The 57671-nt window shown below is 52.0% G+C and carries 54 protein-coding genes (2 of these 54 cut by a window edge); 35 read left to right on the forward strand and 19 right to left on the reverse strand.

Going from position 1 to position 57671, the window contains the following annotated elements; genetic code table 11:
* The 7 genes from FIU95_RS00240 to FIU95_RS00270 all read left to right on the forward strand — a co-directional run.
* On the forward strand, positions 1-51 hold the 3' portion of the coding sequence (locus FIU95_RS00240; protein WP_152450366.1) for an SURF1 family protein. The gene continues 696 nt to the left of window position 1, outside the view; 51 of the gene's 747 nt are visible here — the last part of the coding sequence; its start codon lies off the left edge, out of view; its stop codon occupies positions 49-51.
* Positions 52-61: 10 nt separating this feature from the next.
* Positions 62-703, forward strand: a complete 642-nt coding sequence (locus tag FIU95_RS00245; RefSeq protein ID WP_152450368.1) for a hypothetical protein — start codon at positions 62-64, stop codon at positions 701-703.
* A 23-nt stretch (positions 704-726) separates the two neighbouring features.
* Positions 727-1821, forward strand: coding sequence for a heme A synthase (locus FIU95_RS00250; protein WP_253868771.1), 1095 nt, complete (start codon positions 727-729; stop codon positions 1819-1821).
* A 41-nt stretch (positions 1822-1862) separates the two neighbouring features.
* Positions 1863-2756 carry a heme o synthase gene (cyoE, locus tag FIU95_RS00255; RefSeq protein ID WP_152450370.1) on the forward strand — a complete coding sequence of 298 codons (894 nt, stop codon included), beginning with the start codon at positions 1863-1865 and terminating at the stop codon, positions 2754-2756.
* A 4-nt stretch (positions 2757-2760) separates the two neighbouring features.
* Positions 2761-3447, forward strand: a complete 687-nt coding sequence (locus FIU95_RS00260; protein WP_152450372.1) for an SCO family protein — start codon at positions 2761-2763, stop codon at positions 3445-3447.
* Between the two features lie 62 nt (positions 3448-3509).
* Positions 3510-4289 (forward strand): CPBP family intramembrane glutamic endopeptidase, encoded by a 780-nt coding sequence (locus FIU95_RS00265; protein WP_152450374.1) that lies wholly within the window; start codon positions 3510-3512, stop codon positions 4287-4289.
* Positions 4290-4437: 148 nt separating this feature from the next.
* Positions 4438-5634: a dipeptidase gene (locus FIU95_RS00270; RefSeq protein WP_152450376.1), complete on the forward strand. Its 1197-nt coding sequence runs from the start codon at positions 4438-4440 to the stop codon at positions 5632-5634.
* A gap of 659 nt (positions 5635-6293) precedes the next feature.
* Here the strand turns inward: FIU95_RS00270 and FIU95_RS00275 are convergent.
* From FIU95_RS00275 to znuC, 3 genes are all read right to left on the reverse strand, one after another.
* Positions 6294-8927 carry a TonB-dependent receptor gene (locus FIU95_RS00275; RefSeq protein WP_152450378.1) on the reverse strand — a complete coding sequence of 878 codons (2634 nt, stop codon included), beginning with the start codon at positions 8925-8927 and terminating at the stop codon, positions 6294-6296.
* 232 nt (positions 8928-9159) lie between these two features.
* Positions 9160-9969, reverse strand: a complete 810-nt coding sequence (gene znuB, locus FIU95_RS00280; protein ID WP_152450380.1) for a zinc ABC transporter permease subunit ZnuB — start codon at positions 9967-9969, stop codon at positions 9160-9162.
* Positions 9970-10761 carry a zinc ABC transporter ATP-binding protein ZnuC gene (gene znuC / locus FIU95_RS00285; RefSeq protein ID WP_152450382.1) on the reverse strand — a complete coding sequence of 264 codons (792 nt, stop codon included), beginning with the start codon at positions 10759-10761 and terminating at the stop codon, positions 9970-9972.
* A 33-nt stretch (positions 10762-10794) separates the two neighbouring features.
* Between znuC and FIU95_RS00290 the strand changes: the two genes are divergently transcribed.
* The gene (locus FIU95_RS00290) at positions 10795-11793 is read left to right on the forward strand and encodes a metal ABC transporter substrate-binding protein (protein WP_253868773.1); all 999 of its coding nucleotides are present in this window, start codon (positions 10795-10797) and stop codon (positions 11791-11793) included.
* A gap of 105 nt (positions 11794-11898) precedes the next feature.
* On the opposite strand, the gene FIU95_RS00295 is transcribed toward FIU95_RS00290, so the two are convergent.
* Positions 11899-12195, reverse strand: coding sequence for a hypothetical protein (locus tag FIU95_RS00295; protein WP_152450384.1), 297 nt, complete (start codon positions 12193-12195; stop codon positions 11899-11901).
* Positions 12196-12534: 339 nt separating this feature from the next.
* Here FIU95_RS00295 and polA point away from each other — a divergent pair, with 339 nt between their 5' ends.
* The 4 genes from polA (at position 12535) to FIU95_RS00315 (ending at position 18500) form a co-directional block, all read left to right on the forward strand.
* Positions 12535-15273 (forward strand): DNA polymerase I, encoded by a 2739-nt coding sequence (gene polA / locus FIU95_RS00300; protein ID WP_152450386.1) that lies wholly within the window; start codon positions 12535-12537, stop codon positions 15271-15273.
* A gap of 462 nt (positions 15274-15735) precedes the next feature.
* The gene (locus FIU95_RS00305; RefSeq protein ID WP_152450388.1) at positions 15736-16380 is read left to right on the forward strand and encodes a dienelactone hydrolase family protein; all 645 of its coding nucleotides are present in this window, start codon (positions 15736-15738) and stop codon (positions 16378-16380) included.
* Positions 16377-17345: a ribose-phosphate pyrophosphokinase gene (locus FIU95_RS00310; RefSeq protein WP_152450390.1), complete on the forward strand. Its 969-nt coding sequence runs from the start codon at positions 16377-16379 to the stop codon at positions 17343-17345. The genes FIU95_RS00305 and FIU95_RS00310 overlap by 4 nt, the downstream gene beginning before the upstream one ends.
* A 696-nt stretch (positions 17346-18041) precedes the next feature.
* Positions 18042-18500 (forward strand): hypothetical protein, encoded by a 459-nt coding sequence (locus FIU95_RS00315; protein ID WP_152450393.1) that lies wholly within the window; start codon positions 18042-18044, stop codon positions 18498-18500.
* A 332-nt stretch (positions 18501-18832) separates the two neighbouring features.
* On the opposite strand, the gene yihA is transcribed toward FIU95_RS00315, so the two are convergent.
* Positions 18833-19501 carry a ribosome biogenesis GTP-binding protein YihA/YsxC gene (gene yihA / locus FIU95_RS00320; RefSeq protein ID WP_152450395.1) on the reverse strand — a complete coding sequence of 223 codons (669 nt, stop codon included), beginning with the start codon at positions 19499-19501 and terminating at the stop codon, positions 18833-18835.
* Between the two features lie 124 nt (positions 19502-19625).
* Here yihA and FIU95_RS00325 point away from each other — a divergent pair, with 124 nt between their 5' ends.
* The 10 genes from FIU95_RS00325 to FIU95_RS00370 all read left to right on the forward strand — a co-directional run bounded on the left by FIU95_RS00325 (position 19626) and on the right by FIU95_RS00370 (position 28351).
* Positions 19626-20285: a c-type cytochrome gene (locus tag FIU95_RS00325; RefSeq protein WP_152450397.1), complete on the forward strand. Its 660-nt coding sequence runs from the start codon at positions 19626-19628 to the stop codon at positions 20283-20285.
* 229 nt (positions 20286-20514) lie between these two features.
* On the forward strand, positions 20515-21201 hold the full coding sequence (locus FIU95_RS00330) for a thiol:disulfide interchange protein DsbA/DsbL (protein ID WP_152450399.1): 687 nt from the start codon (positions 20515-20517) through the stop codon (positions 21199-21201).
* A gap of 181 nt (positions 21202-21382) precedes the next feature.
* Positions 21383-22507: a hypothetical protein gene (locus FIU95_RS00335; RefSeq protein ID WP_152450401.1), complete on the forward strand. Its 1125-nt coding sequence runs from the start codon at positions 21383-21385 to the stop codon at positions 22505-22507.
* A gap of 45 nt (positions 22508-22552) precedes the next feature.
* Positions 22553-23017, forward strand: coding sequence for an ecotin family protein (locus FIU95_RS00340; RefSeq protein ID WP_152450403.1), 465 nt, complete (start codon positions 22553-22555; stop codon positions 23015-23017).
* 277 nt (positions 23018-23294) lie between these two features.
* Entirely contained in the window at positions 23295-23780 is a 486-nt protein-coding gene (locus FIU95_RS00345) for a hypothetical protein (RefSeq protein WP_152450405.1), read from the forward strand.
* A gap of 79 nt (positions 23781-23859) precedes the next feature.
* Positions 23860-24573 (forward strand): hypothetical protein, encoded by a 714-nt coding sequence (locus FIU95_RS00350; RefSeq protein WP_152450407.1) that lies wholly within the window; start codon positions 23860-23862, stop codon positions 24571-24573.
* A 206-nt stretch (positions 24574-24779) separates the two neighbouring features.
* Positions 24780-25190, forward strand: a complete 411-nt coding sequence (locus tag FIU95_RS00355) for an ACT domain-containing protein (protein WP_152450409.1) — start codon at positions 24780-24782, stop codon at positions 25188-25190.
* A gap of 10 nt (positions 25191-25200) precedes the next feature.
* Positions 25201-25944: a hypothetical protein gene (locus tag FIU95_RS00360; RefSeq protein ID WP_152450411.1), complete on the forward strand. Its 744-nt coding sequence runs from the start codon at positions 25201-25203 to the stop codon at positions 25942-25944.
* A 150-nt stretch (positions 25945-26094) separates the two neighbouring features.
* On the forward strand, positions 26095-27717 hold the full coding sequence (locus FIU95_RS00365) for a M28 family metallopeptidase (RefSeq protein WP_152450413.1): 1623 nt from the start codon (positions 26095-26097) through the stop codon (positions 27715-27717).
* 139 nt (positions 27718-27856) lie between these two features.
* Positions 27857-28351, forward strand: coding sequence for a hypothetical protein (locus tag FIU95_RS00370; protein ID WP_152450416.1), 495 nt, complete (start codon positions 27857-27859; stop codon positions 28349-28351).
* 43 nt (positions 28352-28394) lie between these two features.
* Here FIU95_RS00370 and FIU95_RS00375 read toward each other — a convergent pair whose 3' ends face one another.
* Entirely contained in the window at positions 28395-29273 is an 879-nt protein-coding gene (locus FIU95_RS00375; RefSeq protein ID WP_152450418.1) for a LysR family transcriptional regulator, read from the reverse strand.
* A gap of 124 nt (positions 29274-29397) precedes the next feature.
* Between FIU95_RS00375 and FIU95_RS00380 the strand changes: the two genes are divergently transcribed.
* Positions 29398-30174, forward strand: coding sequence for a ferredoxin--NADP reductase (locus tag FIU95_RS00380; RefSeq protein WP_152450420.1), 777 nt, complete (start codon positions 29398-29400; stop codon positions 30172-30174).
* A gap of 139 nt (positions 30175-30313) precedes the next feature.
* On the forward strand, positions 30314-30877 hold the full coding sequence (locus tag FIU95_RS00385; protein WP_152450422.1) for a lipocalin family protein: 564 nt from the start codon (positions 30314-30316) through the stop codon (positions 30875-30877).
* Here FIU95_RS00385 and FIU95_RS00390 read toward each other — a convergent pair.
* From FIU95_RS00390 to FIU95_RS00435, 10 genes are all read right to left on the reverse strand, one after another.
* A complete protein-coding gene (locus FIU95_RS00390; RefSeq protein WP_152450424.1) occupies positions 30866-32557 on the reverse strand; it encodes a hypothetical protein in 1692 nt (563 codons plus the stop codon). The two genes, FIU95_RS00385 and FIU95_RS00390, sit on opposite strands and share 12 nt — an antisense overlap.
* Positions 32554-34782 (reverse strand): hypothetical protein, encoded by a 2229-nt coding sequence (locus tag FIU95_RS00395; RefSeq protein WP_152450426.1) that lies wholly within the window; start codon positions 34780-34782, stop codon positions 32554-32556. Before FIU95_RS00395 ends, FIU95_RS00390 begins: the two co-directional genes overlap by 4 nt.
* Complete coding sequence (locus FIU95_RS00400; protein ID WP_152450428.1) at positions 34775-35980, reverse strand: BatA domain-containing protein; 1206 nt, start codon at positions 35978-35980, stop codon at positions 34775-34777. Before FIU95_RS00400 ends, FIU95_RS00395 begins: the two co-directional genes overlap by 8 nt.
* A gap of 1 nt (position 35981) precedes the next feature.
* Complete coding sequence (locus FIU95_RS00405; RefSeq protein ID WP_152450430.1) at positions 35982-36884, reverse strand: DUF58 domain-containing protein; 903 nt, start codon at positions 36882-36884, stop codon at positions 35982-35984.
* A 5-nt stretch (positions 36885-36889) separates the two neighbouring features.
* The gene (locus FIU95_RS00410) at positions 36890-37981 is read right to left on the reverse strand and encodes a MoxR family ATPase (RefSeq protein ID WP_253868775.1); all 1092 of its coding nucleotides are present in this window, start codon (positions 37979-37981) and stop codon (positions 36890-36892) included.
* Positions 37891-38616 carry a DUF4159 domain-containing protein gene (locus tag FIU95_RS00415; RefSeq protein WP_152450434.1) on the reverse strand — a complete coding sequence of 242 codons (726 nt, stop codon included), beginning with the start codon at positions 38614-38616 and terminating at the stop codon, positions 37891-37893. The genes FIU95_RS00410 and FIU95_RS00415 overlap by 91 nt, the downstream gene beginning before the upstream one ends.
* Positions 38617-38830: 214 nt before the next feature.
* Complete coding sequence (locus FIU95_RS00420) at positions 38831-40462, reverse strand: TldD/PmbA family protein (protein ID WP_152450436.1); 1632 nt, start codon at positions 40460-40462, stop codon at positions 38831-38833.
* Positions 40463-40489: 27 nt separating this feature from the next.
* On the reverse strand, positions 40490-41821 hold the full coding sequence (locus FIU95_RS00425; protein WP_152450438.1) for a TldD/PmbA family protein: 1332 nt from the start codon (positions 41819-41821) through the stop codon (positions 40490-40492).
* Positions 41822-41856: 35 nt separating this feature from the next.
* Positions 41857-43488 carry a TldD/PmbA family protein gene (locus FIU95_RS00430; protein ID WP_152450440.1) on the reverse strand — a complete coding sequence of 544 codons (1632 nt, stop codon included), beginning with the start codon at positions 43486-43488 and terminating at the stop codon, positions 41857-41859.
* 208 nt (positions 43489-43696) lie between these two features.
* Complete coding sequence (locus tag FIU95_RS00435) at positions 43697-45079, reverse strand: nicotinate phosphoribosyltransferase (protein WP_152450442.1); 1383 nt, start codon at positions 45077-45079, stop codon at positions 43697-43699.
* Between the two features lie 298 nt (positions 45080-45377).
* On the opposite strand from FIU95_RS00435, the gene FIU95_RS00440 reads away from it, so the two are divergent.
* The 7 genes from FIU95_RS00440 to FIU95_RS00470 all read left to right on the forward strand — a co-directional run bounded on the left by FIU95_RS00440 (position 45378) and on the right by FIU95_RS00470 (position 51098).
* On the forward strand, positions 45378-45833 hold the full coding sequence (locus FIU95_RS00440; RefSeq protein WP_152450443.1) for a hypothetical protein: 456 nt from the start codon (positions 45378-45380) through the stop codon (positions 45831-45833).
* Between the two features lie 166 nt (positions 45834-45999).
* Positions 46000-46662, forward strand: a complete 663-nt coding sequence (locus tag FIU95_RS00445) for a PspA/IM30 family protein (protein WP_152450445.1) — start codon at positions 46000-46002, stop codon at positions 46660-46662.
* Positions 46662-47315: a YqiJ family protein gene (locus FIU95_RS00450; RefSeq protein WP_152450447.1), complete on the forward strand. Its 654-nt coding sequence runs from the start codon at positions 46662-46664 to the stop codon at positions 47313-47315. The genes FIU95_RS00445 and FIU95_RS00450 overlap by 1 nt, the downstream gene beginning before the upstream one ends.
* The gene (locus tag FIU95_RS00455) at positions 47316-49025 is read left to right on the forward strand and encodes a flotillin family protein (RefSeq protein WP_172975286.1); all 1710 of its coding nucleotides are present in this window, start codon (positions 47316-47318) and stop codon (positions 49023-49025) included.
* Between the two features lie 131 nt (positions 49026-49156).
* Complete coding sequence (locus tag FIU95_RS00460) at positions 49157-49720, forward strand: zf-TFIIB domain-containing protein (protein ID WP_152450449.1); 564 nt, start codon at positions 49157-49159, stop codon at positions 49718-49720.
* A gap of 98 nt (positions 49721-49818) precedes the next feature.
* On the forward strand, positions 49819-50772 hold the full coding sequence (locus FIU95_RS00465) for a DnaJ C-terminal domain-containing protein (protein WP_152450451.1): 954 nt from the start codon (positions 49819-49821) through the stop codon (positions 50770-50772).
* 2 nt (positions 50773-50774) lie between these two features.
* Positions 50775-51098, forward strand: coding sequence for a chaperone modulator CbpM (locus tag FIU95_RS00470; protein ID WP_152450452.1), 324 nt, complete (start codon positions 50775-50777; stop codon positions 51096-51098).
* Here FIU95_RS00470 and FIU95_RS00475 read toward each other — a convergent pair.
* Both FIU95_RS00475 and FIU95_RS00480 read right to left on the reverse strand, forming a co-directional pair.
* Positions 51095-52090, reverse strand: coding sequence for a glycerophosphodiester phosphodiesterase family protein (locus FIU95_RS00475; protein ID WP_152450454.1), 996 nt, complete (start codon positions 52088-52090; stop codon positions 51095-51097). The two genes, FIU95_RS00470 and FIU95_RS00475, sit on opposite strands and share 4 nt — an antisense overlap.
* A 140-nt stretch (positions 52091-52230) precedes the next feature.
* Positions 52231-53211: a calcium/sodium antiporter gene (locus FIU95_RS00480; RefSeq protein ID WP_152450456.1), complete on the reverse strand. Its 981-nt coding sequence runs from the start codon at positions 53209-53211 to the stop codon at positions 52231-52233.
* A gap of 349 nt (positions 53212-53560) precedes the next feature.
* Here FIU95_RS00480 and FIU95_RS00485 point away from each other — a divergent pair, with 349 nt between their 5' ends.
* From FIU95_RS00485 to FIU95_RS00500, 4 genes are all read left to right on the forward strand, one after another.
* On the forward strand, positions 53561-53809 hold the full coding sequence (locus FIU95_RS00485) for a hypothetical protein (RefSeq protein ID WP_152450458.1): 249 nt from the start codon (positions 53561-53563) through the stop codon (positions 53807-53809).
* 258 nt (positions 53810-54067) lie between these two features.
* Positions 54068-55147, forward strand: coding sequence for a 4-hydroxyphenylpyruvate dioxygenase (gene hppD / locus FIU95_RS00490; RefSeq protein WP_152450460.1), 1080 nt, complete (start codon positions 54068-54070; stop codon positions 55145-55147).
* A 15-nt stretch (positions 55148-55162) separates the two neighbouring features.
* Positions 55163-55723 (forward strand): VOC family protein, encoded by a 561-nt coding sequence (locus tag FIU95_RS00495; protein ID WP_152450463.1) that lies wholly within the window; start codon positions 55163-55165, stop codon positions 55721-55723.
* A complete protein-coding gene (locus FIU95_RS00500) occupies positions 55720-56727 on the forward strand; it encodes a fumarylacetoacetate hydrolase family protein (RefSeq protein ID WP_152450465.1) in 1008 nt (335 codons plus the stop codon). Before FIU95_RS00495 ends, FIU95_RS00500 begins: the two co-directional genes overlap by 4 nt.
* Positions 56728-56815: 88 nt before the next feature.
* Here the strand turns inward: FIU95_RS00500 and FIU95_RS00505 are convergent, their stop codons facing one another.
* Positions 56816-57671 carry the 3' portion of a carbon-nitrogen hydrolase family protein gene (locus FIU95_RS00505; protein ID WP_152450467.1) on the reverse strand. Its footprint extends 2 nt past the window's final position, so only the last 856 of its 858 coding nucleotides appear in the window; its start codon straddles the right edge of the window (only 1 of its three bases is visible, at position 57671); its stop codon occupies positions 56816-56818.

A 57671-nucleotide genomic window follows, 5' to 3' on the forward strand; every position in this document is an offset into this window, starting at 1 on the left:
GCAACCAATTTTACAAGATTATGTAGAAATAGACAAAATAATAATACTTAGGGGTATGGTAATGGAAAATAGAGAAATTTCATCAGGCCTAGGGGATTCTAGGGAGAAAAAAAGTTTTTTTTCCTCAAAAAAGATACAGGGAATATCCATTATTGCCTCTGTATTGCTGCCAATGGTTGCAGCCTATATAGTTTTTTATACAGGATTGGGAGTGCCATCAGGAAAAGTTAATCAAGGTGAATTACTACAACCGCCGATTAACATTAAAGAATTAAAAGTATCTTCGTTTGGTAGTCAGGTTCCTTTGCTCGGGAATGATTCTCAAAAGTGGCGATATCTGATTCTAGATGGTTCAGATTGTAACGAAGCGTGTGAAAAACTCTTATACACCAGTCGGCAAGTACATATCCGTTTAGGTGAAAAAGCGAATAGGGTAGAGAGATTTTTGATCACTGATGAGTCTATGACCCATGAGAAACAAAAAAAACTACAAATAGATCATCCTCGACTTAAAGTTTTGCGCTTGAATGAAAGTAGCATGAATACTCTACAAGCATTAACGGCCCATCAAAATATCGATGAAACCAGAGCAATACTGATAGATCAGGATGGCTTTGCCATGATGGTTTATGACAATCAACATAGCGGAAATCAGCTACTGAAAGATATCAAACGCTTATTGAAGTACTCCTATGAGAAATAATGGAGAGTGACATGGAGTCATCAATGTATCGAGATAGTAATCAAGTAATGGATACATACTATAGCTGGCGTTATAAGTTAGCCTTGGGAGGTTGTGCGCTTGCCCTAGTTGTGGTTATTTTGGGTGCGTTTACTAGATTAGCTGATGCAGGATTGGGGTGTCCTGACTGGCCTGGTTGTTATGGCCACCTTACTTGGCCAGATGAAACCCATGAGATCCAGGCGGCTAACGCTGCCTTTCCTAATACACCAGTAGATAACAGTAAAACTTGGCCAGAAATGGTACATAGATATTTTGCTGGTACATTATTGCTATTAGTAGCATCACTTCTTTATTTATCATGGCGCAGACCAAAACAGCGAACCTTTAAACATACACATTACTTGATGGGCCTAATTATTTTACAGGCGGCTTTTGGTATGTGGACCGTAACCTTGAAGTTATGGCCCCAAGTAGTTACAGCACATCTTTTGGGGGGGATGGCAACTCTTTCCATGCTGTGGCTACTTGTTGAGAGAATGAGACATGGAGAGAATTCTTCTCTAAATAAGAAATATCATACTCTTCATAAATTATTGCCTCTTGCAATATTGACTGCACTAGTAATAACAGTACAGATTGCTCTGGGTGGCTGGACGAGTTCTAACTATGCTGCGCTTGCTTGTCCTGATTTCCCTACCTGTCATGGGCAATGGTTGCCTCAAGCTGATTTTCGAGCAGGATTTAATATCTTTCAGCAAATTGGCCCTAATTATTTGGGTGGAGCTTTGGAGAGTGATGCACGTACCGCTATTCACTTAAGCCATCGTATTGGTGCACTGCTTGTAACTTTAATGGTTGTTAGTCTGGCATATCTTACCTGGAGAGAGGGCTCACGTTCTTGGGCGATAGTATTGATTGCTTTAATAGCGTTACAGGTAAGCTTAGGTATTGCAAACGTTGTAATGTTTCTTCCACTACCAATTGCGGTTGCTCACAATGCTGGTGCTGCACTTCTTTTATTAGGGATTTTAACTTTTTGTTATCGTATTTACTCTTCAAAAACCACAGAGATCAGTGGAAACATATATAAAGCAAATTATGAACTAAACAAACCGAAGCTGACTGGCAATATGTAATAGTCAAACTTCTTATTGTAGAAGAATTAGGAAATAATATTATGACCATACAAACTGCCGAATTAAATTCAACTAGCTGGCGTGACTATTATGAGCTCACAAAGCCAAGAGTTGTGATGCTAATGATTCTTACATCACTGATTGGCATGTTGTTAGCTGTCCCAGGAATGGTGCCTTTTAATATTTTAATCTGGGGAAACTTAGGTATCGCCCTTTGTGCCGGTAGTGCGGCAGCGGTTAATCACCTGGTGGATCGTTACATAGATACAAAAATGTCGCGTACGAGTAACCGCCCAGTTGCAAAAGGGAGAGTGGAACCCCGTAAAGCAATTATATTTTCTTTATCATTAGGCATTCTTGGCATGGCAGTATTAATGATATTTGTGAATATATTAACTGCTTGGTTAACTCTGATATCGTTGGTTGGTTATGCTGTTATTTATACCATGTTCTTAAAACATGCTACACCTCAAAATATTGTTATCGGTGGTCTTGCGGGTGCTGCGCCTCCTCTGCTGGGGTGGACAGCGGTTACCAATGAAATTCACCCACACGCTTTATTGTTGGTATTGATCATATTTGCCTGGACGCCTCCACATTTCTGGGCATTAGCTGTGCATAGAAAGGAAGACTATGCCAGGGCAAAAGTGCCCATGCTTCCAGTTACCCATGGCGTTGCATACACAAATCTTCATATCTTACTTTATACATTTATTTTATTTGCGGTAAGTTTGCTCCCTTTTGCCACAGCTATGCTAGGTTGGCTATATCTTCTTGGAGCTGTTGTCCTTGGTTTAGGTTTTATATATTGGAGCTTGGTAATGCTTCGTGGCCGAGACCCAAATGCGGGAATGGAAACATTTAAGTATTCCATTATTTATTTGATGGCTCTTTTTTGTATTATGTTGCTAGATCACTACTTTGTAGCGGTGTAAGACAATGAGAAATAAAAATTATAAAGAAGTGGAACCAGTATTGGATCAACAACAAAAGCGCGGTGTTCGTATAACGATTGCCGTTTTATTGATGTTTATTGTGGCAGTATTGGTCGGTTTTGTTCATAAGCTAAGTCAGCCAAGAATAATTAGTGATTCAGAACTAAGATTAAACGGCGCTGTAAAATTACAGAGGGCTAGAATTTTAGATAATTTTAAGCTGATAAAAGATAGTGGTGATAGATTCGAAACAAGCAGCTTGAAAGGTCAGTGGACATTAGTATTCTTTGGCTTTAGTCATTGTCCTGATGTTTGTCCTACAACACTTTCTAGTCTAAATAGTTTTTATCAAATGCTGGATGAAGATATTCGCACTGATACAAATATTATTCTAGTAACAGTTGATCCAGCTAGAGATAAACCAAAGATACTCCATGATTATGTTCGCTATTTTAATAAAGATTTTCGCGGAATTACGGGAGATTTTATAGAAATAAAACGCTTTGCAAGTCAATTAAATGTTCCCTTTAATAAGGTGAATTTAGATAATGGCGAATATACTGTTGACCATGGATCTCAAGTGGTATTGATAAATCCACTTGGACATTACCATGCTTTCTTCAGAGCTCCTCTTGACCCTGCAAAGATGAAGCTGACTTATCGCTCTATTCGAGCTACTTTTGAAGGTTAATTATTTGGTTGTTTTATTTTTCAATCATAAATCAGAAGTTTATCTTGAAGTAAGGAAGTAAAGTGCTGCCAAAAATAGTTAATAGGGTAAATTTTCCAGATAGTTCTAGAACTCTTTGGGGCGCACCTCTTCTTTTATCTTTATGCATTATTCCTTTTGGCTGGGCTGGAATGCTAGCTCCTATTATCTGGATTTCTTTAACCGCACTTGAAATGAGCTATGGCTGGAAGCGCGCCGTTTTATTTATTACTTGCATAATTCTGATGTTGGTATCGGGATTTAATATTATTCCTGGTAGTGAGCGGATTCAAGTTCTAGACCCATATTCCGATAGTTCAGGAAATCTGATATACGCAGGTTTTAGTACCGGTAAAGCAGTAATTGCTATTGCTTTACTTGCTTTCATGTTGGGTCAGAAACAAACCTTAAGGCGTATAGATTTAGCTTATCTATGTTTAGCTATCATTATACCGGTTACGGTTGGTTTAGCATTATATGGACCATCTATAAAATTATCATTGACGATAGTAATTGCTGCTCTTATAAATCTCTTAATAGTAAGCATCAGTGAAGAAGGCTTTTTTCGTTGGATATTACAAAGGGGTTTAGAGGAGACCCTTGTCAGCTGGCGATGGGTTTTTGTGCCAATTGTTACTGCGATATTTGTTTTACTCCATATTGGTTGGTCGGCAGAACTGGCAGCGATCATATTGCTTAGCTTAGCTTCATTTTGTTACTCGATTCTCTGGTATTTACGCAGAAATATTTGGCTTTGTGTATTGGCCCATTGGGGAGTTAATGTTCTTCATATGATGATTCTGCCTTACCCTCTTCCTGGTTAATTCTGGAAGCAACTTATTATCCGAAAGCAAGTTAGTATAAGAAATATAATTTTTTATATTTAATAAAATTATCATGCTTTTATAGGTTATGACGATAATCCTCCATAAGGTATCCTGGGATAAAAGTTTAACCGTTAGGAGATACTCAATGAAAAAGAATATATTTATAATAATTTTACTTTTTGTGGCTTGTGATAAATCAATTCACGATGACCGCCGCGCTCTTGCGAAAAAGCTGACTCAGGAGAACATTTTAGTTGATGGTCATATCGATGTACCCTATAGAATTTCGCAAGAAAACTTAGATGTTGGCATAAGTACTGAAGGTGGAGATTTTGATTTTCCCAGAGCTAAGAGCGGAGGCTTAAATGCGCCTTTCATGTCGATATATATCCCCGCTGAGAAAGAAACTAATGGCACCGCAAAGGATTATGCCGACCAGTTGATAAGTAGCGTCGAGGACTTGGTTGCCACTTATCCCAATAAGTTCGCTATCCCTAAATCCATAGATGAATTAAGAAAACAAGTTGAGCAAGGTAAAATCTCTCTTCCTCTCGGGATGGAAAATGGCGCTGCTATTGAAGGGAGGTTAGAAAATTTGGAGTATTTCTATAACCGGGGAGTTCGCTATATAACCCTGACCCATTCAAAGAGCAATCATATTTCTGACTCCTCTTATGATGATTCACGTCCCTGGAAAGGACTGAGTGAATTTGGCAAGAAATTGGTCGGTGAAATGAATGCTCTAGGTATTATGATTGATGTTTCTCATGTTTCCGATGAGGCCTTTTGGCAGGTTATAGAAATTTCTTCAGCCCCAGTAATAGCCTCGCATTCTTCGGCCAGACATTTCACCCCGGGTTTTGAGCGTAATATGAGCGATGCAATGATTATTGCTCTTGCAGAGCAGGGTGGACTGATTATGGTGAATTTTGGATCTACCTTTATCAGTGCTAAATCGCGCTCTTCCCAGGCCTCAATAGCTGCTTTGGTTGAAAGCTACATGAGGGAAAGTAATCTGAGCAAAAAAAGCCCAATAATCGAAGAATACACCAGGTCTTTATATAAAGATAAGTTTGTCTATGCTAACTTAGACGACGTTCTTGATCACTTTGATCATATTCGCAACTTGGTCGGTGTTGACCATATAGGAATTGGCTCAGACTTTGATGGTGTTGGTGATAGCCTTCCTATTGGTCTGAAAGATGTTTCAGAATATCCAAATATAGTTTTCGGTCTTCTGGAGCGAGGTTATAGTGAAGAAGACATTAAAAAGATCCTTGGTGGAAACTTACTTAGGGTCTGGCAAGGTAACGAAACTTATGCGGCCTTTCATGGGCGCTAATTCCGACTTGTATTATATTCTCCTAGGCTATGCTGTCAGCAGTCCTTTATCTAGTCGTATTGAAACTATAGATTGGCATCCTAGATAAGTTTTCTTGGCTTTTAACGCAAGAGTGGATGATATTCCATTGACAGGGTTTCTGAACAACGGCGCCTCTAATGTTCAATATTGTTGAATGTTGGTGTTACTTATTTCTTTAATAGCATAAATAAGCTTATTATTAGATGAGTTGAATTTTTTAATTTCGACTAAAATTGATGGTTAATTCAATGTTAAAGGCTTCCGACTTCTTTATTTTATTGGCCGCTTTGATCTCTTTTTGCTTATCTGGATACTTGTGGTTTAACGGATACAAGGAGCAAGGTGTTTTTACTGCTCTGTGGGTTCCCAGTATTCTATCAATTGGTATCTATTTTAAAGTTTCTGCCTTGCTAGCAAGAAGATGATTATTATGTCTGATTCTTTGATTTTGATGATAGGGATTGGTGTGTTTATCTGTCTGGTTGTGGGGGTAGTATTGACGGTCTATGAGTTCCATAAAGCGGGCTATGAACCAGTTAGAAATCGATCCAAAAGAAATAAATCGGTAAGGTAATTTTTAGATCTCTAAATGGACAAGGGAAGCCATTGGCTTCCCTTTTTGGTTGAAGGCTACTTACCTAGAAGTTATAGGTCATTTTTCCGTAGATAAAACGACCGCGAGGGTCGTGCTGTGATTCTACATAGCCATAAAGATCGGTATCGCCATCACCTATTGCAAAGGGCGGTTCTTCATCGAAGATATTGTCCGCACCGAGACTTAAAACCATATTTTCGAAACCGATATAGCGTGCTTGCATATTCATGGTCACGAAAGAATCAACAGTACGAGTGCTGTGGCTTTCATAGTCGAGATTACCATCGAAGTCTATATCCGGTGTATCTTCAAATTCTCCAATATAGCTGAGTCCTGCACTAAAACTAAAGGTGTCAAAAGTCCAATCGGCAGTAGCGTTCCAGCGATGCTGTGGATACTCGTATTCTCCAGCTTGGTCACGGGTAATAAATTTTTCACCAGTGGAATCCAGTTCAACACGCTCGAATTCTGCCAGGTAAGAATAATCCAGACGTAAGCCAATCTCACCACTGGCCAGCTCTAAGCCATCGTAAAGAATAGTTAGATCTACTCCGGATACTTCTTGTTCGCCTATATTGGTAAAACCGTTCCGTATAGACTGTAGTGATCCTAAAGATTGACCTTGAAGTGGTGTATCACGAAGGCAGATACTGCTGTTCTGATCGTTACAATGAAGGTTGTAGACATAGCCATATGGAACGTCATCAATTTTGCCTTCCTGAGTGATATTCCAATAGTCCAAAGACAGTTGTAGGCCCTCAATAGGTTCGTAAATGGCACCTATATTGTAGGACTCGGACTCTTCTGCATCGAGGTTTGGGTTTTCTGAGTAGATAATTGTGTAATCAAGCTTGCCACAATCTTCAATGCCATTAGCTTCACAGCCATAAGTATCTGCAAAGAATACGGATTCTTGTGAGTCACCTAGACCTATCTGTGCAAGAGAAGGTGCACGGAAGCCGGTGCCCCAGGATGCACGCAGAGATAATTGATCAGTGGCGCTCCACAGCAGTTTGGCCATGGGATTAGTGGTACTGCCAAAGTCACTGTAATCGTCGTAGCGAGCGGCCAATGTGAGGTCGAACCTAGCGGGAAGGGGGATGGCTACTTCGACATAAGCCGAGGAGATATCACGGCTGGCGCTGGCGGACACAGACTCAGTGCCAAATATTAGCCCGCGCTGGAATTGGTCATCTGGAGAATCGGAAGCTTTTTCCTCGCGATACTCCAAACCAGTAGCCATAGCAATGGTGCCATAAGGAGTATCGATCAAATCTCCATTGACTGAGAAATCGTAGCTAGTCAGTTCAGACTTGCCCTGGCGGACTAGATTGGTGGTGATGGCATCAATCACTGAGTCCGGATTTTGTACGCCGCCAAAGGGATTGTAATTACCGGCATTAATCTGCTCTTGGAGCAGGTCGGTGCGTACCCAACCTTGGGACTTACTTCCTGTCTGTTTAGACTCGCTGCGTGAGCGCTGTACAGATGCTTCCCAGCCCCAATTGGCGATAGAACCTCGCAAGCCGAAAACACCACGCAGGTTATCGGTTTCTATGCTCCATTGACGCGCTCCTGCATCTACTGTGCGGTAAAAGGCGATATTAACCTCTTCGCCATAAGGGTTATTTGGGTGGTCTACTGGCACATAGAGGCCCGCTTCTGTATCTAGAGGCGTAGGCGCACCTTGAGCTACAGAGGTGTTGTGTTGAATGGCAACTTCACTAAAGAATTCAACGTTTTCAGTTAATTGTTTATGACCCAGCATTAATAATCCAGTGCGTTCCGCTTCGGGTGTGATCAGGGTCCAGGGGCCGTAATCATAGCTACACACAGGACCAACACTGAGGACTGCTATACGGTCCTCAGGGCAACTGGAATCTGGCGTCGTTTTGGTTGCCATTGGTAAGATGAAAGTTCCAGGGAAGCCGCGAGCTGAGCGGAAGTTTTCACCACCTCGGCTGGTTTGGTTGGCGGTATCCAGACCGCTGCGCTCTGTACTGGAAAGGCGACTGTTTTTATGGTGATCAAAAATAACGGTGAAATTGGAGTTTTCCCCATTTATGCCCCAAACAGCCGAGAATGATTGCTCGTCATAGCCATCTGCACTGCCGTAGTCCATCGATACTTCAGTGCCTTCGAAATCCTTGCGTAGCACCAGATTAACCACACCGGCTACCGCATCAGAGCCGTAAATGGCGGAGGCACCATCTTTTAGAACTTCTACACGCTCAACTGCAGCCAATGGAATGCTGTTGATATCGACGAAGTTAGTGGTAATTCCCTCAGCAAAGGCGCTGATAGCAACACGGCGGCCATTAACCAATACCAGCGTGGCATCGGCACCCATACCGCGCAAACTCACCGCAGCAGCACCATTGGCGGTGGAATCCTGGTTGTTGCCGCGGGTGGAGAAGGTGCCGTTACCGGCGGCGGGATTTTTCTCAAACAGCTGCTGTAGATTGGTATAACCGGATTTCTCGATGCTTTCGCGGTCCATTACCTGGATCGGGGTAGCGTTTTCAAATTCAGAGTTGCGGCTGATTCGGGAGCCCACAACGGTGATCTCTTCAATTGCGCCTTCCTCGGCGGCGAAAAGAGCTTGTGGGGTTGTTGTTGCGGCCGCAGCCAAAATGGCTGAAGCCAACACATTGCGACGGAGAGTGAATTTTTCCATGTTTCTTGCTCAACTTTTTTATTTTCATAGTCCGTGACTGGCCCAAATTGGCTGGTCGTCGAGCAACACTAGCAATGGCGGAAAACTGAAACAATTAGCTCAGAGCTGGCCACTGGCCCTGTCGATGAATGGGTGAAGTGGGTCGCTTTTTTTTAATGAAATAAACGCCAAACCAGTTAATGGCGGTGCTTTGGAAATGGTAAGCAGGGATCAAATACTGCTTAAAAGTAAGCTAGTCATTCTGTAGTGGACGCAGCTGGCTACAGAGAAAAAACACCGCGGCTGCGAGGACAATAGATGGGCCTGCAGGGGTGTCCCATAAAATAGAGGCGAGCAAGCCGAATACTACGGCGAGGCAGCCGATCAGGGATGCCAATATAGCCATTTGTTCCGGGGTGTGCGAGAGCCTGCGCGCGGCGGCGGCGGGAATTATCAGCAGGGCGGTGATCAGCAACACACCAACCACTTTCATGGCGATGGCAATTAGCAGGGCCAACATCAGCATGAGCGCCATACGAACTCTCTCTACCGGCACACCCTCTACTGAGGCCAGCTCCTCGTGTAGTGTGAACGCCAATAGTTTTTCCCAAAGCCAATAGAGCAGGGCGAGGATGCCCACTGCGGTAATAGACATCAGCACCAGGTCTTGGCTGCCGACGGCGAGCAAGTCGCCGAGTAACAGGGAGAGTAAGTCCACCTTAATTTCGAACAGGCTGACTGTCACGATACCGAGTGCCAGCATCGAGTGGGAGAGAATACCCAATAAGGTATCCACGGCTAATTTCTGCCTGCGCTGCAGGTACACCAGCAGAATCGCCAGCAAACAGCAGGTTGCACCAACGGCGAGGGTGGGCATGATATGCAGTACAAAGCCTAGAGTGACGCCGAGCAGGGCTGAGTGTGCCAGTGTGTCACCGAAGTAGGCCATGCGCCGCCAGACGGCAAAACAGCCTAGTGGACCGCTAACTAGAGCCACCAACAGACCGGCGCCCAGGGCATACCAGAGAAATTGGCTGTGCAGTAATTCGCCGAACTCGACCACTTATTGTTGCTCTCTATTTTTGCCACTCGACTCTGTATCCGAGTGATTGTGGTTGCACTCGCCGGCGATGTCGCCACTTAGTTTGTGCTGGTGGTTGTGCTGGTGGGTATAGGGTGCCACTTTGTCGCCAAAGAGCGCCAGGTAGGCGGGATCTCTGCTCACCTGTTCCGGGTGGCCGTGACAGCAGATATGCTGGTTGAGACACAGCACCTTATCGGTGGCAGCCATTACCAGATGTAAATCGTGAGATACCAGCAACACCCCGCAGCCCAACTCATCGCGCAGGGTGGCAATCAACTGGTACAGCTCGCTTTGCCCGCCCACATCGACGCCCTGAGTGGGCTCATCCAGCACGAGTAATTGCGGTTTGCGGGAGGCGGCTCGGGCGAGCAGAACTCTTTGCATCTCTCCGCCGGAGAGATTTGCCAGGCTGGCCTGTAACAACTGCCCGGCACCCACTCTATCCAGTGCGGCCTGGGCTTGGGCAGCCTTTACTCCCGGTTGCCCCAGTTGCAGGAAGCGCTGCACAGACATCGGCATGGAGTTGTCGATATGCAGACGCTGCGGCATATAGCCTATTCGCAAGCCCGGTTGGCGCCAGACAGTGCCACTCGTAGGTTTGGTCAAGCCCAATAACAGTCGCAGTAGGGTGGTCTTACCGGCGCCATTGGGGCCGATCAGTGTAACGATCTCTCCCTGAGTCAACTCCACGGAGATGTCCCGAAGTAGTTGCCGGCCAGCGAGTTGCAGCGCGACGCAGTCGGCAGTAATTAGCGGCGGGGAAGGGCTCAGGGCAAAATCTCCAGGGCGGGCGTGAAAATCCGTATGTATATAGCTTCCTTGCGAGGGCTCGACGAGAGAGCCTGCAGCCAGTCGGACTGGCGGCGCGAAGCCGGTTGTGATTATATCGCAGTTTTACGTCGCCAAATGTCTCCCATGTCCCCCTCTTCGCGTGTTTTCTCCTTTTTTGCCCTGTTGTTGCTCTGCCTTAGCCTGTTGGCCTGTGGCAAACCGCAGCCCGTCGAACGTACGGAGCTAGTGGTGAGCGTGCGCCCGCTGGCGCTGATTGCTCGGGAAATTGCCGGTGATAATCTGCCGGTGCATGTGCTTATCCAGGGGGCTGATCCCCATCATTACGCCCCCAGTGTTTCTGACCGGGCACGTCTGGAACGGTCCCTACTAATGATTTGGTTGGGGCCGCAGATGGAGGGGCTGCTGGCCGGACAGGTGAATTCTTTATCCGAAGAGAGGCAGCTGCAGTTATTGGGCGCAACCGAGTATGAGTACCAGGGGGCCAACGCTACTGATCCCCATTTATGGTTGCGCCCGCGCAACGCGGCATTGGCTGGGGCTCTGATTGCCGAGCGCCTGGCGCAGTTACAGCCGCAGCAGGCCGAGCTGTACCGCAGTCGTGCGCGAGATTTTTCTCAATCTATGGCCAGTTTGCAGAAAGTATTGGACCGGGCCCTGTGGGCATACCGCGATGTCCCCATAGTGGTGACCCATGATGCTTACGGGCATTTCTTTGGTTCCGCAGGGGTGGAAACCCGCGCTTTGGGGAACAGTAGCGGTGGCGGTCATGGCGCTCGCGCCATGTTGGACCTCAGCGGGGTGGGGCGGGGTTGCCTGTTTGGAGAAGTCCCTGAAAATACCCGCGACCGACAGCTGGCGGAGCACCTGGGGCTGGAGTATGCCGCGTTGGACCCTCTAGGCGAACAACTGGGGCCCGATGCCCGCTATCTCGATTTGATTGAGTCCTTATTGGCACAGGCGCGCGGCTGTCTCAGTGAGATATCTGATCAAGCCGATCAAAGTGAGCAGTGAATTTATAAATCCCCAGGAGTGTGATTCGACCTGAACCGAACTTGAAAAGGAAGGGAAAGATGGCCCGATGGCAGGGAGATCGGGCCAGAATCATGGGTAAAGCAATTAACCGGCAGTACCGGATTTATTCTTTAACTGCTGAAGTTTTTCCGCTCGCACCGAATCACGCTCGGCCTTGCGCCGCATTTTTTCCAGGTGGCGCATCTGGCGTTGAAACAAGACTTCGCTCTGCTCCCTGGTAGCTTCCTCCAACATCAGCTCGTGACCTGGCGCCTGCGCATGTCCCGCTGTAGTGGAGGCAGTTTCCTGAGTCTTTTCCGTCTGACAGGCGGAGACCGCGGCTACCGGCGTTGCCAAAACGGGGGCGGCAAATAGCAGGGCGGCGTACATCACTCCTCTCATAATAAGAATCCTTCCTTAACGCTCGTGGGTAACTTTTTGCGGAAACAAAAGACCCTGTGCCACCTGTGGGCGGCGAATGGCATTTGTTTCCGGGGAGTTGGCGATTAGTAAAAGTCGCTACCGGCAAGACTAGACAAGCCTGAGCATTTGGTGAGGTTACTGCGTCGATTGTTGTCGACCCAGCGTCGAGGTGAGTTGGCTTTGCCGCAAGGATCTGTGGCGGCGGTAAATGTTTTGTCTCACGGCAGCGAGCGGAAAAACTGTGTAAAGGGGGGTATCCTATCGGCCAATCCAGCGCTGCGAGCGCCCGACAGGACCAACAACAGAATCCCGAGATTTATGACTAAACAAAGCTCCCCCGCCGCCCCGCTGATCCTGGTGGATGGCTCCTCCTACCTGTATCGCGCTTTTCACGCTCTGCCACCGCTGACTACCAGCCAGGGCAAACCCACCGGCGCGGTGCGCGGTGTCATCAGCATGCTGCGCCGCCATTTGAAGGAGCATCCGCACAGCCCGGTGGTAGTGGTGTTTGATGCCAAGGGCAAAACCTTCCGCGATGAAATGTTTGCCGAGTACAAGTCCCATCGCCCGCCGATGCCCGATGACCTGCGCGAACAAATTCAGCCGATCCATGACATTATCGATGCCATGGGGCTGCCGCGTCTGGTGGTGGATGGGGTCGAAGCGGACGATGTGATCGGCACCCTGGCCCTGGAAGCCCAGCGTCAGGGCCAGGAAGTGATTATCTCCACTGGCGATAAAGATATGGCGCAGCTGGTGTGCCCTGGCGTCACTCTGGTCAATACCATGTCCAATACTGAGATGGACAGCGAGGGGGTGGTGAAAAAATTCGGCGTGGGGCCGGAGTTGATTATCGACTTCCTCGCCTTGATGGGGGACAAGTCCGACAATATTCCCGGTGTCCCGGGGGTAGGTGAAAAGACCGCTCTGGCGCTGCTGCAAAATCTGGGCAGTCTCGAGAATATCTACGCAGACCTGGATGCCATTGCGCCGCTGGGATTCCGCGGTGCCAAGACCCTCGGTAAGAAGATGGCCGAACACCGCGAGGCGGCGGAACTCTCCTATAAACTGGCCACCATTAAGACCGATGTGGAGATGCCCTATCACCCGCAGGAGCTGCATAACGCGCAGCCCAATAACGAGGCATTGATAGAGCTGTTCACTCAGAATGAATTCCGCGGCTGGCTGGAAGAACTGACCAGTGAAGAGTCCGAAGAGGCGATGGCCGAGGCCGTTGAGCGGGACTACGTCATCGTCACCGAGATGGCAGAATTCGACACTTGGCTTGAGCAGCTTAAGGCATCAGAGATCTTTGCTTTCGATACCGAGACCACCAGCCTCAACTATATGCAGGCAAAGCTGGTGGGGGTGTCTTTCGCGGTAGAGCCCTACCGCGCCGCCTATGTGCCCTTGGCTCACGATTATATGGGCGCACCCGAGCAGCTGCCCTTCGATGAGGTTCTCGCCAAGCTGAAACCTCTGCTGGAAGACGACAAGCAGAAGAAGGTTGGGCAAAACCTCAAGTACGACAGCCATATCCTGGCCAGCTACGGCATTGCGCTGCGCGGTATCGCGCGGGACACCATGCTGGAATCCTACGTATTAGACAGCACCGGCAGTCGACACGATATGGACAGCCTGGCACTTAAATACCTGGGCGAGCACACGGTACATTTCGAGGATATCGCTGGTAAAGGCGCCAAGCAGCTTACCTTCAACCAGATTGAGCTGGATAAAGCCGGCCCCTATGCCGCTGAAGATGCGGATATCACACTGCGTCTGCACAATGAGTTGAGCGCGCGCCTGCAACGGGAGCGAAGCTTGCAGGAGGTGCTGGATGACATCGAAATGCCGCTGCTGCCGGTGCTCGCGCGCATGGAGCGCAACGGTGCCTATATCGATGCGAAAATGCTCTCTGAGCAGAGTGCCGAGCTCGAGCAGAAGATGCGCGAGCTGGAGCAAAAGGCCTACGAGGTGGCCGGCGAGGAATTCAACCTGGGTTCCACCAAGCAGCTGGGAGTCATTCTGTTTGAGAAACTGCAGATTCCGGTGATCAAGAAAACCCCCAAGGGGGCGCCATCCACCGCCGAAGCGGTGCTGCAGGAACTGGCCCACAACCACGAGCTACCGGCGCTGATCATGCAGTACCGCGGCCTGGCCAAATTGAAGAATACCTACACCGATAAGCTGCCGAAAATGATCGACCCCAGCAGCGGACGGGTGCATACCTCTTATCACCAGGCGGTGGCCGCCACTGGTCGCCTGTCTTCCAGTGATCCCAACCTGCAAAACATTCCCATCCGCACCGAGGAGGGCCGCCGCATCCGCCGCGCCTTTACTGCGGACCCGCGCATTAATGGCGGTAGTGAAATTATTGCTGCGGACTATTCACAAATTGAGCTGCGCATTATGGCGCACTTGTCTGGAGATAAGGGCTTAGTGGATGCCTTCGCCCATGGCGCCGACATCCACCGCGCCACTGCTGCCGAAGTCTTTGAAGTAGCGTTGGATGCCGTCAGTGATGAGCAGCGCCGCCGCGCTAAGGCCATCAACTTCGGTCTGATTTACGGTATGTCTGCATTTGGCCTGGCCAAGCAGTTGGATATCCCGCGTGCCGATGCCCAGACCTATATCGACCGCTACTTTGAGCGCTATCCTGGTGTGTTGCGCTATATGGAGGATACCCGCAAGCAGGCGGCGGAAAAGGGCTACGTAGAAACCCTATTTGGCCGCCGCCTGTATCTGCCTGAGATCAACTCGCGCAACGGCATGCAGCGTCAAGCGGCCGAGCGCACCGCCATCAATGCGCCTATGCAGGGCACCGCCGCAGATATTATCAAGCGCGCCATGATTGCTGTGGATGCCTGGCTTAAAGAGCAGAAACTGTCGACGAAACTGATTATGCAGGTACACGATGAATTGGTGCTCGAAGTGCCCAAGGATGAAGTCGAGACGGTGGCCGGCGGCGTACAGGAGATTATGCAGGGCGCGGCCAAGCTGCATGTTCCTCTGATTGTCGATCTGGGGCGTGGCAAGAACTGGGATGAAGCGCATTGAGCTTTTTCGTAAAGCGTCTTTGGCGCACTCATTAACGTTCAGGTGGGGCTGACTTAGGGACGTAGGTACAAGAAGGCTTAATGGGCGCCTGTTTAATGAAATAAGCGCCAATAAGCGTGTTTTAGTCGGCGTTTTTACATTCTTTGCGGAAAACCGTGGAACTGTTCCGGCGACAGCCCCTCTAAAAAGGCAAGATCGTTGGAATGCGTCATCATCCCCCAAGGAAGTCAGATGTTTGCCCCGGAACTCCCCCAAGTCCGGGGCATTTTTTTTGTCTTTCGCTCACTCCCCTTCCACAGCGCACGCTTTTCATGGTTTAAGTGACACAAGCTACTCACGCAGACCCCTTGGCGCTCATCTGGTCTAGTCTGAGCACTACAGAGAATACATTCGTATGACATACCGTCTTGGCGGCTAGGATTATCAATCGCCACCAGCGCCTGTCTGTCTTGAGGACCATTGATGCAGAGCAAAACTATTGCGTTGGCAGCGGAGCATAAAACCCTGCAGGCGTCTCTCACGCTGCCTCAAGAGTCGCGTGCACTGGTGATCTTTGCTCATGGCAGCGGCAGTAACCGCGCTAGTCCGCGCAATATTGCCGTGGCCAAACGTCTGAACGATGCGGGATTTGCCACACTGCTATTCGACCTGCTCAGCGAGGAAGAGAGCCGCGCGGACGAAGCCACCAGTGAATATCGCTTCGATATCGACCTGAGTGCCCGGCGCCTGGTGGAAGTGATCGATTGGGCGGCGCAGGGGGAAACTACCCGGGCTCTGCATATCGGCTTGTTCGGAGCCAGCACCGGGGCTGCGGCAGCGCTAATCGCCGCCGCCGAGCGACCATCTTTGGTAGGCGCGGTGGTTTCACGGGGCGGCAGACCGGATCTGGCCGGGTCGGACCTGCCTCTGGTCAAGGCGCCCACACTGCTGCTGGTGGGCGGCGATGACAAGCAGGTACTGGAGTTGAATAAAGAAGCGCTCCAGCATATGGTCAACGAGCCCCGTTTACATCTGATACCCCATGCCGGCCATTTATTTGAGGAGCCTGGAGCCATGGATGAAGTGGTGCGTATGACTGTGCGCTGGTTTCGCGCGAGCCTGCTATGAGTAGATTGAAGCTATTCAGTTTGGATGCCGGCGCCGACTTTGCCGGTCGCGTGGCTGCGGCCCTGGGTGAACCTCTGGCCCGGCATGAGGAGCGCTGCTTTGCCGATGGTGAGCACAAGGTGCGCCCCCTGGATGATGTCGAGGGAGCGGATGTCTTCCTGGTGCAATCCCTGCACAGGGAGCAATACAGCAGTGTCGATGAAAAACTGTTGCGCTGTTTGTTTTTTATCGGCGCTTTACGCGATGCCGGTGCCGCGCGTATTACCGCGGTAATGCCCTACCTCTGTTATGGGCGCAAAGATCGACGCACCAAGTTACATGATCCTCTTCCGACCCGCTATTTGGCCAGCCTCTTGGAGGCCGTGGGTACTCAGGTGGTAGTGACCCTCGATGCCCACAACCTGTCTGCCTATGAGAATGCCTTTCGTTGCCGCACCCTGCATTTACTATCGGAGCCTTTGTTATTGGAGTTTGCGCTGGGCCGACTGAAGACGGAGCCGCGGCCCCTGGTGGTTTTGTCCCCAGATGAGGGGGGGATAAAACGCGCAGAGAAATTGCGCGAGACACTGAGTGAGCGCCTGGGGCGTCCGGTAAGTAGTGCCTTCGTGGAGAAGTACCGCCAGGGTGAGAAGATCAGTGGTGGCACCCTGGTGGGAGAGGTGCGCGGGGCGGTCGTGTTGATCGTGGATGATCTTATCGCCAGTGGCGCAACACTCTGTCGAGCGGTTGAAGCCGCGCAGCGGGCCGGAGCCCAGCGTATCCTGGCGCTGGCCAGCCACGGCCAATTTAGTGGAGATGCTTTTGCGGACTTGTCACAACTGCCCTTGGATGCTGTGGCAGTGACCAACTCTCTGCCCCAGTTACATTTGCCGCAGAACTTTCACTTGCTCGACTGTGCGCCCTTGATGGCGGAAGCGATTCGACGCCTGCACGATTGCGGCCCGGTGAGCGAGCTCACTCTTTAACTTTTTATCGATAAAGGCCTCTTATCGACAAAACAGTCGTCGACTTTTTTATGGTTTTGCCTGCTTTTGGCGCATCAATCATTTTTTAAGAATCCGACCCACGAATATCACGCATTATCTTTCCCGCACTCGAGCCGCGTTTACATTTATTTACTTAAGAAATGGGAACAAACAGGGCAAATGCCCTATCCAAGAATACAGATCATTGTTGCTCCCTAACCCCAAAGCGTTCAGCTTTTTAACCCCGGAATTCCCCAAAACCGGGGTTTTTTTTGTCCGGACGAAAGAGGATTCTTAAAATTTTTACTGGCGAACCCTTTCCATAGCCACTGATTTATTGCTGGCTTTGGAATCTATTTCCGGAAATAGGCTGAGAAAGGGCATAGGATTCGCAGACCTCTGATCGTGGTGTTTACTGGCTGGGAAACAAATCTCTGCCAGCCTAACCTTTCAATATGCAAAGAGTTTGCATACTAGAGGAACCCTCAGGCGTACCCGTCCCCCTGGGTGCGTCTGGCAAGTGCCCCACCCCAAGGGCACTGACCCCTAGCCGGCAGCCCCCATCTGCCGGCTTTTTTTATACCTGGATTTTGGCACACCCCAGACTATCTCAAATCGCACCACGCAAATACAAATGCGCTTGCAAATGATAATGTTTCTCATTATCTTTAGATTAAATCTAACAGGGGGGTTACCGTGAATTTACGTTACCTATGTGCAAACCACCGCCAATGGTTGATCGATAACACTGATCGTGCGGAACAGGCGTGGTTGGATTGGATGGAGCGCGGCAGGATGCTTTGCGAGGAAGGGAACCATAGTGAGGCGATTCCCTATCTGGGTTGCGCATTTGATGTGGCTGGAATGTTACTCACACGCGAGTGGCCCAGCTATGCCGTCTCTGCGACGCGTTTTAGTGACAGTGCCGCCCAGTTGATGGCGGCCTACCGGAATCAGGGAGATGAAAAACACCACCATTACCTCCTTGTGGGAGCCAGTTCTGTTCTCGCCCGCCAGCTGGGAGATCGCGATAAACAGCAGCTTGCCGCTGACTGTATCAGCGCACTCTATTCGGATGGAGATGGCAAGCCGGAACTCCTTCTTGCCGGGGAAAAACCCGTATCCCACGGCGGGGCAAGCCTGCAGTTGCACTGAGGCAGAGCCGGCAGAGGCACCAAAAGAGTCCCCGCGCCTGCTGACCGTTTCTATTCGCGAGGATGCCCTTGTGGACCTGCTCGCACAGCGTGCTCTCTGCGCGGAGGCGCTGCACTGTGCTACGCCCCAGGCGCGCCGGCGCCTGCGTCAGCTGTTGCTGCGCTCGCTGACGCGGACAGGGGACAGCATCTCGGAGGAGCCGAACTGATACGGTGGTCTTGGAGTCCCCGACCTTCTCGACTGCCGCCATATTGAGAGTGTTGGGCTTATTGCCCAACAATCAGAGCAGGTTGAAGGAGCGTGCCCGGAATTAGTCCCTCCGGGCGCTTGCCTCAGGGCTCTGCCTCAGTCGGTTCGGTTGGCTCTGGTTGAGGCGCCAGCCAGGTGTTCAGTTTGCGCTCCAGCTTGTCGAGCCCGGTTTTTTTCAGTGAAGAGAAGGTTTGCAGGGTGACGCCGCGACTGAGCTCCTGTTCCTTAAGGGCTTTCTCCACGGCAAAGAGGGCGTTGTTGGCCGGGCCATTTTTCATCTTATCCGCTTTAGTGAGCAGGATATGCACAGGCAGGCCCGCCTCTACCGCCCAGGTGAGCATATGCAGGTCGAACTCCTTGAGGGGTTGGCGTATATCCATCAACAGCACCAGTCCGCGCAGACAGGTGCGTTGTTCCAAATACTCGGCCAGGTGGCGCTGCCACTCGTCTTTCATGGAGCGGGCGACCTTGGCGTAGCCATAACCCGGAAGGTCCACCAGGCGCTGGTCCTCTGACAGGCTGAAAAAGTTGATCAGCTGGGTGCGTCCGGGGGTCTTGGAGGTGCGCGCCAGCTTATTGTTGCCGGTGAGGGCATTGATGGCGCTGGACTTACCGGCATTGGATCGGCCGGCAAAGGCGACCTCTGCGCCAATGTCCTCCGGACACTCGGCCAGAGTAGGGGCGCTGGTGAGAAATCGTATGGAACGATAGTTCAGTTTCTGTGGTTGGGCTTCAAATTTGTTAATTGGCATCGTTTAAGTCTGTTGATTCAGTACACTCGCTTGGCGCGCAAGTATATAATGCCGCGGTTTTCGCGTCGCAGGACTATCGGGGGCGACACGAAACGCCATATCTCAGCGCGCAACGGGACGACGTATGAACAGCATTATCAAGAACACTGCTCTGGCACTCGGTTTGGTTTTCGGCTTGGGGGCCGTACCTTTTGCAATGGCCTCGGGCGATGCTGCTGCGGGCAAGGCTAAGGCCGCCCAGTGCGCCGCCTGCCACGGCGCTGATGGCAACAGCCTGTCGCCGGCTTTCCCAAAAATCGCCGGCCTCGGTGAAAAATACCTGTACAAGCAGCTTCAGGATATTCAGAGCAAAACCCGCGACATACCGCAGATGATCGGTCAGCTGGACAGTTTCAAAGACCAAGACCTGCAGGATATCGCCGCCTATTTCGCCTCCCAGCCAATGCAGTTGACTGGCTCTACCGCCTTCCCGGTGATGCTAAATAGCGGTGACAGTGTCGATAGCCTGATCCTGGGCCGCAAGCTCTACCGCGCTGGCAACAAGGAAACCGGCGTGCCGGCGTGCATGGGTTGTCACTCGCCCACTGGCCAGGGCAATGCCCCTGCAGGTTATCCGCGTCTTTCCGGTCAGTATCCGGAGTACATTGAAGCGCAGTTGAAAGCCTTCCGTGCGGGCACTCGTGCCAATGATGGTGAAGTCCGCACCATGCGCACCGTGGCCAAACAGCTTTCCGATGCCGAGATCAAGGCGGTTGCCAACTACATCGCTGGCCTGACCGACTAAATCGGTTAGCCACAGCAACGAGAGGCCGGTCACACACCGGCCTTTTTTGTGTCCGACGCTCCCGCATGGGGGTGGGAATTGGGTAAAGTATTGCCACCTTTGCGACCTCGCCTTGCGCCCGGCGCGGGGAACTTAAATAATCAGCGCTGTCTATTGTGTCCTCAGTGGCCCGACAGTATGTCGCCAGATCAGGCGCTCGAACCACGAATATAGAAGCTGGAGAAGACTTATGAGAGCAGTGCTCGCCCCTATAACAATGGTTTTCGCTGTATTGTTCAGCCTTGTTGCCTGCGCCAAGGAAAGCGGAGAGTTTAAGGCCGGCCAACATTACCAGGTGCTGCCACAGGCGGTAGCGCAGAAAAATGCCAACAAGATCGAAGTGACCGAGATGTTCTGGTATGGCTGTGCCCACTGCTACCACTTCGAGTCGACTCTGGACCGCTGGCAAGAAAAAATGCCCAGTGATGTCGCTTTGGTGAAGCTGCCGGCAATTTGGCAGCCGGTGATGGATGTTCATGCCCGTTTGTTCTATGTGGCGGATGCCATGGGCGTTCTGGATAAAATGCACACCCCTCTGTTCAATACCATTTACAACCAGCGCCAGATGCTGGCGATTCGCGAAGGCCGTGACTTTAAACCCGACCTGGCCGCTATCGAAGCCCTGTTCAATAAGCACGGTGCCGATGGTGCCAAGGCCGCCAAACTGATGAACTCCTTCGCCATCAACAGCAAGGTTAAGCAGGGTGTGGCCAACCAGCGCGCCTATAAGATGACTGGCACTCCGGAAGTGGTTGTGGCCGGTAAATACCGTATCAGCTCCTCTCTGCCGGGTTACAAGGGCAAGAGCAACGGACAGGAATTGATGCTGCAGGTGGCGGACTACCTGATCGCTAAAGAACGCGCCGATCGAGGCTGATAGCCCAGCCAAAAACAAACCCCGCCCAGTGCGGGGTTTTTTGTATCTGCACTTTTGCCACACTTGAGTAAGCCCATTTTCTACCGCAGCAGCCTGGAACAGGAAGTCACCTTTGCGATATCTATGGATCTGTTTGTGCTTGCTGATTCTCTCCTTTCCGTCCCTATGGGCACAGCAGACAATGGAGAATGACAGACTGGCCGCGCGTGCGAGCAATCTGCTTTCCTATATCGCTGTGGACTATGGGGACTCTGTCGATGATGACCGAATCCTCGATACAGACCTCTATCGACTGCAACAACACCATGCCACTCAGGCACTGGAACTGGTACGGCAACTACCAGACAAACCTGGCCGTTCCGCTTTGGAGAGGAGTATTGGAGCCTTGCAGGAGGCGATAGGCCGTCGCGATAATGCTGATGCTGTGCGCAGGAAGGCCAATGAGATCGCCGATCGATTGGCGGCCCTCTATCAGATGCAGCGCTCCCCCACGCAGTCTTTGCCCGCGGCCAATCTGGCGGCACCCCTTTTCCAACAGCGTTGTGCCAGGTGCCACGGTAGCTGGGGGCAGGGTGGTGGCGCGGTACCAGACCTGCGCGACGCCGCGCGTATGGCGAGTTTCAGTCTCTACGACCTCTACAATACCCTCGATCCCACCGTGGATACGGTACATAGCAATCGGGTCGATGGCGACTTGGATAGCCGGCAACGCTGGGCGTTGGCGGTAACCGTTGCCGCCCTTGCTGTGAAGAACCAACTGCCACCTTCCGCTGATCTTGCCGAGCGCTACCCGGCCCTGGTCGGACTGCCGGGTTTGGCGGTGACCCGCCCGGTAGAGTTGCCCACTGATGCCAGGAATGCCCTGATGTGGTGGAGGGGACATCCCCACTTGGTGCGCTCCCTAGAACATCCTCTGGCCCGTGCCGAGGGGCTACTGCTCTTGGCGGAAACCGATTACCGGGGAGGAGACAACGCCGGTGCTTACCACAAGCTGATGCTTGCCTATCGCGAGGGCTACCAGCCCCTGCAGCAGTCCATTGAGTTACGAGACAGGGTTTTGTACAGCCAGCTTCAAACTCAATGGAAAAAATTGCGACGGGAAGTGATCTCTGCCGCACCCAACACGGATGTGATTGCTTCTATACAAAATTTACGCACCTTGCTGGCTAGGGCCAGAGCACGGCTCGAACCGATGCCGGGCAGCGGTATCAGTTATCTGTGGGCGACGCTGCTGTTTGCATTGGCGCTAGCGCTTGGGCTCTCTCTTTGGTGGGGATTGCGTTGGAGAAAGCGGTCTAGACTTTAAGGTGTTTGTACGCCAGGTCAGTTGTCCAGCCGTGAGGAAGTCACCATGGCAAGATCTCTATTGCCCGTCCTTATCCTCTGTTATGCACTGCCGCTTCAGGCGGCCGAGCCTCTGGATGCTTTCCCGTCAGAAGTAGAAGGGAAATATCGCCATGTGATAGAGCTGCCCAAGGTGGTCGATGAGAGCCGCTTTATGGTTGAGCTGGTGCCGGGTAAAAATGCACTGGCCGACTGTAACCTTCGCAGTTTCAATGCGCCTTTACAGCGCCAGGTATTGCCGGGTTGGGGTTATCCCTATTATGTGCTGGCGGACCTGAAGCCCGCGCAGGGTACCAGTAAGGTGTGTGGGCCCGACTCTGAATCCCGCCGTTTTATCCGCGTGCGCGGCAAGGGACTGATACTGCCTTATACCAGTAGCCAGCCTCTAGTGGTGTATCTGCCAGAGGGTGTACAGCTGAAATACCGTGTGTGGCGGGCGGATAAAAATCTGTCGGACGCACAGTCCAAATAAGCTATTCCTTAAACCCACTCCACCTGCCTGCCTAATTCCACTCCCTCACAGTGGCGCCTCAATAAATATTTTTAATGCTTCTAATGCCACTGTGGGATTTTGCGTCTAGCCTTACTAAGCAAGGGATGTGAAAAATAACGCCTGTGCGATTTTTCACGCCGGTTTTTTTTGGCCTGTGGCCGTAACCGGACAGGAACATTGGCGGTGACGCAAGCCGCCGTTCACAGTAACCCTACTCCGCGGTTCTTGCCGTGGAGCACCTACGGTAGAGCAGCGCATGAAGTATTTGCGTATTCCCCCTTTAAATCCTGTTTGTATATCCCCGCTACAAAGTTGTGCCATTGCCCTGATGCTTTTTTTGCTATTGCCGCTGGCGGCAATAGCGGAATCAGCTCAACAAAAGTGGGCGGGCAACTGGTTGGTGGTGAGTGAGGGAGACGACCAGCTAGTGTGGCAACTTAATGCTGATGGCTCCGGTTATGCCTATGGCTTTAATTCCGGAGGCAGGCTGACCCATGGCTTCGCCATTAATTGGCAACTGGATGGCGATCGTGTGCGGGTGCGCACCGGCGCATCCGTTAGCTGTAAAGGCGGCGTAGTTTCGGTAGCGTTTCGCGGCTGGAGTCGTTCCACCCTGTTATTTGCGGTGATCGATGGGCGGCACTGGCTGCAGGCGGGCGGCGGCTTGCTAAGTTTCCAGCGCCGCCTGAGTGGCTGGAACACTCCTAAGGCCGGGAGCAATTGTCCCAACATTGCCAGCTGATTTTTTGGTTAGCACTCATTAAAAATAAAATAGGAATTTTCCACTCAGGGAGGAGAGCGTCGAATACTGGAGTAAAGCTGTGATGCAAAGAACCCTGGTGTTGGCTCTGGTATTTTTGCTCACAGCTGTTTCCGCTTTTGCGAAGGATGAGCAGAAAAAAAAGGAGAAACAGAGTGAACAGGAAAAAAAGACACAGCAGCGGAATGCCGGTTGGCAAGCTCAATCCCGCTTGAATGCCAGTCAATGGGTTGGTGCCTGGCTGATTTCCCGGGATGGGGAGGCGCGGCATGTATGGAGCTTGAAATCCGATGGCACTGGCCGCTCCTACGCCTTCCTCCCCCAAGATGGAAAACTGCAATTTATCTTTGGTTACGATATTCACTGGTATTTTGACCCTTTTACACAAATGGCCAATATCAAGACTGGTCGTAGAATCATTTGTCGTAGAGGGAAAATCTATCCCTATTTCCTCACCTTGAAGTCCTATGAGAGCGATTATTCAGTGCGAGGAAAATTTGCCTGGCAAACCACTTGGACCGAGGTGAGTATTGGACGCGATCGCCTGCACAAATCCCTGGTGGTATTTGTTGCACCACTGTCCGCCTGGCACGACCCGGGTAAGGGTGCGCCCTGCCCGGAATTCCCCCATGTGCGCTTAGAAAAAGCGATTGATCGAGTCTTGCAGAGTTGGGAGAAAAAAGACTCCCCCGATTTAGAAGTGAATACCTCCCCAGCACCGGGTGAACCTGAGCTGGAAGGCGAAGAATTAAAAAAACCGACAAAAAAAACGTGAATAGGCGTAAGCGAAATTAAAATAAAAAACCACTGACAAAGTAGTGGTGTGAATCACTGACAGAGAGTACTGATTATCCAGACCTTATGACCACTTGGTGTTTCCATGGGAAAAGTGATTCCGATGGATAGATGAATGATATGGTCTCTGTCGGGCACCCGCTTACTGTGTGGTTATAAAGCAGGTTTTTCAATGGCAAATCGGGTATGACAGAAGAAATTTCTCTCACAAATATTCTGAGAAATATGTGCCCCAAATTACAAGAGGAAACTTACGTTTTTTGCCAAGTGTCGGATGCCCGGCTCGAAGAAGTCTTGACGCAAAGCCTGTGTATTTTCCGTGAAGGTGAGGGCATGAGCGCAATTTTACCCAAGTGCTTGGCGCAACAGTATGGAATTGCCTCCAGCGGGCCCTTTCGACAAATCACCCTGCAGGTCTTTTCCGGTCTCAGTGCGGTGGGTCTTACCGCAACCGTCACGAGAGAACTCGCCGATGCGGGCATAGTGGCCAATATGGTAAACGCCCTGCGTCACGACCACGTCTTTGTCCCGGAAGAGAGCGCGCAACAGGCCCTACAGCTTTTGCGCGGGCTCAGTAATCGGGTGTACTACACCTGAGCTTTTCGCTGTGAGTATCAACTATCCCCAGCCTCAGCCCCACGGCGAAATTCGCCAACTACTACCAGACCTTTTCTATGTACCGGGAACCGTCAAACTGGCTCCGGCAGTCACTATCAATCGGAATATGGCCATAGTGCGCTGGCAGGAGGAGCTGGTACTGGTGAACCCGATTCGCCTGCGTCCAGCCCAGGAGGAGAAGCTGCAGGATCTAGGCCGAATTTCCCATGCGGTACGACTTGGTTATCACCACGGTCAGGATGACCTCTACTACCGGGATCACTTCGACCTGACTTTTTGGCGGCAGTCCGGCTCAAACTTCTATCCTCCCAGTGCGGACAGACTGGTGAAAGATGGGGGCAGTTCTCCAATACCGGGAAGTCAGTTTCTGGAACTGCGTTATAGTCGTTATCCCGAGGCCTTTTGGTGGTTGCCCTTTAATGGCGGCTTATTACTGGGCTGTGATGCCTTGCAGTATTGGGGAAAGTGGAGCGGCTGTAGCTGGTGCGGCCGCAATCTGATGCGCCTTTCCGGCATACGCGCAGGTATGCAGGTACCGCCCGCCTGGCGAACGCGAATGACCCCTGAGGGCCGGGACCAGCGCTGTTGGCTGCAAGAGGACTTTCAGCGCCTGCTGCAGTTGCCCTTCCTACATTATTTGGCCGCCCATGGAGAGTTTTGTGCTGATCGGGCTCATGAGGAGGTTGCCGCAGCATTGAACCGTGCTTTCCCTGGTCTCTACAAGACGGCCTAGTCCCTGAAGATTAACCTCCTTGAGGTAAGTGATTGCTCACTTTGTGCATCCCTGTATCAAGCCGGATCGTGTTAAGATTGTGCACCTTTTTGGCGCGGTGCTGGTGCAATCTGGCTGACCGCGATGATTTATTCGAGAAGTAGAGTTTCCATGAAAAGCAAAATCCTGCTCAGCGGCCTACTGGCAGTGCTGCTGGCGGCCTGCACCGCAGTGACCACTGACACAGCGCCCAGCGCGAATATCGACAATATCAGTCGGGATGTGAATTATCTGGCATCTGCAGAGCTGGAGGGAAGAAATACGGGCAGCGAGGGCTACCTCAAGGCGGCGCAATATGTGGCCGATCAGTTTCAGTCTATGGGCCTCGACCCGGCAGGTGAGCAGGGCTACTTTCAAAATGTGCCTTTCCGCAGTGCCAGCTGGAATGGCGCCGAGCCCAGTCTTGTCGTGAAAGGGAAGAGCAGTGAGGCCACTCTTACCTTTGGAGAGGACTTCATCGCCTCACCTTCTGCAGTGAATGAGAAGGCTAGCCTGGAAGCCGAGCTGGTATTTGTCGGTTACGGAATTGAAGCGCCGGACTATGGCCTGAACGATTACGCCGGGCTGGATGTGAAAGGGAAGATCGCGGTAGTACTGAGTGGTCGCCCCAAGAGCCTGCCCAGTGAAGTGGGGGCTCACTACGCTTCCAGTTATAACAAGCGCGAAACCGCCGCTCGTCACGGCGCGGTGGGTTATATCACCCTTTATACACCCGAACGTGAAAAGCGTCGCCCCTTTGCGCGCTATGCGGAGCACCGCCACGATGAGACTTTCGACTGGGTAAACCGCAAAGGCGAGCCGGGCAGTGCCACCCCCGGCTTATACCCCGGTGTGATGCTCAACCTCGATGCAGCGAGCAAACTCTTCAGCGGTACCCAGCAGAGTCTGGAAGCTATCTTCAGCGATATGGAAAAAGGTCAGAACCCCAAGGGTTTTGCGCTTCCCTACCGCGCGGCGCTGAGCACAAGCTCTAAACACCAGGAAATTTTCAGCCCCAATGTAGTGGCCGTATTACCGGGCAGTGATCCGGTACTTAAAAATGAATATGTAGTCTTCTCTGCCCACCTGGACCATATCGGCAAAAAAGAGGATGGTCAGATTTATTATGGCGCACAGGATAATGCCGCAGGAATCGCGGTCATGCTGGAAACCGCACGGCTGTTTGCGGAATCCGGCCAGTCTCCGCGACGCTCTCTCTTATTTGTGGCGGTGACCGGAGAAGAGAAAGGGCTGCTCGGCTCTGACTATTTTGCCGAATATCCTACCGTACCCCTGCAGTCCATCGTGGCCAATATCAATCTGGATATGCCCATGCTGCTCTACCCGTTCCGCGACATTATTGCCTTCGGTGCCGAGCACTCTTCCCTGGGCCAGGTTGCCGAAAATGCCGCAATCCGTAGCGGCCTAAAACTGAGCCCTGATCCCATGCCGGAAGAGGTGATCTTCGTACGCAGCGATCACTACAATTTCGTACGCCGCGGTGTGCCTTCTATTTACCTCATTACTGGGCGAGAAGCACAGGACCCGAATATCGATGGCACTGCTATGCAAGTGTCCTTCCTGAAAGAGAGCTATCACAAACCCGGAGATGCGCCCGATGCAGGGGTGAACTACGCCGCGGCCAGGCAATTTACCGAAGTTAACTATCTGATCGCCCGTGAAGTGGCAGATGCCGAGGATAAGCCTTCATGGTATGAGGGGGATTTCTTTGGGGACTTGTTTGGTACGAATTAGGTTACACAGACTATTACTCCAATTGTAAATAGTTTGTGAATAAATTCTTACAAGATAATTATTGGTTTGTGGTAAATTGCGCAGCCTATCGGTTAGTTACCGATAAATAAAATATATTATCCGTATTAGGACATAAAAAATGTTTAAAAAATTAGCTTTGGGGGCTGCGATTACTGGATTGTTAATGGCAACGGGTTGTGCAAGTATCGTAAGTGATAGTTCCTATCCGGTATCAATCAATAGCACTCCAGGCGGTGCAAATTTTACCATTATCAATGAAGCGGGTTTTGACGTTCACAGTGGCGTAACCCCTGATACTGTTACCCTGCCAGCATCTGATGGATTCTTCTCTTCTGCGAGCTATACGGTTAAATACCAGATGGCTGGTTACAACGAGCAGAGTTTTTTGATTAAAGCGGGTATGGACGGTTGGTACGTTGGTAATATCCTTGTTGGTGGTCTAATCGGCTGGTTGATTGTTGACCCTGCAACTGGTGCAATGTGGAAACTGCCAGAATCCGCACATGTTACTCTGCAGCCGAACACTGCAGCGGCTCCTATGGGCGGCCTATCAATAGCTTCTATCGATGAAGTTCCTGAAGAAATGAAATCTCAGCTGGTGCGTGTAAAATAAGCACTTGTTTGGAAAAAAACCACCCTATTGGGTGGTTTTTTATTTATACGCTTCGACACAATTCTAACCACCGCTCAATCCCCGAACTCCTATATTTTTGCCGATGCAGAGCGAAATAAAATTCTCTGTGAAAGTTCCTCTGTGATACCGGCAATTCGATCAATGAGCCCCGCTTCAAGGCGTCTGCTAAAGAGACCCTAGATAGGCAGCTGATACCGAGCCCAGCTTCCACAGCTCGCTTAATTGCCTCTGTATGCTGCAGCTCCAACAATATATGAAGGTTTGGAAGTAATCCGACCATTGCTCGCTCAAAAGTCTGACGTGTGCCGGAGCCAGGTTCCCGGGTAATCCAGGTGGCTTTGAGCAGATCTTTGTCTGTTAGGCGCTTGCGTTTGGCCAGGGGGTGAGAGGGGGCGCAAAAGACGACTAATTCATCACTGCGCCAGGGAATCATCTCTAGATCCGGGTGATTAAATTCGCCTTCTATAAGCCCAAGATCCAGCTCAAAGTTGAGCACCCGCTCTGTAATTGCCGAGGTATTGGCGACCTCCAACTCTACGCGTGTGCCGGGTTGCTCTTCCATGTATCGCGCCATCACGTTCGCTGCCAGGTAATTGCCAATAGTTAGGGTTGCCCCTATTTTTAGCCGTCCCAGATCGCGATGACTGGCCAGGCTTTGTTCCAGTTCCTGTGCCCGTTCCAGCAGCTCTTCCGCTTTGGGCCATAGTTGCCTACCCAGCTCATTTAGGCGCAGGCGCTTGCCGGTGCGCTCAAACAGGCGCAGCTCAAACTGCTGTTCGAACTCCTTGAGGGCGGTGGAGGCGGCGGACTGTGACATGCTCAGGCTCTCCGCTGCACGGCTCACATTCTCGTGGTGGGCACAGGCAAGGAACACTTCCAGTTGGCGCAAGGTATAGCGCAAAGAGAAATCTCCACTTGATCGTTAAAATAGATAAGGAATATCGAAATATCCCACTTTGCCAATAGATCTTCCAGGGCTAAAATTCAACTATCAAGAGACTCGTGGAATAACCGGTTTTAAGTTTATGTCCAAATTGAATATAGAGAAGGTGTTGGAAGTCCATCATTGGAACGACACGCTGTTTAGCTTTAAGACCACCCGGGATTCGGGTTTTCGCTTTGAGAACGGACATTTCACGATGATCGGTCTGCAACAGGACAACGGTCGTCCACTGCTGCGTGCCTACTCCATTGCCAGTGCCAATTACGAAGATGAGCTGGAGTTCTTCAGTATCAAGGTTCCCGATGGCCCGCTGACTTCCCGCCTGCAGAAGATTGTACCAGGCGACGAGATCTACGTGAGCCAGAAGCCCACCGGTACTCTGGTTGCGGATCACCTGCTACCCGGCAAGCGCCTGTGGTTGCTCTCAACGGGTACTGGTTTGGCACCTTTCATGAGCATTATTAAAGACCCCACGGTCTACGAACGTTTCGACCAGGTAATTCTTACCCACGGCGTGCGCTATGTCTCTGAGCTGGCCTATCAGGAGCAGATCGAGAAGGAGCTACCTGAGCATGAATATTTTGGTGAGATGGTGCGTGAGCAGCTGCTTTACTACCCCACTGTAACCCGTGAGCCCTACCGTAATACCGGTCGTCTGACTGACTTGATGCTGTCCGGTAAGCTATTTACTGATCTGGATGTGCCCAAGCCAAATGTTGAGGAAGACCGCTTTATGTTGTGCGGCAGCCCGGCAATGTTGAAGGACCTCACCAATATCCTTGATGACTGGGGATTCAAGGAGACCCGTGCAGGCGTGCCGCACGAATATGTGATTGAGCGCGCTTTCGTAGAAAAATAAGTTGGCCAGTCCAGCGATGAAAAACCACCCGCGCGGTGGTTTTTTTATGGGTGAAATACCCATCGTGGAAACTATCCTGACCATGTGAAACACTTGCCTTTTATCCTGATTCGAAAGTGAGATTGCTGGGAGTGGCTAGATGAAGCTGTTTTCGCTGGGTGTCATACTGTTTTCCCTTCTATGGCTAAGTGCCTGTACACGGGTGCCGGAGGGAGTTGAGCCAGTACAGAATTTCCAGCTGCAGCGCTATCTAGGCCACTGGTATGAGATTGCTCGCTTGGACCATTCTTTCGAGCGGGGCCTCACTTTGGTAACCGCCGACTATACCCTCAACCCCGATGGCTCTGTTGCAGTGGTCAATACCGGTTACTCGAAGGCCCGCGATGCTTGGCAGCTGGCAGAGGGGCGGGCTGAATTTGTCGGCCCGAGTGATATAGCCCACCTGAAGGTTTCTTTTCTCGGCCCTTTTTATTCGTCTTATATCGTTATTGATCTGACAGACGATTATCAATACGCGATGGTATCCGGCTACGATAAATCCTATCTGTGGATTTTGTCCCGCACCCCGACTATGCCCAAGGATGTACTGGAGCAGTTTATACAAAAAGCCAAAGCCCTGGGTTATCCCGTCGATCAGCTGATATTCCCCAAGCAGGAGGCGCAACCGGGTAATAAACCTTCGGCGCAGTCTTCAAGAGAGTGACCTGCTCGATAGCCTGCGTTCCCGCCACCAGCTTATGCACACCAGTAACAGCAAAATAAGCGCCGGCCACTGGCGCTCAAGCGGTACTTTGCTTGCCTGGCTATTACCTATTGGGCCCAGGCGTGCACTAGCCATTTGTCGGGTCTCCCTGTCATTTACAGACTGCTGCCACTGGGGCCAGTCCTCCTTGGCAAAGATATAGAAATCCAATGCCGCTTCGCCCTTCAAATCCGTCTTAAGCTGATGCCAGCCAGAACTCTGTGGCCAGAAGCTGTAGCACTGGCCCTGGGAATTACTACTTACGGCGACTCCACTGATGGGTTGGGAGTTTTCTCGGGAGCTTAATAACACTGGGCTCTGATTAGAAAAAAGTGGGCTGCATAGGGTGATGCGTTCCTGAGTCCGCGGTAACTCATCGGAGAGGGTTACTGGCTGCTGACTTCCCAAGTGTTTGAGTTGGTAATCAATAATCGACTTCCACAGGCTGGCGAATTCAGTAGCAAACCCACTGGTCAGCCAGCGGTGGCTGTCGCTAAATAGGATAAAACCCAGGTGCTGCGTCTGGGTTGACCGTCCCCAGAAAAGGGGAGTTTCTTCATTGCCCAGTAAGAAGTCCCAGGAGCTAGGCTGCATAGCTATCAAGCCAGGATTGCGCAGTGGGGGGATCTCCGCATTGTCCGCTTTTTGGTAGCCAAAGCCGGAGTGTAAATGGGTATCTTTTCCCTTTTGCAGAGGCATGGAGTGGCCAGCAGCGTATTGGAGAAACTCTTCAGAGGAATCGTCACCGACTAACCATAACAGTGACTTTGTAGTGGCGAGCTCATTGAGCTGACGCTTTTGTTGAGAGGAGAGCTGTGGCCACAAACTGCTATCGAGTATGACTAAATCGAAGGGACTTTCCTTTGTAAGTAAATCCGCAGACTGGGTAAGGGGAAGCCCGTTGAGGGTTTCTTTTCTACTAATTTCAGGTGCCAACTGGGTCATCACTTGTGCTGTTACACCGGATTGACGCAGCCAGCGAGAGAGGGCTGCCGTCTCAAAAGAGGGGCGTGCCAGCCACAATAATAATTTGGGTTGGAGCGGTTCTCGCACCAGGATGGGTAAAGGATCTGTATGGGTTTCGCCGGCTTCGCTTTCCGTCCGTACTCGGTATAGCTGGGGGCCCGCGAGTTTTGGAGTGGCAGTGAGTTGTGCCTGAATTGTTTCTCCCACTTTCAGCTCAAGACTGTCTTCAATATGGCCGTAGGGATTGAGCAGGCTAATTTTTACGTTTTCAGTCAGTGGCTGGTTGTTGTGAACCTTTAACTTTAAAGAATCACCCAAGGTAATTTGCCGCTGCCAGTCCAATTCCCAGTGGCCATCAGATCCCTGGATCTTCGATAACTCCAGACGCACCGGTGCCAGGTCCCGCAGTTTGTCGCGGCCGAGTGGCTCCCCATTGAGAGAGATATATTCCACACCATTGAGATTTATTGGATGTGAGCTCGCCAGCTGTTTGCTGTCGATAGAGATATTGCGCTCGGCGGGAATGATTGCCGGCGGCTGCCAGAGCATCCAGGCACTCAACCAAATGGTCAGTTGCAGGCCATAGTCGAACGGCTTGGCGCCTCGGCGGCGCAACAGTACCAATGATGCAAAACAGGCCAACAGGCACAGGCCGGGTATCAAGAAATTAATCACAATGACTTCTCCCCTTGCTGGTGTAGCCAACGGCTGAAATGGCCGTCTGCCTCAGTTTGCAAAGGCAGTGAAGGCGCAGACTTCGGTGCTGGCAGCAGCTGATAAAGCAGCTGATTCAGGGAGTTCGTGCAATCAATACAATTCGGTTGCTGGTGGCGCTGCTGGTATAAACGCAGCTGTTTGGACAGCTCCAGGCCGAGATCTAGTGATTGCTCTGCAGCTAGCTTATTTATCTGCACCAGCAGATCGGTATCGAGTTCGGCACCTGCGTCTACCTGGGCCATTAGGGCGAGCACCTGTGCTCTTTCTTTTTGTTCAAAGGCACTGTCGACAGTTTCTGGCGCTACGTCTTCCCGTTCACCGCTAAGCCGGCGGCTTTCGTCTATGGGGGGCGCCTCGAATCCGACTCTTTGTAAGTAAATACGCGAAGCCTGCTGTACTTCCTTGATAAAGCGTAGAGCCCGGTGCTGGTGGAGCAGGGAGGCTTGGGGCTCTATAACCGACAGGTCGCGCCAGGAACTCCACATGGCATTCAGCGCGTTGCGCAGTAGCTCCTTGGTCTGGGGGTCGAATAGGGTGGCATGCTCTGAGCTGTCATGCCTGTGTCCGGCAGAAGCAGCTATGCGCTCTGCCTGTTCGAAGCGAGAGCCACGCTGGGCAAAGGGAGCGGTAGTTTCTTCGCCATGTGCCTTGTGCTCACCTTGTTCTGTATGGTGATGGCTATGGCCGTGTTCGGACTCCTCTTCATCATCGTGCTCCTCGCTCTTTGCGCCAGAATGCTCCGCTTCCGAATCCTCTTCGCCGAGAAAGCGGCCGTAGCGCATGCGCAGCAAATTCTGTTCATAGGCCAAACCCTCGGAGCGTTTGCGAAATTCCTGCGGATGCAGCTGCTCTTGCTCTGCCAGCAGGGCCTCGGTGTCAATAATCAGTTGGCGTTGGCTGCGGAAGTACTCCGGCAATATTTTAATTGCCATCCCCTCGCTGTCACTCAGCCCGAAAATCTCTTCTTGCGGCCAACGCAAGATAAAGTGTTGGCTCTTGGCAACGTTGGCGCTGGGCTCACGGTTATCTCGAGCCTCCAGATACCAGTAGAGTTCATCTCCCGCTTCCATGGAAAACTGGTGGATGGGCAGGGTGAAATCGTAGCGAGCTGCTTTCTTATCTTCCGAGGAGTTTGTTGATAAAGCAGTGGGTTGCAAACTGGTGAGTTCTATACGCTCTTCGCGAAAGCGTAAATTTTCCCCGGTGCCGCTGGCGAGGGTGACCAATAAATCCGCAGAACTCACTTGGTAATCATCATTAATGATTACTTTCACGGGAATATTTTGAGCGCTCCCTTGAATGGTATCGACGCGCAGGCTGGGTGCCTCAAAGGTAAACTCCGGGGCACTGTCTTTTTGCACCCGAATATTATGGATTTCCGGCAATAGCAATTGGCTCTCCGCGAGTTGTACTGAGAGCTGGTAAAAGTCAGCCTTCGCAATAGTGCGCTGTAGTTGCCATTTTTTACTGGGTAGATCACCTAGCGGAGAAAAGGCGAAGCGTTCAGCTTCGGCCAGCATTTCCAACCCTTGCACAGGCTGATTCAATTCGAGTTGCCACTCGACCTTGGACTGCTCCGGCACATCGATTTGTAGGGATTGGCTGTCGGCTGCGAGCCCAGTGTAGGCGGGCGGCTGGATATGGGTTGCCGCGCGCGTTATGGCGAGTTTTTCGGCAGCGGGAATAGCTGTATTTTGTTGCGTGGTCTCGGTTTTATCCGCAGTGAAGTGAGAATTGCTCAGTACAAATAACAACAGTCCCAGGCAGGCACCGAAGGCATTTGTCAGGGTACTGCGGAGTTTTTTTGGACCGAGAGACGACCGATCGCCACTTTCCAGCAGTTGTTGCAGCTTTGTTTCGATACGTGTGCGCTGTAATTGCTGCAATGGACTTAGGTTGGTTTCCTGTAGGCTAAGCAACTGGCTGCTGTCTTGCAGCTGTGGGTATTGTCCATCCAACTGTCGACATAAGCGCTCGGGACTGGGGCGCCAGCTGCGATCCAATAGAATTGCTACAACAATAATTCCGAGCCAGGCGAGAAATAGCCACTGTGGCCAGCCGAATACAAAAATACCCGAGCCAGCCAGCAGGCTGAGACCAGTGGCAAGCCAGAGATAGGGCCGCAGGGCTGTCAGTTGCCAGCGCCTGCGCACAGCGTTAAGGGTTAACTGGCGCTTATCCATGGTCGGCCTCCCCATTACTTCTGGTTGCTCTATTGGCAGAAGATCGCGATAGGGCAATTAGGCGTTCAAAGGCCAGAAGTAACAGTAGGGCGGCGATTAACCAGGGCTGCAGTGGTTCAATACGGCGGTTTTCTACCTCGCTGTCTTCTACAGGAAGGCCTGCCACTACTTTATTGGCAGACCAGTGGCCACGATTTTGGTGTTGCAGAGCCCAGTCTTGCCCAGACCAGTGCAGCCATAAACGTTCAGGTAAATCTGCGCGGCGATAAAAGGCCTCGCTGTACCAGTCACTTTCGTAGCGCAGCCAACTTCCCCGTCCCACTGAGGCCGCTTGAGCTGACTGGCTGTTATCCACAGCAACGAAGTTGAGATTAATGGCAGGGGGGATACTGTTGTCGGTGATTAACAGGCCCCCATCTGTAACAAATTCCAGCACGGCTTGTGGCAGGGGAGCGGGGCCTGTGTAGATAAGCCAATCTGTCTGTTCGACGCTGGGCGCCTTTTCTTGTTCCTGAATATGCACCGATAGTCCTGGCATTTTACTTTGCCAGTCTTCCAGCACTGGCGCCCACCAGCTGGGCGGTTTACCCATTAAAGCGATACTCGGTAATGCCTGGCTCGGAGCTGTGGATGCTTTGTTGAGGCCGTGCCACTGCCAGTGGGGACTGACTCTTAGTGCCTGGTGGGATGCTGGAACCCCGTTGTTTATCAACAGGATATGAGCCCTGCGCAAATCTGCCCGGCGTGATAGTGCTGATAGAGTTTTCCACAGGTCCACATTTTGTGGTGGGGGTGAGGTTACGGAAGGTGTTTCTGGGGATAACCACAGCACTTTATAACCTTCCCCTACAAGCTGTGGCAGTGAGTTGTGGATAAATGTATTCGCTTCGCCCGCCCCAACTCTGGGGTCTACCAGTATCACGCCCTCTTGGGGATAAATTTCCCGTTTAATCAGCGGCTGTGCCAACAAACTTGCCAGCAGGGCGACGATTAGCAGGCGCAATAGCAGCAGCCACTTGTTATCCACAATAGGGCGGCGCGCGCGACTCTGTGAATATCTTTGTACCCATTGCAGCGCAGCAAAGGAGATCTGCTGTGGATTACTTCGGCGTAGCAAATGAATGGCGATAGGTACAATCAGGGCTGTGAATAGCCATAGCCACTGTGGGGATTGAAATAAGTTATTTATCCACAACATCTCAGCACAACCTGCCGTGCAGTTGAATAAATTGCCGCAGTGACTTTTCCACAGGCTGCTCGATAAGGTCGGTCTGTAGTGAACACTCCTGTGTGGCAAAGCGTGCTTTTAACTCGCTCTGTGCTTGAGCAAAAGCATCCAGGTAAGACTGGCGTTGCCGCTCGGCGTCCACTTCTAAAGTTGCGGGAGTAATGGCGCTTACTTCTGGATTGAGCAGCTTTAGCTCTCCGCCAAAAGGAAAAGTCTGTTCTGCCTCAATTAACAATTGCAGTGGCAGGCAGGGGCGGCCGGCGGCATGCAAGCGTGCGGCAAAATCGCCGATTTCATTGTCCTGTTGAAAAAAATCACTCAGCAACACCACCTGACAAGGGCGTTCAAAGTATTGCCACAGCGGCGCCAGTTGAGCGCGATCTGGCCAGTGGTCGCTGGCGTCGAGTTGTTGTAGCTGAAGGGCGATTTGGCGCTGGTGGCTCTCACCCTGGCCTTCGGGCACATAAACCGTCCGGCTGCTGTTAAACGCCAATAGGGAATAGCTGTCTCCCTGGGCGTTGAGCAGCCAGCAGAGGCTGGCAATCCAACACTTGGCGTAATGCAGTTTATTCAGGCTGGGCTCGACAAAGCTTGCCTGGCCCAGGGAAGCGCTGGTATCGAGCACAAAGCACACGTGCATGCGGCTCTCCTGCTCTGTCTCGCGCACATAGTAGCGATCGCTGCGGGCGAACAGTTTCCAGTCGATATGGCGAATGGAATCGCCCGCTTGATAGCCTCGGTATTGGTGAAATTCCAGACCGGTGCCACGGCGCTGGCTGTGTTGCACACCGAGCATTACGCCCTCGGCGATATGTCGCGACAGCCACACCAGGTCGCGACAACTGGCCAGGGTTTTGGGGGACAGGTATTCCACGCTGATCAGTCCCGGCCCGGTTCCGGCACCGCCGTCAGTAATTCTTCAATCAGCTGTGGCATCTGCACGCCATCGGCCTGGGCCTGGAAGCTGAGCAGCACCCGGTGGCGCAGCACTGGCAGTAACAGGCTGCGGATGTCCTCGCGAGTGACGGCGAGGCGTCGTTGCAAAAGGGCGCGGGCCTTGGCGGCGAGAATCAGAGCCTGCCCCGCGCGGGGGCCGGCGCCCCACTTGATCCACTGTTGCAGGGTATCGCTGCCGCTGGTTTCCATACGGGTGGCGCGCACTAGTGCCGCCACGTAGCGGTACAGATCGTCGCTGACATGAATTTCTCGCACCAGTTGCTGCATTTCGCGCAATTGCTCCGCATCCAGGCTGGGGCTGGGTTTGACCCTGCTGGCACCGGTGGTGGAGCGCAGGATTTCAACTTCATCCCGCTCATCGGGATAGTTGATATGAATATTTAACAGGAAGCGGTCCAGCTGAGCTTCCGGCAGCGGGTAGGTGCCGGCCTGTTCGATGGGGTTTTGTGTGGCCAGTACGAAATAGGGATCGGGCAATTTGAGTGTTTTACCGCCCACCGTTACCGAGCCTTCCTGCATGGACTCCAATAGGGCTGCCTGGGTTTTCGGCGGCGTGCGGTTAATTTCATCGGCGAGCAGGATATTGGTGAAAACCGGGCCCTGCTGGAATTTAAAAAAGCGCTTGCCGGTGCTGTGGTCCTCTTCGAGGATCTCACTGCCGAGAATATCTCCGGGCATTAAATCCGGGGTGAACTGTACCCGCTTAAAATCCAGCGCACTGGCATCGGCGAGGGTTTTTACCAGCAGGGTCTTACCCAGCCCCGGCACCCCTTCGAGTAGGGCGTGGCCCCCGGCCAACAGACAGATCAACATCTGCTCCACCACGGGTTTCTGGCCGACAATCACCCGTGCAATCTCCTGCTGAAGATTGTCGAGGCTGTGCAGTTGTTCTTCGATACTATTTTCCAGGGTGGTCAGCATAATCAGCTCGTCAGTGCGTAAATAACAATGTTCACCGCAAATTTTGTGTTGTCGATGGCGAGCCAGCGTTTGTTGCGGTAGTCGTAGTCCCATTCGCAGCCGAAATCCTTATTGCTGTAGAGCACGGCGATACGGCCGTTTACAACAATGGCTTTCAGGTAGTCGTGTACCAGATCATCTCCCCAGCCATTTAATTCAAAGCTGGTTACCGGCAATTCATCGAATTGAAAGAAACAGCGGTAGAGGTCGTGATCGTCCGGGAGTTTTTGCAGGCAGTATTCGCCAAACAGCTCGGTCATTTGCGCTTCGAAAGATTTGGCAAAGAGACCGTCGATATCGTGGTTGCAGTCGTCGACAAAAACAAAGCCGCCGCGATTGACGTAATCGCGAAAATTCTTTGCCTCTTCCGTGGTGAACTGCACCAGCTTGTGTCCGGCCAGGTAGCAGAAAGGCGCCAGCAGCATTTTCTTATCGGCCAGCGGCACTATGTGCTCTTTGGGATCAACCCTGAGATTGGTGTATTCCACCAGTGAATTGAGCAGGTTGGAGGGCATGCGCTGATCCACATCCCAGTCACCGGACTCGTACATCAAGCGGGTGAAATAAAAATCGTAGTGCTCCTGCGCACTACCCGGTGCGGTATTTTGTGCGCGTGTGCCCAGCGGCAGCGCTGCGGCGCAGCTACCCAGGATCAGGCGCTGGAGAAAAGCCTTGCGGGTGAGGGACACGGGATAACTCTGTTACTGCGTTGGTTTTTATTGTTGAGAGCAAAGGAAAGAAGGTGCTCCGTTCGAGACACGCTGTAAATACATCCCTGTACGCTCGTAATCGGCATCCATGCCTCATACGGTCTCGAACGGAGCACCTTCTTTCCTTCTACCCATTTATTTTCAATGCTGGGAGCTGACTGGTTTGCTGGCCAGCTCCCGCCTGGATCAATGGCTAGCCCAGCTTGCGCTTGGTGTTAATCACATTGATACCGTCGAAGCGTGCAGTGGAACTACCGTGGGATACCGCACTGGTTTGCATCGGCTGTCCCTTACCGTCAAAGAAGGAACCACCCAGGCGGTAATCATCTTTGTCGCAGACCTGCGAGCAGGCATTCCAGAATTCCTGGGTGTTGGACTGGTAGGCGACGTCCTCCACCATGCCGGTAATCTTGCCGTCTTCAATCTCGTAGAACAGCTGCCCACCGAACTGGAAGTTGTAGCGCTGCTGGTCGATGGAGAAGGAACCGGCACCCACAATATAAATGCCTTTTTCCACATCCTTGATCATATCGTCTACGCTCAGCTCTTCTTTGCCGGGCAACAGCGAAACGTTAGACATGCGCTGGAATTGCACGCTGGACCAACTATCTGCGTAGCAGCAGCCGTGGGATTTCTTTTGCCCCAGCATATGTACCTGGTCGCGGGTGGCCTGGTAGTTCACCAGCACACCGTCTTTTACCAGATCCCAGTTGCGGGTCTTCACGCCTTCATCGTCGTAGCCGACGGCACCGAGAGAGCCGGGCTGTACCTTATCGGCAAACAGGTTGACCTTGTCGCTGCCGTATTGGAATTTGCCGCTGCGCCATTTATCGATAGTGGCGAAAGAGGTGCCGGCAAAGTTGGCCTCGTAGCCGAGCACGCGGTCCAGCTCCAGCGGGTGGCCGACGGATTCATGGATGGTGAGCCAAAGGTGGCTGGGGTCCAGCACCAGGTCGTACTTGCCGGGTTTGACCGATTTAGCCGTGAGCTTTTCCTTGGCTTGTTGCGCCGCCAGGCGTGCATCTTCGGCCATATCGTAGGAATCGCGATAGAGCACCGTCTGCGCTTGGATCTTGTCTTCGGCGCGGCCATCCAGATATTCAAAACCGCGTCCTACCGGCTGGCTAAGGCCCTGACGGGTACGGAAGCCGCCGGTTTTCTTATCCACTGCGGTGACCGAGAAGGGCGCCCACAAACGGTGAACATCCTGGTCGATATAGGAGCCGTCGGTAGAGGCAAAATACTTTTGCTCGTTTACCAGGTACAGCATGGAGTTGATATAGCTGGCGCCGGCATCCAGAGCGGACTTGTTCACGTCCATCAGCAGATCCACCTTGTCGGCCAGGGGGATCTGCATAGCGTTTTTCTGGATCGGTGTCTGCCAGCTGACTTCGCCATGACCTTTTACCGGGGCCAGTTGTACTGGCTCCTGCTGGTACTTGGAGTTGGCCTTGGCCGTGGCTACTGCCTGACGGGTGGCGCGGGCGACGCCATCGGCTGTCAGGTCATTGGTGGCAGCAAAGCCCCAGGTGCCGTTGGCAATAACACGAATTCCCATACCGATAGATTCAGTGTTCACCACGTCCTGCACTTTCATCTCGCGGGTGACCACGTATTGGTTCAGGTAACGGCCGATGCGTACATCGGCATAAGTGGCGCCGAGTTTGGTGGCGGTATTCAGGGCCACATCGGCAAATTCTTTTTTAACAGAGAGATCAATACCGCTTTGCGTCAGTTTGCTCTCGGCCACCAGATTGCCGGACAGCGGCAACATGGAAACACCCAGGCCGGCACCGCTGAGCTGGAGAAATTTTCTTCTATCCATTTCGTTATCCTCGATGGGTGCTGGCGGTTAAACGGCGTCAGAAAGGCTGCTGAAGGTAAAGTCGCGGACTTTTAATGCAGGAATCATGGCGGACATGCCCCACATACCCACTCGCTGGGGTATACCCATATCCTCGATATTGTTGAGCATGATTACCGGGCTCTCATTGAAGCGGAAGTTCTTCACCGGGTATTTGATCTTGCCGTTTTCGATATAGAAGGTGCCGTCGCGTGTGAGGCCGGTGAGCAGCATGGACTGCGGATCGACCATACGGATATACCAGGTGCGGGATACCAAAATACCGCGGCGGGTATTTTTGATCAGTTCTTCGGTGGATTTATCGCCGCCGATCATAATCAGGTTGTTGGGCTCAGGGACCACTTCGCCTTTACTTTGCTCGGCCCAGTAGCGGCTGCGCGCCAGGTTTTTCACTACGCCGTCTTTCACCCATTCGGTGCGCCCCAGCTGCATAAAATCACCGTCGGTCCAGGGTTGAGCCGGCACATCGAGACTGGTGGGATCGGAGTAGAAGGTTACGCGCTTGTCGAACATCTTCTCGCCAGTGCGGTTGCCGCCGCCCTTTTTGCTCATAAAGCTGCGACCTTCGTCGGCACTGCGCGCATCGAAGCCGCTCATCATGTAACCCACCAGGCCGGACACCGCATTGGGCTCCAGAATCACGGTGTACTTGCCTGGCTCCAGAGCGCGGGCTTCCTGGGACAGGACCGCCTTGTCGATGGCGACAGAGGAGGTGCTGCCGGTATTCATTGCACCGAAATCGGTAACATCACTTTCAGCCCAGCCGGAACCCAGGCCATTCTCGGTGCGCATGGTTACGGTGAAGTTGGCGGAAGTGGAGGCGTGGTAGCCGAACAGGCCTTTACTGGTGGCGACTGCGGCAAAAGAACGTTCGTCTTCCAGATAACCCGCGGCAACCACTTTCTTTTCCTTGGCCGCAATAATGGAATCTGCGGCTGCCTTGGCGCGCTGGTCTGGGGTGATATCTGCGGTGGACTTGGCAAAGCCGTCAACGCTGACATATTTCTGTGGGCCCAGCATCGGCATAGCTTCCGGATTTTCCGGGGACAGCTTGGCCAGCTCTTCCGCGCGGCGCATCACTTTTTCCAGGGAGGCATCGCTGAATTCGTTGATGGTGGCTACACCGGATTTCTTGCCGAAACGGGCCTCTACCGCCAGCTCGATATCGTTGACGATGCCGCTGGTGGAAACACTGTTGCGCGCATAGCGAATATTGCCGGTCTCGCTGCCGGCCAGCTGCGCGCTGGCTTCATCGGCGCGGCTGTATTTCAAAACCTTATCGAGAATACGCTTCGCTTCACTTCTACTCAGAATTGCCATTGCCTTTTCTCCAATTACTTATTCTTGTGCGCCCTTCAGGAAATCTTGCGCTTGGTATTGATTACATTAATTTTGTCAAAACGGGTGGTGGAGCAGCCGTGGGATACCGCACTCACCTGGCTGGGTTGGCCCTTACCATCGAAGAAGGTTCCGCCCAGGCGGTAATCACTGCTGTCGCATATTGCCGAGCAGGAATTCCAGAATTCCTGCGTGTTGGACTGGTAGGCGACGTCCTCAACTTGGCCAACGATCTCACCGTTTTTGATCTCATAGAACAGCTGTCCGCCGAACTGGAAGTTGTAGCGCTGCTGATCGATGGAGTAGGAGCCGCGCCCGACGATGTAAATGCCTTTTTCCACATCGTGGATCATGTCTTTGGCTGAGTACTTCTTCTCTCCCGGAGCCAGGGAGACATTGGGCATGCGCTGGAATTGCACACTGGACCAGCTATCGCCATAGCTACAACCGTGGGATTCTTTTTGGTCGATCATATGCACCTGATCGCGCGTGGCCTGGTAGTTCACCAGGATGCCATCTTTCACCAGATCCCAACGCTTGGTTTTAACCCCCTCGTCGTCATAGGCGACGGCACCGAGGGAGCCCGGTTGTACCTTGTCGGCAAACAGGGTGACCTTGTCGCTGCCGTACTGGAATTTGCCGCTGCGCCACTTATCCAGGGTGGCGAAGGAGGTTCCCGCATAGTTGGCCTCGTAACCCAGCACGCGGTCCAGCTCTAATGGGTGACCCACAGATTCATGGATGGTCAGGCACAGATGCGAGGGTTCCAGTACCAGATCGTACTTGCCCGGATCGATGGATTTGGCGGAAAGCTTTGCCTTGGCCTGCTCGGCCGCGAGCACCGCATCCTCGGCCATATCGTAGGAGGCTTTGTAGAGCGTGGTCTGTCCGCGAATCTTGTCTTTGTCGTGGCCAGCCAGGTATTCATAGCCTCTACCCACTGGGTCGCTGAGGCCATTGCGCGTTTTGAAAGCCCCGCTTTTCTTATCCACCGCGGTCACCTGCATAGGTGCCCACAGGCGGTGGATATCCTGGTCGATATAGGAGCCATCGCTGGAAGCGAAGTATTTCTGCTCATTCACTAAATACAGGGAAGATTGGATATAGCTGGCTCCGGCTTTGAGTGCGCCATTGTTCACCTCCATCAGGAAATCGACTTTCTCACTGATGGGCACTTGCAGGGCATTCTTTTTGATCGGTGTCTGCCAGGAAACTTCGCCTGCGCCTTTCACGGCTGCCAAGCGCACAGGCTCGGTCTGGTATTTAGCATTGGCCTTGGCAACGGCAACCGCTTGGCGTGCGGCGCGGGCGACGCCATCCGCAGTCAGATCGTTGGTGGCGGCAAAACCCCAGGTGCCATTGGCGATCACGCGGATACCGGCGCCGAGGGATTCCGTATTGACGATATTCTCCACGTTGGTTTCGCGGGTCATAACGTACTGATTGAGATAGCGACCGATGCGCACATCGGTGTAACTGGCTCCGGCTTTGCGCGCCGTGTTTAGGGCGACATCGGCCAGGTGTTGTTTGTGCGAGCTGTGCATGCCCTCATTGAGCAGTTGCTCGGCGCTGACCTGAATACCCTGCAGCGGTAACAAAATACCACTGGAGCCGACGCCGGCGATCTTGAGGAATTTTCTTCTTTCCATTGGCTACCTTTATCCCCCCAATAGGGTTTGGGGGTGTGCTTATTGTTATTGTGCCCGATACATAAAGAGGCCCGGCCGGGCGCCTTGTCCAGACAGCAAACCTATACAGGTAACAGGCCATGATTGCCTTTGTAAAGTGTTGGCTCGGTGAAGTGAGGTTTGTTGGGGGCAAATGGTTGTGGGGAGAAGAAGGGGAAGCGCCGGGTTGTTAGATCGCTGCGCGCTGACGTACTTCAGAAAAAGTTGTTTCTAAAAGCAGCTCACCGTTACGAAACACTGGTCTCAGTAAATTCTTGTGTTGATTTAGATCCTCCAGACGAATGGTCTTGAAGTCACCACTCTCACTTTGAATCAGGGCCAGACGACCGCGCTTGGATTTTTTCTCTGGTCCCGTGCGTGGGTCCTTGTAAATATCCCGCCAGAGACCATTGATGCGAATGGCACTGGCCTTCATGGCAAAGCTCATGAGGTCCCTGTCCACTTTTTGCAGCAGTCCGCCTCCCATTCCGAAAGCGACATTCTCAGCGCTCTGTTTATGCTTCTGCATTGCCTGCAGTATTTGGGGAATAGTGATACGAGAAATACTATCTCCCTGGATAACACGAATATAATCCGGCAAAACACGATAGCCTTTGCTATTGGTGTGGGCGCCAAAAATACGCATTAATCGCTCTATACATTCGACAACGATCTGCACAGGATTGCCGGAGTCTGGGCGGATAACCAAGGTCCCGCCACTGCTTTGAATCGTGTTTTTTAATTGGCCGCCCCAAATGTTCTCCACCGCGTGCCATAAATCATAGCTATCACTGACCACAGCAACGGTTTTATTTTTACCGGAAAAATGCTGCAGAATATTTTGATAGGCCAATGCCTCCCCATCACGGCCCCAGGCGGTGATGGTACTGTGTTCCGCAGCCGGAATAGAAAATCCGGGCATATCGGCATGGTAAAAATTTCTCGCACCTAATATTCCGGAGAGCGTATCGGTTCCTTGAAAATTCACCAGATGAGCCATACCACCCAACATGGCACTTTCCAAGCTACTGGCTCCACGAGCGCCAAAATCGTGCAGTTGAAAGGGTAGGGTATTTTGGCTGTCGGCCGTTTGCTGTAAAAAATGCGCAATAATTTTTTTTATTTCCCGGCTCTGTGTGGCGACAGTACATGGGTACCAGAGAGCGCGCACTAATGCGGTCTCAATATAACTAGTTAACCAGAAACAGGATGGGCAGGTATTAACGACTTGCGCTGTGACATTGTGTAAAGGAATGACCAAGCCTTCCTCGACAGCGGAAATCTCTAAAGGCAGGAACCCTCGGTGTTGTTGAACAATATGCTCCCAGCCCGTGCGATAAAAGGGTAAACCGTGGGCCTTGAGTAGCTTTTCTGCCTCTTCGATATTGGCTGTTGTGATAGGGCTTTGTAGGTACTGCTTTATAAAAGCCTGCAAACCAAAAAATACGGTCTCAGAGAATTCCCCGCCGCGGCACTCGATATAGCTGCTAATAAATTCCGCGCCTGGTGGATATTGCTGATAGTGGCTGGCTTTATAGCTATCGACGTTGAGAATCAGGTTTTCTATCGACATTAAGTTCGTCAATTGGCGATGGGATTGTTGAGTCTGTCACCAAAAGCCTGTTCTGGTGGGTGGTATATAAAAATATTTTTGGCGGAAATTTATCCCTGTAAGCGTGTGTAATTTAAAACGTCTGGCGGAACTAAAAACAGTTTTTTACAAAAATACCCTGAATTATAGATAGCACAGTTACTAGCAGAATATTTTTCTACACCGGCTGGTTCTGCCGTACTAATAAGCCATGCGAGTTTTTATTGACCCCGCGTATAGCCGTGTGTACTTTTGTATACACGGCAAGCAAGGGATCATTATGCTCAATAAAACACAATCCATTTCGGCGCGCCTATCGGCGGAAGATTATGCGTATTTAATGTCGATCGATCGCAATGGGGCGATCACCCAAAGTGAGAAAGTACGCGAAATTATTGCAATGGCGAGAGAGTCAGTTGGCGGGGACAGCCTTTCCCGCAGCTATCTCTCCTCAGCAGAGGCCATGTTGCCGTTAAAGGCCCGCTATTTAGAAGAAAACCAGCGAAGCTTATTGATAGAAGCGGTAATGGAGTTGCTCACAGAAAGTGCCGCCATTATTCAAAATGGGGCTAGCAATGAGCCAATGGCGCCGGAATTGGAAAAAGACTTGTTGCCGAGCGTCGAGGCTTTCCTGGAAAAAATGTTGCTGCTGTCGCAGCAGAGCAGTCCACGTAGTATTCACCGTGATTCAGCCGCGAAAATTCGTGAACGCTTAGAAAGTGAAACTGCGGAATAAGCATCCGCGTAATTGAGTTTTAGGGGTAAACAAGCGGAACTACTACCGCTGACATAAAAGTGGTAATTCAGCGGCTTGTTGTGGAAGAAATAAATTGGGTTTGTCGGATCGTGAGGGATTTGGTCTGGCTTTGGTGGAAATTGAAACAGTAAAAGGAAAGAAAATTATGAGAGAAGGATTAATTAAGCGCATCTCACGACTGATTTCGGCATCTGCCAATGCGGTGGTGGACTCGGTAGAAAGTGCAACGCCACAACTGGTCATGGAGCAGGCTATTCGCGAAATAGATGATGCTACTGCCGATGTGCGCGAACAGCTTGGTAAGGTGGAGGCGGCCAAGTATCTCAATAGCAAGGCGCTCAATGAGGAAAATAATCGTCACAGTGCTCTCACTGAGCAAATTGATATCGCGGTAAAAGAAGGCCGGGATGACCTGGCTGAAGCGGCCATTGCCAAACAGATGGATATCGAAGCGCAGTTGCCGGTACTGGAAAAGGCTATTGCCGAGAACGATACTGAAATGCAGGAACTCAATGCTTATATCAGCGCACTGCAAGGCAAAAAGCGGGAAATGCGTGAGCAGCTCAAAGAGTTTATCAAGGCTAGCGAGCATGTCGCCAATGGTGTGAGTGACTCTGGCCGCGGCACTAGCCGTAAAACAGAGACACAGGTGGAGCAGGCAAGCGACGCCTTTGACCGAGTACTAGAGCGAGCAGGTGTACACACCTCAAAATCCAGTGTTGACGCAAGCAAGCTGGCTGAACTCGAGGAGTTGGCGCGCAACAATCGTATTAAAGAGCGGCTGGCCAAACTCAAGTCGGAGGCCTGATGGCTTTTCTGTTACAAGACCAGAATCTGATCTTCACCGGTGCGCTGGTATTGATGTTAATGATCGCGGTGCTCGAAGGCGTGATGATATTAATCGGTGTCGGTATTTCGGATCTGCTCGATAACTTGCTGCCAGATATTGATATCGATGGTCCGGATGGTGGTGCATCAGGTGGGTTGACTAAAGTTTTGGGCTGGCTGCGCTTTGGCGAGGTGCCAGCACTGATCCTTTTAGTGGCATTCTTGGTTGGCTTCGGCGTTACCGGTTTGCTGATCCAGATGTTTGTTGAGTCTACTTTGGGTCTGTTATTACCTGGCGGCTTATTGGCGCTGGTAGTTTTTTTCCTGGCGCTGCCACAGGTGCGCTTTGTCGGAAATTTACTGCGGCGTTTTGCTGTTGGTGATGAAACGCAAGCGGTGGGAAGAAATTCCTTTATCGGCCGGGTGGCGATAATTACCATCGGTAAAGCCGAGGCTGGATCGCCCGCAGAAGCGCGTTTTAAAGATGAATATGGCACTACCCATTATGTGATGGTGGAGCCGGATGAGAGTGAAATTTTTAACCAGGGGGAGAAGGTGTTACTGGTAGAGGAGTTGGGTGTGCATTTCCGCGTGACTCGTCCCACCAGCCAACATCTGATGGAAAATAATTAAATGGAGAATCTAGCAGTGATAGGAAACCTACCCGTAGTCGTATTTATCGCCGGTGCAGTACTGGTCGGCTTGATTGTAATCGGTACTATTTTTGCGCGGCTTTATACCCGTGCCTCTAAAGAGCGTTCTTTTGTGCGTACCGGCATGGGTGGGCAAAAAGTCATTATGAATGGCGGCGCACTGGTGTTACCGGTATTACATGAAATTATCCCGGTGAATATGAATACCCTGCGCCTTGCGGTTTCCCGCAAAGAGCATCAGGCACTAATTACCAAGGATCGCATGCGTGTGGATGTACTCGCTGAGTTCTATCTGCGCGTGAAACCCGATGCCGAAGCGATTGCCAATGCGGCACAGACTTTGGGTTTGCGCACCCTGGACCCCGAAGCCTTAAAGGAAATGATTGAGGGTAAATTTGTCGACGCGCTACGCTCTGTAGCTGCCGAGATGGAAATGGCAGAGTTGCATGAACAACGCAGCCAGTTTGTACAAAAAGTGCAGCAGGTAGTTTCTGAGGATCTGCTTAAAAACGGATTGGAACTGGAGTCAGTCTCATTGACCGGTCTGGATCAGACCCATAAAGAGTTCTTTAACCAGGACAATGTGTTCGATGCCGAAGGCCTTGCCAGCATGACTCGCTCCATCGAAGCGCGTCGCAAGGAAGTGAACGACGTCGAACAGGAAACCATGGTGCAGATCGAGAAGAAAAACCTCGAAGCCGAGCGCCAGAAACTGGAAATCGATAAGGAAAAACGCTACGCCCATTTGGAGCAACAACGCGAGTTGGAAAATCGCGAAGCCGCGCAAAAAGCCGATATTGCTCGAGAACTGGCTGCACAAGAGCGGGCCGCACGTCAGGCCGAAATTGAGGCCCAGCGTGAAGTAAGTCAATCCCAGATTGCCGCAGAGCAGGCGACTAAACTCCTGGAAATTGAAAAGGAGCGTCGCTTAAAAGAGCAGGAAATTGAACGTGAGCGAATGCTCGATGAGCAGCGTATCTCCAAAGAAAAGTCGGTAGAGATTGCCGAGCAGGAACGTGCAATTGCCGTCGCAGAAAAATCTAAAGAGCAGTCCCAGGCAGACCAACAGGCTAATGTTGCCTTGGCGGAAGCGGTAAAAGCGGAAGAGCAGGTGCGTACCGCCAAGGACGTGGAAATTGCAGAGCGTGACAAGCGCATTGAGATTATCGAAGCGCAAAAGGTGGCTGAGCGTCAGGCTACCGGCATCAAGGTAATGGCCGAAGCGGAGAAATCGGCTGCAGAAGATAAAGCCGAAGCGCTACGCCTGCAGGCTTCTGCTGAGGCAGAAGCAATTCGCATCAAGGTCGAGGCTGATCGCGAGAAATACGCGGTGGATGCTGAAGGCCAGCGCTTGATGAACGAAGCATACAATAGCCTCAACGAAGCTCAGATTGCATTGAAGAAAGTGCTGAGTCTGCACGAGAATCTGCCCAATATTATCCGTGAAAGTGTTAAGCCTCTTGAAAGCATCGAGGGTATGAAGATCATCTCTGTTGAAGGTTTAAATGGCTTGGATGGTCGTGCGTCCAGTGGAATTCTGGATGGAGAATCAGAAGCTAAAGGCCAAAGCCTACCAGAAGCTTTAGTCGGCAGTGCTCTGAAGCACCGTGCTATGGCACCCTTAGTGGATTCCCTGCTAAAAGAGGCGGGGGTTGGTAACTTGAGCAAACCCGTAGAGATAGAAGTTTAGTGTGGTTACGGATAAGGTAAAGAAGCATTATTAGAGCTTTATTTACTAATTTCTCAACTGATAAAAAATCAATCTCTCAACCCAGGCCTTTAAAATAGGCCTGGGTTATTTTTTTAAAGGGAAGGCAATTTATGAAACGCTGCACAAGTTGTAAAAATGGTGTGCTTAAGACAGGTTTTTTGGAAGAGTTATTTCGTGCACATACCTGCTCCAACTGTGGGGGAAACTGGGTTCTGGTTGAGGACTATCTGAGTTGGAAAAGAAAAAATGCCGATTACCAGTTTTCAGATAACCTAGATATCCTGAATGAAGAGGTGGCTGAAGATACCAAGAAAGCTATTTTATGTCCGGTATCTGGCGTAATTATGCAGAAATTTAAAATTACTGCAGGCAGTGAGCACCGTTTGGATTATAGTCCAGCAGTTGGTGGTATTTGGCTGGATAAGGGCGAATGGGAGCTGCTTAAGACTGAAGGGCTTGCAGGTTCCTTGAACTTTTTAGTTACCAATGAATGGCAAAAGAAACTCAGAGACAGTAATGCTAGAGAGACTTTCTCTGAAGTTTATCGGAAACGCTTTGGAGAGGAGACCTATGGAAAGGTGAAGGAGTTTCGTGTGTGGCTACAAAACCAAGAGAACAAGGCTGATATTACAGCCTATTTAGTTGCAGAAGATCCTTATTCTGCCGAGCGCTGAGTTGAATCAAATTAAGTGTTACGGTGGAATAATCTATACGCCGTAGATTTTTCCTCTTTTGATGGCAGACTGCAATTTCATCAGCTTTTATTAAAGCCATGGAATACAAGGACTATTACAAGATTCTCGGTCTGGAGCGGAACGCTGATCAGGCGGAGATAAAACGTGCCTATCGAAAGTTGGCGCGTAAATACCACCCCGATGTGAGTAATGAAAAGGATGCGGAGGAGCGCTTTAAAGAGGTGAATGAGGCCTACGAAGTGCTCAAGGACCCGGAGAAGCGCGCAGCTTATGACCAGTTGGGAAGTGGCTTTCAGTCTGGTCAGGACTTCCGGCCACCACCTAATTGGGATCAGGGTTTTGAGTTCCACGGCGGTGGTTATACCGATGCCGATAGTGAGGCTTTCAGCGATTTTTTTGAGAGTTTGTTTGGGCGGGGTGGATTTAGTCAGGGCTATGGCGGCAGGCAGCGGCGCCAGTACAGCGCTCAGGGGGAAAACACCTACGCGCGAATCGCCATAGACCTGGAGGATAGTTATCGCGGCAGCAGCCGGCAGATTACCCTCAAGCACACCGTGTTGGGCGCAGATGGGCGCCCCCAGCTGGAGGAACGCACTCTAAACGTCAAGATTCCCAAAGGTATTACCGAAGGCCAACAAATCCGCCTGGCCGGGCAGGGGGAAGCGGGTATTGGTGGGGGTAAGGCCGGCGATCTCTATCTGGAAATTACGTTCAATCCCCACCGCCTTTACCATACCGAGGGCACAACGGTTTACCTGGACCTACCCCTGGCTCCCTGGGAAATGGCTCTGGGTGCGAAGGTACAGGTCCCCACACCGAGCGGCTCCCTAAAAGTTACTATCCCCGCCAATAGTGAAAACGGTAAGAAACTGCGCCTCAAGGGTCGGGGGATACCCGCCAAGCAGCCTGGAGACATGTATATTGTGCTGCAGACGGTTACACCTACTGCGACTACTGATGCCCAGCGCGACGCCTATCGCCAGTTCAGTGAGGCATTTGATTTCAACCCGCGCCAATCCATGGGGAGCTGATTATGAAGGTCAGAAGGACTGAGCAGGTGACCGGTGTGCTCCTGGATGAAGAGAGCGAACTGAGTCTGAGCGAGTTGTGCCGCGCCTGTGAGCTTCCGGCGGAACGTATCTTAGCGCTGGTAGAGGAGGGCATTATCGAGCCCCGCTCTCGTAAACCCCGTTGGCGCTTTAGTGGTATTTGCGTGCGCAGGGTTCGCCGCGTCTATACGCTGGAGCGGGATCTGGGGGTCAATCTAGCCGGTGCGGCGTTGGCGTTGGAGTTACTCGAAGAGATAGAGCGGTTACAGGCACAGCTGGCGCGATTAGAGCAGCGGCGTAAACCTTAATGTTCTTGGCTGCCGGCACGTAAGAAAGGGCCAATGATCTCGATTTTTTCAACCCAAATAGCGCCGCTGTAACCTTGGGGTAGATGATTTAGCTCCTCGGGGCTGTGCACACCGGCCAATCCACTCTGGCCCTTTTCATGATCTACTGCCATTACCAGGCTGCCGGCCTGCCTCATCCGCACAGCAAAGCGATTAGGCCAACCCCAAAGGGCCCACTGCCAAGTATTGGGAGCGATCACAATACTGTTATGACAGGATTTGGGAATATAGCCACTCCACCCAACCAGCAGATACCCCAGTACACAACTTTTTGCGCTGTCCTTACTAAAGGCCAAAGTTTTGGGCCTTAACTCCCGTATTCTTGCGATGGGGCGGGTGCCGCCGTAGACCATTAAGCGGGAATTAGAGAGTAGCTGGTGTTGGCGTAAATAGTTATTCAGTCGGTCTGCTTCATTGGGATCATTACTTTTTATATTGATCAGAAATTGTCGATCGGGGAAGTGTTGAAAAACTTCTTTCAATGTGGGTATCAATCCTATGCCTTGGCCTCGAAAGGGAAAGGTTGTACCGCCATCGAAAGTGTAGCCATAGCCAACATCGAGCTTCTTCAGGTCGGTGATGGCATGCTCCCGAGTGACGCCACTTCCGTTTGTGCGGCAATCCAAAGTCCAGTCATGAAAGACGGCAAACTCACCATCGGTTGTGGGATGGATATCGAGTTCGACAATATCCGCGCCATGCGCAAATGCTGCCTCCATGGAGGGAATGGTGTTTTCCAGATAGCGGTGTTCTGGATTGAATATGCGAATAGCCGTGCAATCGTCACGTCCTAGATTATCGCGATTATAGGTTTGGTAGACACCACGATGGGAGATAAGAATGGGCTCCCCCTGGGGCGTTGGAGCCAGCCAGGAAGCATTTAATAGGTAAATAGCTCCAAAACCAAATAAAGAACCCAACATGCCAACTTTGGCAAAAATGCCCAGCTTCATAAAAGCATCTCCGCCATGATTTCCCTTGAGCTGCTGCCAATACTAGCTGGCACTGCTACAAAAGAACGGGCTTTTTGGGGGCAAATTATGGCGAATTCAGGCGGCAAACTTGGGGTGGTGTGAAGCCACCCCAAGTATGGTTAAAGAGCGGCTTTGGTAATCGTGGTGATCAGGTAGCCGGTATAAACGAGGTAGGCGGTTAGCAGGGCTCCCCCTTCCCAGCGGTTGATACGTCCCTGGCCGCGAAAGCCATAGGCGAAGACAAATAGGGCGAGGGTCAGGCCGATCACCATGGGCCAGTCTCTGGTGAGTACTTCAGGTGGCACACTGGACATGGGGGCGATAGTGCCGGCAATCCCCACCACGGCCAGCAGATTGAACATATTCGAACCTACCACGTTGCCGATGGCGATATCGTGTTCGCCTTTTCGCGCGGCCACTATGGTGGCTGCCAGTTCTGGTAGAGAAGTACCGAGAGCGACGATGGTGAGGCCGATAATCAGATCACTAACACCCAGAGACTCGGCGATGGTGACCGCTCCCCAAACCAGCAACCTTGAGCTGACAATCAGAAGTATTAAGCCGGCAACTACCCAGAATAGAGCTCGGCCCAGAGGCATAGCGTGTTCTTCCAGCTCCTCAGCCACCTCGCCTTCCAGCTTATCGCCTTTGCCACGCAGGGCAGAGAATACGCTCCAGCCGATCAAACCGAAGAAACCCAGTAACAGAATTACCGATTCCCAGCGCTCCAGCTTGTCATTCCATAGGAAGGCACCACTCAGCAGGGTGATCGCCATTAACAGTGGCAACTCTTTGCGCACGATTTTCGAATGTACGCTCAAGGGAATAATCAGGGCGCTGAGGCCCAGAATCAGGCCGGTATTGGCGATATTGGAGCCGTAGGCGTTACCCAGGGCCAGGCCGGGACTGCCATCCAGTGCGGCGATGGCGGAGACCACCATTTCCGGTGCCGAGGTACCGAAGCCAACAATCACCATGCCGATCAACAGTGTGGGCATGCCGGCGTGCTTGGCCGTGGCTGCGGCGCCCTCCACGAAGCGGTCAGCACTCCAGACCAGCACAATAAAGCCGGCAATGATGGCGAGAGCGGCGAGAAGCATAGGCAGTCCTTTAAAGTTACAGGCGGAATTGGGGCATAGCCCGACAAACGGGGAGCGATTGTACCGGCTCTCGGCGTCACAATCAGTGGCTTGCCAAAGAGACAGGCGCGATATCTGTAAAAAATCGAAAGTGTCCCGTCAGTCAGATGGTTCTGCTGCCAGTGTGGGCTACAGTCAATGCATGGCCCGGTAAATCTACGGGATGGCTGAGAGGCTCTGTGCCCCGGTGCGAAGCCCGCTCAGTTGGTGGAGATGTCGGGTATGTTTACGCGGGTCGCACAGAGCCATGGGCGGCGGATTCCGCGATATCCATGTCACCGGCCACTCGCCGGCTAGTTAGGAGGCCTATATGCAACTCAAAGCTTCAATCGGAATACTGGCGGCTGCCCTGGTGCTGACCCTATCCGCCTGTGAACAGAGGAAAAAGGAAGAATCCATGGACAAAAGCGGCATGGGCACCGCTGAAACCGGATGCTGCCAGCATGCGGAAAGTGCCTGCGCTGGGGATGTGTCCAAGTCTCAGTGTGACCAGATGAGCGGTAAGTTTCATAAGGATCATATGTGCCGAACGGATACCGGCAAGTGCGCCCGTAAATAGCGCTATTTGCTGAGGGTGCGGCACAAGCCAGTGCTGCACCCTCTTTTCTCACATTGTTCAGTTCTGCTAAGCCCCCCTTCTGACTGCTCGCATATCTGCGAAAACCAACCATCTCAAGTGACCAAAGACGGCCCTCTGGTATGTCTTTCTGGCACCCTTGACATTAGTTACATCTGCAACTAACTTCGTTTGCGCTTGAAATTAACCAGCGCGCAGCCCCGATAAATGGCGCCGCGAAGATAAGAGACGGAGGACTGCATGGCCGACTTATTTGAGAACCCGATGGGTTTGGATGGCTTCGAATTTGTAGAATTCACTGCGCCGGAAAAAGGCATTCTCGAAACTGTGTTTACCGCCATGGGCTTTACTAAGGTGGCCCGCCACCGCTCCAAAGCGGTGGAGTTGTGGCGCCAGGGTGATATCAACTTTGTCACCAACTACGAGCCCAGCAGCCACGCCTATTACTATGCCCAGGAGCATGGTCCCTCCGCCTGTGGTCTGGCCTTCCGTGTGAAAGATGCCAAGTTTGCCTACGAGGAGGCTCTGCGCAAGGGCGCTCAGCCAGTAAACGTACAGACTGGCCCGATGGAACTGAAACTGCCGGCCATCAAAGGCATTGGTGGTGCGACCCTGTACCTGATCGACCGCTACAAAGAAGGCGAGTCCATCTACGATATCGACTTTATCTGGGAAGAGGGCGTAGACCGTCGCCCCGAAGGTTGTGGCTTCCACACTCTCGATCACCTCACCCACAACGTTTATCGTGGCCGCATGGATTACTGGGCCAAGTACTACGAGGATCTGTTTAATTTCCGCGAGATCCGCTATTTCGACATCAAGGGCGAATACACCGGTCTGCTGTCCAAGGCTATGACTGCGCCGGATGGCAAGATCCGCATCCCGCTGAACGAAGAAGCGGCCGGTGGCGGCGGCCAGATCGAAGAATTCCTGATGAAGTACAACGGCGAGGGTATCCAACATATCGCCTTCGCCTGTGACGATCTGGTGGCCTGTTGGGATCGTCTGAAAGAGCGCGGCATGGAGTTTATGACCCCGCCGCCGGACACCTACTACGAAATGCTGGAAGAGCGCTTGCCGGGCCACGGTGAGCCCACCGACGAATTCCAGAGCCGCGGCATTCTGCTCGATGGCACTACCGAGGGCGGTCAACCGCGCCTGCTGCTGCAGATTTTCTCTGCCAATATGCTCGGCCCGGTATTCTTTGAGTTTATCCAGCGCAAGGAAGATGAAGGGTTTGGCGAGGGCAACTTCAAGGCCCTGTTTGAATCCATTGAGCGCGACCAGCTCAAGCGCGGCGTCATTAAAGAAAAGGAATAACAACCGGAGGCTTCAATGGGCATTAAGCGCATTCACCACGTGGCGTATCGCTGCAGGGACGCCAAGGAGACCGTGGAATTTTATCGCGATCTTCTCGGCATGGACTTCCAGCTGGCCATTGCCGAAAACGAGGTACCCTCAACCGGTGAGCCGGACCCCTACATGCATGTCTTTATGGATGCGGGTATGGGGAATGTGCTTGCCTTCTTCGAAATCCCCAACTCTCCGGAGATGGGGCGCGATGAAAATACCCCCAAGTGGGTGCAGCATATCGCTTTCGAAGTGGAGTCCATGGAAGAAATGCTCGCGACCAAAGAGAAGCTGGAAGCGGCGGGGGTCGATGTACTCGGCCCTACCGACCACACCATTTTCCAGTCAATCTACTTCTTTGATCCCAACGGCCACCGCATCGAGCTGGCTGCTAACACCGCTAAGCCCGGTATGCACAAAGAGCTGAAGCGTGTTGCGGAAGATATGCTGGAAGAGTGGTCGCGCACTAAAAAAGCCCCAAGGCATGCAGCCTGGATGCATGGGGAAGAAGAGTTTGTGGAAAAAGTTGAAGGGGAGGCACAGTGAAGTTAGCCAGCCTTAAATCCGGCCGTGATGGCCAACTGGTTGTCGTTAGCGACGATCTCACCCGTATGGTGCCGGCCGGCGATATCGCTCCCACCATGCAGAGTGCATTGGACAACTGGGCAGCAGTCAGTGGCGAGCTGGAGAAGCTGCACGAGCGTTTGCACAACGGCGAGATTGCCGGAGAGCCATTCGAGCAGAGCCTGTGTGCATCGCCTCTGCCGCGCGCCTATCACTGGGCCGATGGCAGTGCCTATGTGAACCATGTTGAGTTGGTGCGCAAGGCTCGCGGTGCCGAGGTACCGGAGAGCTTTTACAGCGATCCGCTGATGTACCAGGGGGGCTCCGATACCTTCCTGGCCCCACGCGAGCCGGTGACCATGCCGCAAAGTGAGGGCTTCGGCATCGACTTTGAAGCGGAAATTGCCGTGATCACCGACGATGTGCCCATGGGAGTCTCCGCCGAGGATGCGCTCTCCCATATCAAACTGGTGATGCTGGTAAACGACGTTTCCCTGCGCGGTTTGATTCCTGCGGAGCTGGCCAAGGGCTTTGGTTTCTACCAGTCCAAGCCCTCCAGTGCTTTCTCACCGGTGTGCGTCACGCCCGAGCAACTAGGAGACAACTGGCGTGAGGGCAAATTGCACCTGCCTCTGGTTTCCCACCTGAACGGCGAGAAGTTCGGTGAGCCCAATGCTGGTGTGGATATGACCTTCCACTTTGGTCAGTTGATTGCCCATGCGGCCAGGACCCGCCCACTGTGTGCCGGCACTATTATCGGCTCTGGTACCGTGTCCAATAAGATGGATGGCGGCCCGGGTAAGCCGGTGGCAGAGGGTGGAGTTGGCTACAGCTGCATCGCTGAGATTCGCATGATCGAAACCATCCAGAATGGTTCGCCCAGTACACCATTTATGGATTTCGGCAACACGATCGCTATCGAGATGTTCGATGGCGAAGGCCAGTCGATTTTTGGGCGTATCGAGCAGACGGTGGAGAAGGTGTAACACCGTCTTTTCGCCACGGCTTACGCTGTAAAAAAAGGGGCACCTAACGGTGCCCCTTTTTTATTTAGATACTTTCTATTTAGACTATTTAGATTCCTAGTCGGCGCATGGAAAGTAATGGCATTTGTTGCCTCACCTTAGCTAATCTCTCAGCATCTAGTGTGGCAGTGATGATGGCTTCACCCTCACCTGCTTCGGCCAGGATCTCACCCCAGGGATCGATGATCGCTGAATGTCCCCAGGTGCGTCTTTTCTCCGAGTGGATGCCGCCCTGATTGGCCGCAATCACAAAGCAGCCATTCTCTATCGCACGTGCTCGCAACAGGGTCATCCAGTGCGCTTTCCCAGTGGTATGGGTAAAAGCCGCGGGCACCACAAAAATCTCAGCGCCGTTCATTGCCAGTTGTCGGTAGAGTTCGGGAAAGCGCAGATCGAAACAGATGCTGAGCCCCAGCATACCCCAGGGTATTGTCGCCGCACGGGGCTCGTCACCGGGTTCAATGCTGGCGGATTCACGGTAACTTCCGGCTGAGTCTTCAACTTCCACATCAAACAAATGTATTTTGTCGTAGCGGGCTTGCAAAACACCGCGGTCATCGAACAGCAGGCAAGCTGAGCGACTGCGCCTGCCCTCGGTCGCAGTGCCATCGGGCCGTTCCAGTAAGGGTACCGCGCCGGCTACCAGCCAGATACCCAGCTCCGCAGCCCAGCTCTGTAGCGCGTGTTGAATGGGTTGTCTGTCTGCATTGGCTTTATGGTTCGCACAGAAGGGTTCGGCCGCGGAGAAACTGCCCTTATCTGAAAAGTGTGCAAAATTTTCCGGTAGCAGTATTAGTTGGGCACCGCGTCCGGTGGCTTCCTTCAGCAGTTTGTAGGCTTGTGCGAGATTGTCCTCGACACTCTCACCGCTGATCATCTGCACTGCTGCGACACAAAGGGTTTTC

The sequence above is a fragment of the Microbulbifer sp. THAF38 genome, from assembly GCF_009363535.1.
Classification (GTDB): domain Bacteria; phylum Pseudomonadota; class Gammaproteobacteria; order Pseudomonadales; family Cellvibrionaceae; genus Microbulbifer.

Coding starts and splice junctions, on each gene's coding strand:
- FIU95_RS00245 (WP_152450368.1), top strand. CDS start 62: ATGGAAAATAGAGAAATTTCATCAGGCCTAGGGGATTCTAGGGAGAAA.
- FIU95_RS00305 (WP_152450388.1), top strand. CDS start 15,736: ATGCAGAGCAAAACTATTGCGTTGGCAGCGGAGCATAAAACCCTGCAG.
- FIU95_RS00425 (WP_152450438.1), bottom strand. CDS start 41,821: ATGGCAATTCTGAGTAGAAGTGAAGCGAAGCGTATTCTCGATAAGGTT.
- FIU95_RS00455 (WP_172975286.1), top strand. CDS start 47,316: ATGGAGAATCTAGCAGTGATAGGAAACCTACCCGTAGTCGTATTTATC.
- FIU95_RS00400 (WP_152450428.1), bottom strand. CDS start 35,980: ATGTTGTGGATAAATAACTTATTTCAATCCCCACAGTGGCTATGGCTA.
- FIU95_RS00475 (WP_152450454.1), bottom strand. CDS start 52,090: ATGAAGCTGGGCATTTTTGCCAAAGTTGGCATGTTGGGTTCTTTATTT.
- yihA (WP_152450395.1), bottom strand. CDS start 19,501: ATGCCAATTAACAAATTTGAAGCCCAACCACAGAAACTGAACTATCGT.
- FIU95_RS00365 (WP_152450413.1), top strand. CDS start 26,095: ATGAAAAGCAAAATCCTGCTCAGCGGCCTACTGGCAGTGCTGCTGGCG.
- FIU95_RS00250 (WP_253868771.1), top strand. CDS start 727: ATGTATCGAGATAGTAATCAAGTAATGGATACATACTATAGCTGGCGT.
- FIU95_RS00445 (WP_152450445.1), top strand. CDS start 46,000: ATGAGAGAAGGATTAATTAAGCGCATCTCACGACTGATTTCGGCATCT.
- FIU95_RS00420 (WP_152450436.1), bottom strand. CDS start 40,462: ATGGATAGAAGAAAATTTCTCCAGCTCAGCGGTGCCGGCCTGGGTGTT.
- FIU95_RS00370 (WP_152450416.1), top strand. CDS start 27,857: ATGTTTAAAAAATTAGCTTTGGGGGCTGCGATTACTGGATTGTTAATG.
- cyoE (WP_152450370.1), top strand. CDS start 1,863: ATGACCATACAAACTGCCGAATTAAATTCAACTAGCTGGCGTGACTAT.
- FIU95_RS00395 (WP_152450426.1), bottom strand. CDS start 34,782: ATGGATAAGCGCCAGTTAACCCTTAACGCTGTGCGCAGGCGCTGGCAA.
- FIU95_RS00270 (WP_152450376.1), top strand. CDS start 4,438: ATGAAAAAGAATATATTTATAATAATTTTACTTTTTGTGGCTTGTGAT.
- polA (WP_152450386.1), top strand. CDS start 12,535: ATGACTAAACAAAGCTCCCCCGCCGCCCCGCTGATCCTGGTGGATGGC.
- FIU95_RS00380 (WP_152450420.1), top strand. CDS start 29,398: ATGTCCAAATTGAATATAGAGAAGGTGTTGGAAGTCCATCATTGGAAC.
- FIU95_RS00480 (WP_152450456.1), bottom strand. CDS start 53,211: ATGCTTCTCGCCGCTCTCGCCATCATTGCCGGCTTTATTGTGCTGGTC.
- FIU95_RS00295 (WP_152450384.1), bottom strand. CDS start 12,195: ATGAGAGGAGTGATGTACGCCGCCCTGCTATTTGCCGCCCCCGTTTTG.
- FIU95_RS00460 (WP_152450449.1), top strand. CDS start 49,157: ATGAAACGCTGCACAAGTTGTAAAAATGGTGTGCTTAAGACAGGTTTT.
- FIU95_RS00330 (WP_152450399.1), top strand. CDS start 20,515: ATGAGAGCAGTGCTCGCCCCTATAACAATGGTTTTCGCTGTATTGTTC.
- FIU95_RS00345 (WP_152450405.1), top strand. CDS start 23,295: ATGAAGTATTTGCGTATTCCCCCTTTAAATCCTGTTTGTATATCCCCG.
- FIU95_RS00450 (WP_152450447.1), top strand. CDS start 46,662: ATGGCTTTTCTGTTACAAGACCAGAATCTGATCTTCACCGGTGCGCTG.
- FIU95_RS00325 (WP_152450397.1), top strand. CDS start 19,626: ATGAACAGCATTATCAAGAACACTGCTCTGGCACTCGGTTTGGTTTTC.
- FIU95_RS00465 (WP_152450451.1), top strand. CDS start 49,819: ATGGAATACAAGGACTATTACAAGATTCTCGGTCTGGAGCGGAACGCT.
- FIU95_RS00275 (WP_152450378.1), bottom strand. CDS start 8,927: ATGGAAAAATTCACTCTCCGTCGCAATGTGTTGGCTTCAGCCATTTTG.
- FIU95_RS00335 (WP_152450401.1), top strand. CDS start 21,383: ATGGAGAATGACAGACTGGCCGCGCGTGCGAGCAATCTGCTTTCCTAT.
- FIU95_RS00430 (WP_152450440.1), bottom strand. CDS start 43,488: ATGGAAAGAAGAAAATTCCTCAAGATCGCCGGCGTCGGCTCCAGTGGT.
- FIU95_RS00435 (WP_152450442.1), bottom strand. CDS start 45,079: ATGTCGATAGAAAACCTGATTCTCAACGTCGATAGCTATAAAGCCAGC.
- FIU95_RS00290 (WP_253868773.1), top strand. CDS start 10,795: ATGTATATAGCTTCCTTGCGAGGGCTCGACGAGAGAGCCTGCAGCCAG.
- FIU95_RS00355 (WP_152450409.1), top strand. CDS start 24,780: ATGACAGAAGAAATTTCTCTCACAAATATTCTGAGAAATATGTGCCCC.
- FIU95_RS00440 (WP_152450443.1), top strand. CDS start 45,378: ATGCTCAATAAAACACAATCCATTTCGGCGCGCCTATCGGCGGAAGAT.
- FIU95_RS00410 (WP_253868775.1), bottom strand. CDS start 37,981: ATGGGACTACGACTACCGCAACAAACGCTGGCTCGCCATCGACAACAC.
- FIU95_RS00485 (WP_152450458.1), top strand. CDS start 53,561: ATGCAACTCAAAGCTTCAATCGGAATACTGGCGGCTGCCCTGGTGCTG.
- FIU95_RS00495 (WP_152450463.1), top strand. CDS start 55,163: ATGGGCATTAAGCGCATTCACCACGTGGCGTATCGCTGCAGGGACGCC.
- FIU95_RS00340 (WP_152450403.1), top strand. CDS start 22,553: ATGGCAAGATCTCTATTGCCCGTCCTTATCCTCTGTTATGCACTGCCG.
- hppD (WP_152450460.1), top strand. CDS start 54,068: ATGGCCGACTTATTTGAGAACCCGATGGGTTTGGATGGCTTCGAATTT.
- FIU95_RS00310 (WP_152450390.1), top strand. CDS start 16,377: ATGAGTAGATTGAAGCTATTCAGTTTGGATGCCGGCGCCGACTTTGCC.
- FIU95_RS00385 (WP_152450422.1), top strand. CDS start 30,314: ATGAAGCTGTTTTCGCTGGGTGTCATACTGTTTTCCCTTCTATGGCTA.
- FIU95_RS00470 (WP_152450452.1), top strand. CDS start 50,775: ATGAAGGTCAGAAGGACTGAGCAGGTGACCGGTGTGCTCCTGGATGAA.
- FIU95_RS00260 (WP_152450372.1), top strand. CDS start 2,761: ATGAGAAATAAAAATTATAAAGAAGTGGAACCAGTATTGGATCAACAA.